This window comes from Providencia sp. PROV182 (genome assembly GCF_028480325.1).
Classification (GTDB): Bacteria; Pseudomonadota; Gammaproteobacteria; order Enterobacterales; family Enterobacteriaceae; genus Providencia; species Providencia hangzhouensis.
The window spans coordinates 57,672-115,342 of record NZ_JAMPOL010000009.1; the positions used below are offsets into that span (position 1 = coordinate 57,672).

A 57,671-nucleotide genomic window follows, 5' to 3' on the forward strand; every position below is an offset into this window, starting at 1 on the left:
TTACGGCCTCGGTGTGTTAATCACCGACCATAACGTGCGTGAAACCTTAGATGTGTGTGAAAGAGCCTATATTGTCAGCCAAGGGCACTTAATTGCTCATGGGTCACCAACCATGATCTTAGAGAACGAGCAAGTAAAACGTGTATACTTGGGTGAAGGTTTCCGGTTATAAATTATCGTGTTGTCGTTTTTTTAGGGAGATTAAAGCAGATTCATGAAGCAAAGTTTGCAGCTTAGAGTCAGTCAACAACTTGCAATGACCCCTCAATTGCAGCAAGCTATCCGCTTGTTGCAGCTGTCTACACTTGAGCTTCAGCAAGAAATTCAACTCGCCTTGGAAACAAACCCACTGCTTGAGCAAGAAGAATTAAATCCCGAGACTGAATCTATTGACTCCCTGAATGAAAATGCGGATACCAGTGAGCTTGATACTAAAGATGCGCTCGAAAACCATGATATGCCGGATGAGCTCCCTTTAGATACTAATTGGGATGAAATATATACGGCAGGAACGCCGTCAGGCACCAGTAATGATTATAATTTTGATGAACTCCCTGTTTATCAAGGTGAAACTACGCAAACATTACAAGATTACCTGACGTGGCAAGCTGAACTGACCCCTTTTACTGACACGGACAGAGCAATAGCTACAGCTATTATTGATTCAATAGATGATTCCGGTTACCTGACAACAGCTATTTCTGATATACATGAAGGGATTGATAACCCAGAGATTAGTATTGAAGAAGTCATTGCTGTCCTAAAACGTATTCAGCATTTCGACCCATTGGGTGTCGCAGCACAAGACTTAAAAGAGTGTTTATTAATCCAATTGTCACTCTACCCTAAGGAAACTGATGGGCTACAAGATGCAAAGCTCATTATCAGTAATCATATTGATTTATTGGCTAACCGTGACTTTCGTCAGTTGGGGAAATTAACTCGTTTAAAAGAAGATGCTCTAAAAACTGCGATAGACTTAATTTTAACGCTGAATCCAAAACCAGGCCAATCCATCAATACTGGGGAGTCGGAATACGTTATTCCAGATGTTTTAGTGAAAAAAATCGCAGGGCACTGGCAAGTTGAATTAAATACAGATAGCATCCCTAAACTAAGTATTAATAACCATTATGCTTCGATGCTAAACAATTCAGCAAATGAAGATGATTCTCAATATATTCGTAGTCATCTACAAGATGCAAAATGGCTGATTAAAAGCCTTGAGAGCCGCCATGAGACACTATTAAAAGTCGCGACTTGTATTGTAGAACAGCAACAAGAATTCTTTGAGCTGGGTGAGGAACACATGAAACCGATGATACTGGCCGATATCGCCTATCAAGTGGACATGCATGAATCAACTATCTCACGAGTGACAACTCAAAAGTTTCTCCATAGCCCACGAGGCATTTTTGAGTTGAAATATTTTTTCTCCAGCCATGTCAATACGGACACAGGTGGCGAAGCCTCCTCAACCGCAATTCGAGCATTGGTGAAAAAACTGGTTGCTGCTGAAAACCCAGCAAAACCATTGAGTGACAGTAAATTGACGAGTATGCTTGCAGAACAAGGCATTCAAGTCGCTCGCAGAACTGTTGCTAAGTATCGAGAATCGTTATCCATTCCGCCCTCTAACCAGCGTAAACAACTGGTTTAATTGATAAAATAAGGAAGATTGTATGGAATTTCAGATTACTGGACACAATATTGAAGTTACTCCTGCATTGCGCGAGACTGTTGAGAAAAAACTCAAAAAATTGGAGCAATTATTTGATCGCATTAATGGTATCCAAGTTGTCTTGAAAGTTGAAAAAGTTCAGCAAATTGCTGAAGCAACCGTGCAAGTTAATGGAGCGGATCTCCACGCATCAGCGGAAGAAAATGATATGTACGCTGCTATAGATATACTCGTAGACAAGCTGTCGCGCCAATTAACCAAACATAAAGAAAAACTGAGACAACATTAATGCATTGATGCGGCTTATTAATTAGCCGAATAATGTTTCAAACCAGATGGTGGGATACACCATCTGGTTTTGTAGTCCTAAGTGAACAATAAAATGAATAGTGATATAGAAATCCAGTTAAACGTTGTTTTATCATCAGCCTGTACACGTAATAATATTGTGTGCACGAGTAAAAAAAGAGCTTTAGAAATTATTAGTGAGCTGGCTGCCGTTGAATTGGAATTACCTGAAAATACGGTATTTGAAGCGTTATTAACCAGAGAAAAAGTTGGCACAACAGGTATTGGTGGTGGTATTGCCATTCCTCATGGAAAGCTGAATGAAGGTGAAAGTAGCCGTGCTGTCGGTGTTTTTTTACATTTAGAAGAACCGATTGCTTTTGATGCAATTGATAATCAACCTGTTGACTTGCTTTTCGCCTTACTTGTGCCATCTGACCAATGTAAAACGCACCTGCATACGTTGTCGCTTATCGCCAAAAAACTAGCCGATAAAACGCTCTGTAAACGCCTACGCAGTGCACAAAGTGATGAAGAGCTATACAGCATAATTACAGAGTAAGTGATAAATTATGTATCTTGCCATATGCAAATGATATTGTTATGGTTTCTAAATAATATTAATTGGCAAGTACTGCTTTTCAAGAAACTCATTATTAGGAAACAAAAGGGAGCAAGCTCATGGTGCTGATGATAGTCAGCGGCCGTTCCGGTTCGGGGAAATCCGTTGCCTTACGTGCGCTGGAAGATATGGGTTTCTATTGCGTAGATAACCTACCGGTTGTATTACTACCGGAGTTAGCGAATTCACTGGCTGATCGTAACATTTCAGCAGCGGTTAGTATCGACGTGCGTAATATGCCCGATAATCCAGAGATTTTCGAAGAAGCGATTGATAAATTGCCTTCAACCTTCTCTCCTCAATTGTTGTTTCTAGATGCTGACCGCAACACGCTTATTCGCCGTTACAGTGACACTCGTCGGTTGCACCCACTTTCAAGTAAAAATCTTTCACTTGAGAGCGCAATAGATGAAGAAAATGAGTTACTTGAGCCTTTACGCTCTCGTGCTGATTTAGTCATCGATACTTCTGAAATGTCCGTTCATGAATTAGCTGAAATGCTAAGAACACGTTTGATGGGCAAGCGTGAGCGTGAACTGACAATGGTGTTTGAATCCTTTGGTTTCAAACATGGTATTCCTATTGATGCCGATTATGTATTCGATGTACGGTTTTTACCCAACCCACACTGGGACCCGAAATTGCGCCCGATGACAGGCCTTGACCGGCCAGTCGCTGCATTCTTGGATAGGCATACTGAAGTCCATAACTTCATCTATCAAACTCGTAGCTATTTAGAATTATGGCTGCCGATGTTAGAAACCAATAACCGTAGCTACTTAACTGTTGCAATTGGCTGTACGGGAGGTAAACACCGTTCCGTGTATGTCGCAGAGCAACTTGCCGACTATTTCCGTTCCCGTGGTAAAAACGTGCAGTCACGCCACAGAACATTGGAAAAGCGCAAATAACAGCAATGACAGTAAAAGCCACAATAACGCTCAAAAATCGGCTTGGAATGCATGCAAGGCCTGCTATGTTACTCTATGATTTAGTTAAACAATTTAACTCAAGAGTTATTTTGCGTAATAATAATCAAATTGAGGCTGAGGCCGATAGCGTTATTGCGATGTTGATGTTAGACTCAGAACAAGGCAGTAAGATTGATATCGAAGTTAGCGGCCCAGATGAAAACCAGGCCTTGTCCGCAATTATCAACCTATTCGAAAACAGGTTTGATGAAGAATAGCTGATATAACCGATGGAACGTGGCTGTAGCTAATAAAAAATAGCTGAGTTTCAAGCTAGCTACTGATAATATCAATCAGTAGATTTTTATCTAGGCAGGCTTAGAGATCGTGATCATGATCTCTTCCCTTTAAAGCGTATAGCGCCTAATATTTTAAACAAACTTATTTCTAGCGACACCCCCTACCTTATGGGTGGGGGGTGTTTGCTTTGTATGTCTCTATTGGAGTGTGGTATGACAAAGCCAACAATTATTATCAATGATTTAGATGCTGAACGTTTAGATGCACTGATGGAACAGCCGGCTTATGCGGGCACACCAGTTGCCGAAGCGCTCAATGATGAACTTGACCGTGCAGATATCTTAAGCCCGCAAGAGATCCCTGCGGATGTGGTCACGATGAACAGTACCGTTCGCTTTTTGGATTTAATCAGCAACGAAGAACGCACACGCACCTTAGTTTACCCTGCGTCCCTGAAAGATAGTGCAGAGCAGCTGTCTGTTATGGCACCGATTGGGGCAGCTTTGTTGGGATTGCATGTAAACGATGAAATCAGCTGGGAACTGCCAAACGGTGTTCAAACGCGTGTTCGCGTACTGGAAATCGTTTATCAGCCAGAAGCGGCTGGTGAGTTCCACCGTTAATAACGATAACGGCTGAATTAAGGAAGGCTTAGCGAAAAAAGTTTTATTTAAAAAACTCAGGTAAGTCCTCTGACATATTCAGGCACTCAATTGAGTGCCTTTTTTGTTGCCTTTAAATGGGCAGAGTAGAAACCTACTCCCCGGCAATACTCATTTCTGGGATCAGTACCGAACCACACTGAATATTACTGCGAGTTTCAATATCATCAGCGATAGTAACCATATTCGCCCACATCTCTTTTAGGTTACCAGCAATGGTAATCTCACTCACAGGATACTGAATTTCACCGTTTTCGACCCAAAAACCTGAAGCCCCACGAGAGTAATCACCAGTGATACCACTAACCCCTTGTCCCATTAATTCAGTAACGACTAGCCCTGTTCCCATTTGTTTCAGCAATGCTTCGAATGAAAGCCCTTGCCCTGCAATACGCCAGTTATGGATGCCTCCAGCATGCCCAGTACTTTGTAAACCCAATTTTCTTGCAGAATAGCTGGTCATTAACCACGTTTGCAAAACGCCATTTTCGACAATATTGCGCTCACAAGTGCGTACGCCTTCGCTATCAAAAGGTGATGACGCCAACCCGCCCATTAAATGGGGTTGCTCATTGATAGTTAGCCAGCTTGGTAAAATTTGCTTTCCTAAGCTATCGAGTAAGAAAGAAGATTTACGGTAAATACTGCTGCCACTAATGGCACCAACTAAGTGACCAAATAAGCCTGTTGCCACTTCTGCTGCAAAAATAACAGGGGCTTTCATTGTCGGTAATTTACGTGGCGATAAACGAGACAAAGTACGACGAGCACACTCCTGCCCAACCCACTCAGGCGACTGTAATGCCCCTAAGCTACGGCCAATCGTATAAGCGTAATCACGCTCCATTTCACCATTTTGCTCAGCAATCACACAACTTGACATCGAATAGCGGCTTGAACAATAGCTTTGCAGCATGCCATGGGAGTTACCAAATACACGAACCCCGTAGTGCCCATTAAAGCTACCGCCTTCCGTATTCACAATGCGGGAGTCTGCATTTAATGCTGACATTTCCGCAATCGACGCTAAGCGGATCGCCTCTTCAGGAGAAAGTTCGCTCGCTTGAAACAAATTGAGGTCTGGTGCTTCAAAAGCCAGCAAAGATTTGTCTGCCGGCCCTGCACACGGGTCTTCTGAGGTATAGTTAGCAATATCAATTGCCGCCTGAACAGTCCGTTCAATAGCTTCAGGGCTTAAATCTGTTGAAGACGCACTGCCTTTACGTTGTTGATAATAAACAGTGATCCCTAGCGCTCCATCACTGTTAAACTCAACATTTTCGACTTCCCCTTGGCGGGTACTTACACTAATCCCAGTGCTTTTGTTTACTGCGACTTCCGCAGCATCACAACGTGTTTTAGCAAATTCTAATGCGTGCGCGACGGCTTCTTCGAGTTTTTTACGTTGTTCGGTGACTTGTTCAGTTACACTCATGCTTTAGTCCAATCAATAATGTGGGGGAAACGTGATTTTCTGCCCTAACAAGCAAATGCTAGGTAGTCATAGAGGGGTTTTCCCAGTTACAATATATAATAGATGAATGTTAACACTCACAACACAGTAAATCATATTAATTACGCGTAATTAAACCACTGTGTTCGGTAAAAAGGAAAATCGATATGGCCAAACAGCCTGATGACTGGCTGGATGATATCCCAGCGCCGCAAGACGAAGAAGACGAGGAAATCATTTGGGTCAGTAAAAGCGAAATTAAACGCGATGCTGAGATCCTCAAAAAGTTAGGGGCTGAGCTCGTTGATTTAAGTAAAAGTGAATTAGAACGCATCCCGTTAGATACTCAATTACTTGAAGCCATTGAACTTGCCCAAAAAATCAAACGTGAAGGCCGTCGCCGCCAATTGCAATTGATTGGTAAGTTATTACGTTCACGTGAGGTTGAGCCCATTACTGAGGCTCTGGACAAGCTTAAAAACCGCCACAACCAGCAAGTGGTAATTTTACATAAACTGGAAGACTTACGTACCCGTTTATTAGATGGCGGTGATGAAGTCATTGAAGACGTGGTTGCCCTGTTCCCACAAACAGACAGGCAACAACTGCGTGCATTAGTCCGTAATGCAAAAAAAGAGCGTGAAGGCAACAAACCGCCGAAAGCTTATCGCCAAATCTTTCAATATTTGAAAGATCTCTCTGAAATGGCTTAATGAATTATCCCCTATGCTACGGCTAGGGGATTTTTCTTTGTAAATTAAGCAATAATCTGAAAAAGCCAGAAGCGTGTTGATAGCGCTGCCGAAACAACCTATCATGCCATTGTTAGACATACTCTGACCCGTATTATCGCGGCTGCTGAACCCCGATAAATAATGAGGAAGATATGGATAATACCCGAAATAGAGCATGGCGCAGAGCCAAAGCTCGAATCAATAAATCCCGTGATCAACTAAATTCACGACTAGTTGACTGCTATACACCTGAAAAAAACTGGAAACAAATGTACGGCCGTAGCGAAAAAATGATCCGTGCAGCCCAATTAGGTATGGCATACCCGCAAGTAAGTAATATACAGCTTGCCCGTATTAGCCTTGAAGAGATACACAACAACTCGTGAATATTTTATTCATTTGCAGTAAAAACCAATGGCGTAGTCCAACCGCTGAACAGATCTGGCGCAACCATGAAAGTTGGGTCACCCGTTCAGCGGGAACGAGCCGCAATGCGAAGCGCCCTGTTAATGCGGATTTAATCCGCTGGGCAGATGTAATTTTTGTGATGGAGCAAAAACATAAAAACCGCTTAAAAGCAGATTTCCCCCGCCTTTTGGAATACAAACCGCTTCATGTTTTGGATATTCCTGATGATTACCCATATATGGACCCAGAGTTGATTGAAATACTCAAAACCAGTGTGCCTAGTATTCTTACCAACCATAACTAGCTAAAATGCGTTTTGATCGTATCAAGTAGTGTTTTGAACTCAGTATAGCCTTCTCTATCAAGGAAATGCCCAGCAGATTCCTCAATAATAACCTGTGTTTTTAAGGCCTCTGCCAATGCTTTCGAAGACCCCGGCGACACAATTTCATCATTGGTTGATATAATCGATATTCGATTATTTGCCACTTTTATGAGTTCGTCATAATTCAATGGTTCAACGGTGTGAGGCTGTAATTCAGGCAATGTAGGCTGTTCTTCGTCAAACCCTGATACCAATACATAACCTGCCACCGATTGCCCTGCATGTTGAAGAAAGCGCAATGCAGTAACGCAACCTAAGCTATGGCCAATCAAAATCGTATTTTCATCAATATCAAAAGGTAAATGCTGCAAGCGCTGCTGCCATCTTTCAGGGTTGGGGGTTAAAGAGTCAGGCATGGTGGGGACGTTAACAAAAGCGCCTAAGGCTTCAAGCTCTGATTTCAACCATGGAAACCAATTTTTTTCAGGGGATGCCGTGTAACCATGAACAATAAGAAATTTTTTTTCTTTTAGTGGAAATGCAGTGCAAGTAACGTTATTCATCCTAAAGACCCCTATCAGCTCAGTTATCTTATTTAGACTTTACCATGAGTGATAGGAATATTAGTTAGAGCTTTTTGTTATATCTAAAGCAAAAATAAACTCTTCTTCCCACATGTCTTGTGCGTCATTCATCACATCAATAACATCTGCGAATTTTATACGCTGTTCCGCGCTCATATGTGAAAACGTGATGGTTACAGGTAACTCAATGCCTGCGGAAACCATGTCCCACAAAGCATCAAGATTATGACCAAACCAATCAGGAAGGGAAAATTGTTGAGCAAATTGGTCATAAAAATCATTCAATGAGTTTATCTGCCTGAAATCAAAGCTCACCTGTTTGCTCATCACGGTATTTCCTTTAGTTGACTTGTGTAAAGCTCTTATAATGGTCATGAGTCACAAAGATCATCCCATCTGATGAGTATAGCAAACGGTCCGCCCCGCGATGGCCACAGCGATAATTAATGTCTGCTTCAAACCATTGGCGTCCTTGTGCAATGGGTAAACTTTTCTCACGGTTAGAAAAACGGTCGCCGCCAATCGCTCTTCCAGGTAACACATCGCAAAGATTACCTTTTTTCGCATCCCATCCGGCTTCACGGGCTTGTTTTTTCGTCATATAGAAAGCGGGAAGTTTTTGATATTTTTCCATAAAACTAACCACGTTATCTTGTGCAGTCAGCTTATCAATCGGTTGTGGTGTTTCTTTTGGCGTTATCGCTTCACGAGAAGGTGGATTGCTTTGATTAACGGATGGTTCAGATGGTGTTTTATCTCCACCATTAAAATAAAGGCTAATCACAATCAAAATAGCCATCAATACGACGGGTAAAAAACGTTTATTCATAACACCTCAGTTGTTTTGTGCTTTGCAGGCACACAATCGCCCCAGTCACAACATCGACAAGAAGTTGTTACAAGGGCGAGCAGAGCCTAGTTTATATCGCCAAGAACGATTATGCGGTACCGCCAACAGTCAGTTTGTCCAGTTTTAATGTAGGTTGGCCTACACCAACAGGGACACTTTGGCCTTCTTTGCCACAAACACCAACGCCTTTATCTAGCGCTAAGTCATTACCAACCATTGAAATCTGCTGCATAGCTTCAACACCCGAGCCAATTAACGTCGCTCCCTTCACAGGAGAAGTAATCTTACCTTTTTCAATCAGGTAAGCTTCTGATGTTGAAAATACAAATTTACCTGAGGTGATATCTACCTGACCACCACCAAAGTTTGGTGCATAAATGCCTTTATCCACACTCGCAATAATTTCTTCTGGCGTTGATGTACCTGCTAACATGTAGGTATTGGTCATACGCGGCATAGGTAAGTGCGCATAAGATTCACGACGTGCATTACCTGTTGGAGCAACTCCCATCAGGCGTGCATTCAGTTTATCTTGAATATAATTACGTAAAATACCATTTTCTATTAGGACGTTATACTGCCCAGGTACCCCTTCGTCATCAATGGCGAGAGAGCCTCGACGGCCCGCTATCGTGCCATCATCCACCACAGTGCACAGTGGTGATGCCACTTGTTCGCCTATTTGACCTGAAAAAACAGAGGTGCCGCGACGGTTAAAGTCACCTTCTAAACCATGGCCTACCGCTTCATGCAATAGAACCCCTGGCCAACCAGCACCCAGCACAACCGGCATCATTCCAGCAGGCGCTGCGATCGCAGACAAGTTCACCAGCGCCATACGCACCGCTTCACGTGCATATTGCTCAGCAACCACTTGCCCTTGATGAATTTCCAAGAAATATTCGTAACCATAACGGCCACCACCGCCACTTGCACCGCGTTCGCGCTTACCGTCATGTTCCACCAGCACGCTGACCGACAAACGCACTAACGGACGAACATCTGCCGCCAAAGTGCCATCTGTTGCGGCGACTAGCACTTGTTCATAAACACCCGTTAAACTGGCATTGACTTCGATAACACGTGGGTCTTCTGCGCGTGCAACTTGGTCAACACGGTGCAGCAAATCAATTTTTTGTTCCCGCGATAAGCTTTGCAGTGGATCTGCTGCTGAATACAGTTTTTTATATTCAACATTAGTTAAAATTTGTGATTTACCAGAGCCTTGCTCATTCACAATACTGCGTGCTGCGGTCGCACTTTGTGTCAGCGCATGTAGCGAAATTTGGTCTGCGTAAGCAAAACCGGTTTTTTCACCACTGACTGCTCTCACACCAACACCTTGGTCGATATTGTAAGAGCCATCTTTGATGATCCTATCTTCAAGCACCCATGATTCATGGAAGCTCGATTGAAAGAACAGATCCGCATAATCCAGATGGCGCTCAGATAACAAACCTAAAATGTCATACAGATTTTCTTGCCCAAGGCGGTTGGCGGCCAGCAAATGTTCGCTGACAGAAACTAAACTCATATTCGTTACTCTTTGGTTTCTTTTTTAATCAAGGATGTCAATTGCGGTCTAAAGCGGTTATGTTTCACCACTTTGATTTGCTCTCGCATGACACTCAAGCTGTCCGTTTTAATATTCAGTACCGTAGACGCGACTGCATCCACGTTCTTTTTCATCACTTTACCCCACCCATCAACCGCAAGGCTGTGCCCCCATGTGCGACGTGTGCCGTGCACACCGACTTGAGCAGGCGCTAAAATATAGCATTGGTTTTCTATCGCACGGGCACGTAATAACGGCTCCCAATGTGCTTGCCCGGTGTAACGAGTAAATGCTGCTGGTACAGAGATAATTTCTGCGCCTTGTTCACGTAATGCTTGGAATAAACCAGGAAAACGTAAATCATAGCAAATTGTCATACCAAGACGACCAACGGGTGTATCAACGACAGTGATATGTTCACCGCGTTGATAAATCACAGACTCGTTATAAGTGCCTTGCTCGTCTTCGATATTGACATCAAACATATGAATTTTATCGTAGCGAGCTTTAATATTTCCTTCGGAATCAAATAATAAGCTACTACTTGTAATACGCTCAGGATCTTCACGGCTAATCATTGGCATTGAGCCAATTAAAATCCAAACATGATAACGTTTGGCCATTTCGCTGATCGCACTTTGCAAAGGGCCTTTTCCTTGCTCTTCCGCTTGTTTACGATAAGTCGCCGCATCCGCAAATAACAATGCATTTTCAGGGGTCAGTACTAATTCAACAGTCTCTGGTAACTGTTTGATCTGTTGTTCGATTTGCGCCAAATTGTGTTTAGTATTATTTCCGCTACATAACTGCAAAAGTGCAACGTTGCCATTTTTCATTACTCTTGAGTCTCCTTCAGTTGACGTAATACTTCATCAATTTTCGGCTCGTCCAAACTACCTGTTACTCGGTAACGAATAACGGAAACTTTACTCCATAGTGGGCCGAGCACTTTCGTTGCCGCAAATACGGCAGCGCCTGCAAATGGGTTTACTACAAACGCGGTTGCTACTCCTACTGTAGCAGATATTTCCGGTGTAATGACGGCTTCAACATTAATTTGGCGTTTAACAAGGTCAATTTGGCCATTAAAAGCGATATCGGCAACTAAACCATCAACATAGGTATTTTTCGAAACCAGTACACCATTTTTAATGGTCGCATCCCCTTTAATGGAGTCAAAATCAAAGTCATCACTAAATGTATCGCTAAAATCAAATCGTAGTTTACGCAACAGGGCATCAAAACTGACTAGACGCAATATTTGCCCTGCACGACCACCGCCCATTTGTGCAATCGCTCCTTTGCCCAATTTTGCAGACATTTTACCATTTAAAGAGGCGATATCTGGTGACCAAGGCAAATTAGCCCAATTTAAATCAAATTCAATAGTATAAGGTGATTGGATAATGGGAACCAATATACCAAAATACGCCGCCGTTTCGTCAAAAGCTTCACCGGTTAATGAACCTGCAATTTGTGTTTTATTGCCTTTTTCGCTGTTCCAAATAGCATCTAACTTTAATTTCGTGACGCTGTTATCTAGCGTGCCATCTGTCAGTTGCAATAAAGTGCCTTTAGGTTGGATATTAGCGCTAATTTCCCCCAATTTCTGCCCAGCGACCCAACACTCTTTACAGTGAAACTGGAACCGCGGCCATTGGCTAAAATCGATTTGTGTCGTAGCAAGGTCATTGATTTGAGTACTAGAGGATTCACTAGGGTTGTAATACAAATAATCAATGGCGACCTGCCAAGGCTGTGAAGCAAAGATTTGTAACGAACCTTTTAAGTTTTCACTATTGATACTGACTAATTGCTCAGCCCGTTGTAAGTCATAGGAAAAATTTACTGCATTCCATTGCTGCCCAGCGAGGTAGATTGATGGAATATTGACCTCAAGCATATCAGGTAAACCAATATTCATCCCCCCTTCGCGGCTATGGGATGACACTAGCAACCCGGCTAATTTCTCCCAGTTCATATCGGTAATAGGTGGCAAATCAACAACAAAAGTTGCATTTTTAGGTAATTCAGGAATACCATCACGCCATTGAGCAACATGGGCTTTTAATAAGCTTAAAGGCTTACTACTCAGCCCCCATTGAGTATTAAAACCAATGCGCTTACCGATATCACCACCAACCACCAACTGTTCTGTTGTTCCTTTAGCCTGAACATTAATTTGCCCAAGTTCGGCTAATAGAGCGTTATCAATAGCGGGTAGCTGGCTTTTCAGTTGTTTTAGCCCTGCGCTAACGTCTATTTGTAAGCCAACAGGTTCTTTTGCTGTATTCGGAATAGTGATCGCAACTTGGCTTTTCCAGTTAGTGGTTCCTGACACCTTTTGCTTAATCTCAGCAGGCAACATTGCCAACTTATTCACCGCCCAGTTTCCGCTAACATTCACATCCACTAAATAATTTTTTGCTTGATCTGTAGTGGTGAAATCAACAGTAATGGGCTGTTCAAACCAATGGCCTTGCAAGTTTTCACCGCGTAAATCTCCATTGTTAAACTCAAAACTGCCCGTTAAAGCGGAAATAGTGCTATCAATTGGCTGAATGTATAAATCATTTTTATTGAGATTAACTTTCCCTTTGGCAAAAACATCTTTACCCGCCACCAATGGAATAGATAACCCTAATTGGCCATTAACAGTCCCCCCAATTTGTAACTCTTCAAGCGTATCGCCAATTGAGTGGTTCATCGGGGTATGCACAAAATATTGCTGGATTTGTTTTCCAGTTCCACTGATGTCTGCATTGATATACAGCATTTCTTTAGTGTAATCAGGGATGTTCGCATCAAGGTTGGTTGCTGTGGCATCCGCTAATTTCACGCTTGGCGCATGCATATATAACCCTGCACGCCTAAAGTCTAAGTCCATATCTAAGTTCAATAACGCAGGCCATTCACTGTCATATTCGAATGTTGCATCACGCAAAGGGACATAAACTTGGAATTGCCCATCATTGTTATCATAGGGGAAATGAGCAGGGTCGCCTTTATAGACTAAAGTCGCATTATCTACACTACCGGCAATAATCGCTTTCGTCAGGTAATCGGCCACATCTTGGCCCATTAATTTTTGTGGGAAATAACGCCATGCATCCCCTGCATCATCTAAACGGATTCCGGCAAGAATGGCGAGATCGGCATAATTTCCTTTTTTCGCTTTTGCGTAACGAAACTCACCATTTGCCCAAAGAGACTGAGCTTGTAGCTCTAATGATGGGCTCCACAATTTAAATTCACTGGCATTATTGACCCAATGGAACTGACCTGTTGCCGTTTTTATCGAGAAAGGCGCTTTAAATTCATCACGATAGTCAACTTCACTATCTTGTAAGCTAACGGTGGCGCTACCACTTTGCATCCCACCGATTAAAACACCTGAAAAGTGATTAACTGAAGGCAGCTCCTTCCATTTTTTCCAGCTAACATTTTGCCAGTCCATGTTGATTTGTACGTTTTCAGGCATATTTTGCGTGATATCAAGCGCAAATTCACTCACTACACCAGTTGGTTGGCGATGTTGCCAATCCTGTACCATTTCAGGCGTTAAAAAGGAAAAAGTGGGTAAAATTTCACTTAAACGTTCAAGTTCAATATCTTTTGCACGGATGCGCCAATGGTCATTATCTTGGTATTTTTTGCTGGCAGGCAAATACAATACAGAGGCGCTCCCTCGTGGCCAGATAAACTCATTGGTTTTCAAGGTATCAAGCTCAGGAATGTTAAATAACCACCCATTTCCCTGCCTTTTCATTCGCAAAAGCAAATCATTGACTTGCAAGTTTTGCGCTAATTCGCCAGTTCCCCAATTGGCTTCCCCTTGCCGTAATTGAATAAGGCCGCTATCAATCCGGTTATTTTTCAGTGTTACCCAAGAAGACAGGCTAAAATTTGCATCCCGTAATGACGTGTTATCCCGTAGCCAGCGGCTAAGCCATGGCTGCATATCAATATTATCCGCTTGCAAATAAAAAATACCGTCGCTTAACACGCCATTTTTATCTGACACATCAAGCTTTACTTGCAGATAACCATGCTGCTTATTGATGGTTTCAAGACTAACAAAACCTTGAGCGCGATGCCTGTCGTTATCGTTGAGCCAAGAAAGTTCAGGCAAAATCAGCGTCGTTTTTTGTTCTGAAGGTGTGAGGAAGGTTAATTGGCTTTCTTTTAGTACAAAATGGTCAAATTGCCTTAAAAATAGCTCTTCAATACCATCTAAAGACTGCCCTTCCGAGGAATCGCCAAGGCTGAAAGGGACTTTGTGATCGACATTTAACTGGTAAAAGGTTAAGTCACGAAAACGCCAGCGCAGAGAAAATAACGAGCTCCAAATATCTAATTCAACCGTAATAGTATTCGCTGTAATATCGGTAGTTTTATTCTGTAAAACGACATCGGACAACGTCAGTACAGGGCCAAAAGATTGCCAAGCCCCTTCAATTTTACCAATTTGTACCGATACATCGGTCTTTTTTTCAACGTAATCAATCAGATCTTGCCGATAGTTGTCGATATTTGGCAGAAGAAAACGCAGCCCTGACAGCACTAACGCGCACAGCAATAATATAACCGCAGTCGTCACCAGTGCTACACGTGGCAGTCGTCTCACTCAAATCTCCTTTTACATCATTACGACATCAAAACGTTCCTGACTGTAAAGAGGCTCAGTCTGAACTTTAACTTGCTTTCCAACAAAAATTTCAACTTCTGCAAGGGCGTGTGACTCATCCCCTTTAAGGACATCAACCACCGCTTGGGATGCATAAACTAAGAACCTATCTGCATCGATAGTACGGTGAACACGAACTATTTCACGTAAAATTTCATAACATACCGTTTCTACCGATTTAACGGTTCCGCGCCCTTGGCAAGTCGGGCAATCATCACATAATACGTGTTCTAAGCTTTCTCTTGTACGCTTACGCGTCATTTCGACTAAGCCCAGTTGCGAAAAACCATTAATGGTTGTTTTAACTTTATCTTTACTCAATGCCTGCTCTAATGACGCTAATACACGGCGGCGATGTTCCGGGTCAGCCATATCAATAAAATCAATAATAATAATGCCGCCTAAGTTGCGTAAACGCAGTTGCCTTGCTATCGCTTGGGTTGCTTCGATATTGGTATTAAAGATGGTTTCTTCAAGATTACGGTGCCCAACAAATGCGCCCGTATTAATATCAATGGTCGTCATGGCTTCAGTTTGGTCGATAATCAAATAACCACCTGATTTTAGCTCCACTTTTCGGTCCATTGCTCGCTGAATTTCGTTTTCAACGTCAAACAAGTCAAATATCGGCTGATTCCCTTGATAGAGTTCGAGCTTGGCTGTCATTTCTGGCACATACTCTTCGATAAATTCTTGTAATTGAGTATAGGTCAAACGAGAGTCAACACGAATGCGATCAAGGTGAGCGCCGGCAAAATCACGAATAATGCGGTAAGCAAGTGCTAATTCACCATAAATTTTAGTGCGAGTCACATTGCGTTTTTTTCGTTCAATCACTTTTGCCCACAGGCGTTTTAAGAATGCGGCATCCTGTTTAACTTCCTCTTCCCCGACCCCTTCTGCTGCCGTACGAATGATAAAGCCCCCATTTTCATCACAATACTGTGAAACACACTCTTTTAGGCGTTCTCTTTCATCTTCACTTTCAATACGTTGTGAAACTCCCACATGGGAAGCTCCTGGCATAAAGACCAAATAGCGAGAAGGGAGTGTAATATCCGTAGTTAGGCGAGCACCTTTGGTACCAAGGGGGTCTTTAACAACTTGGACGATTAAATCTTGTCCTTGCTTAACGAGCTCCGCAATATCCCTGACATGAAAGTTTTTTTGTTCATCACCCGCAATACATTCCGTATGAGGCATAATGTCAGAAGCATGCAAAAAAGCGGCTTTATCTAGACCAATATCAACAAAGGCCGCCTGCATTCCCGGTAAAACACGGCTCACACGGCCTTTGTAAATATTCCCTACTAGCCCTCTTTTTGCTTCTCGTTCAACATGAATTTCTTGTAATATCCCACCATCAATATAAGCAACGCGCGTTTCAGATGGCGTAATGTTTACTAATAGTTCCGCAGTCATGACTTCCCCTTACCATCACTTAACGCTAAAAATCGCTGAATTAGCTCGTCTGTTTCAACCAGTGGTAAACCAACAACCCCATGGTAGCTGCCATTAATTTTACGTATAAAACGCCCACCAATTCCTTGTATTCCATAAGCGCCTGCCTTATCCATTGGCTCACCAGATTGTATATAGTCCCGTATTTCGATTAAAGATAACTCGCGGAATGTCACATCTGTCACAATTAGTGACTGCATTGTCTGTTGACGGTTGGATAAGGCAATAGCCGTCATGACCTGATGGGTTTTTCCTGATAATGCACTTAGCATCTCTTCTGCGTGCTGATTATCTCGCGGTTTTTCTAAAATTTCCCCTGCGAGAACAACGATTGTATCTGCGCCCAAAACCGGTTGATTATCGGGTGCAATCGCAACACCGGCTAAAGATTTATCTCGTGCAAGACGTTGAACATAGTCTTGAGGCAACTCCCCCTCCTGCCACTGTTCTTCTACCTCTGGACGTAAAACCTCAAAGGTATAATTAAGTTGCTGAACAAGTTCACGTCGACGGGGTGAGCCGGACGCAAGATAAATTAAACACATAAACTGTATTCCCAGTCAGACCGACAACTAACACCCTAACATACTGAAAATTGCCGACGAATTTTACGTAAAAGCAAAAAGAGCCATGGCCATAGAATACCATTCACTAAGCTATTCCAAAATACTTGCGGGTGGAATAATACTTGTGATGATAGAAATTCAGCCCAAAAAACAGCAAGATCTTGAATGATAGTGAGTAACATAATCACCAGAGCTTGCTGCCACAACGCCATATTACGCAACAATTGGTGTTTATAAGAGACGAGATAGCAAATAATGCTAAAAGAAAGAGCATGCACTCCCAGTGCAGAGCCCTGAATGGAATCTACGATAATCCCTAAAATAAAACTCGTACCAACACTCACTCGGTGTGGTAATGCCATCACCCAATAAGTGAGAATCAACAGAAGCCATGATGGCCGGTAAAAACTGAGTTGTTCCGGCCAAGGCATGACTTGTAAAATCAACGCAATAAAAAACGATAACCAAATGATGGCACGGCCATTTCCGCGATACTCATCCATGCTAATTTACTCTCTTGCCCATAACCATACTGTGTTTCCTCTACTTATGGTTGTGACGTCGGAGCCATTGATGGTGGCAATGGAGGCCCCTGAATTTCATTCGGATTAGGTAACACTTGCGGCAATACTTTCATTAATCGTTCATTTGCTGCACGATAAACTTCCGAAGGCTGTAGTGGCGTTTTAGGGTCGCTATCATTTCCCCATAGTAGCAAAAGGTAGCGTAAACGCTGCAATTCGGCACTCGGCTTCGCGCTGATAATAGTATAAGCACGTTGTGTGTCGTGTTTTACGGCAGAGACCACCCCTACAGGATAACCTTCGGGGAAACGCCCTCCTAACCCTGACGTGACAAGGACATCACCAACACGAATATCGGTATTTTCAGGCAACGGTTCTAATTGGATATCATCAGCACATCCGGAACCTGCAGCAATAACACGGACATCATTACGTAATACTTGTACTGGCAGTGCATGGGTAGTGTCGCAAATTAACAGAACACGACTATTAAAGTTACTAACCCCAACCACTTGACCAACTACGCCTTTATCACTAATAACGGGCTGCCCTTCATAAACACCTTCATTGCTGCCCTTGTCTATAACCACTTGGTCACGATATGGCGTATTCGCGCCTGAAATAACTTGAGTGACCATCATGTGTTCATCTTGACGAAGTGGCGAACCAAGTAACTCCCTTAACCGCGCATTTTCCTGCTTAAGTTGTTCTAAAAGCAAGTTGTCCGCTTTTTTCAGTAATAGCTCTTGGCGTAAGGCTTTATTTTCGAATTGCAATTGTTCTCTTGAAGAGAAGCTTTCGGAGATATTATCTAGAAATTGACGTGGGCCATTGGCTAAAAAATAGAATGGGCTAACCGCCGTGTCTAAGTAGTTACGGACTTTATTGAAAGGCTCAAAGCGATGGTCAATCACCACCAGTACAAGTGCAATGATTACCGCAATAAAAATGCGTAGCTGTAGGGATGGACCTCGCCTAAAAATTGGCTTCATGTGTGGCTAAGTTTCACTAATGTCAGAGGAACAAAAAATAGTCAAAACAGTTGGGGACAGCCCCAACTGTTTCTAAAAGGCCATTTAGTCTTCGCTAAACAGGTCGCCACCGTGCATATCAATCATTTCTAACGCTTTACCGCCACCACGAGCGACACAAGTTAGAGGATCTTCAGCAACGATAACTGGGATACCAGTTTCTTCCATCAATAAGCGATCTAAATTACGAAGAAGCGCGCCACCACCGGTTAAGACCATACCGCGCTCTGAGATATCTGAGGCCAATTCAGGAGGACACTGTTCAAGTGCTAGCATGACTGCGCTGACAATTCCTGTAAGCGGTTCTTGCAATGCTTCTAAAATTTCATTGGAGTTCATCTTAAATCCGCGTGGCACACCTTCCGCAAGGTTACGACCGCGAACTTCAATCTCGTAAACTTCATCTGTTGGGAATGCAGAGCCAATTCCATGCTTGATGCGTTCTGCTGTCGCTTCACCTATCAGTGAGCCATAGTTACGACGTACATAGTTAATGATGGACTCATCGAAACGGTCACCACCAATGCGTACAGATGAAGAGTAAACAACGCCATTTAACGAAATAACAGCGACTTCTGTAGTACCACCACCAATATCAACAACCATTGAGCCTGTTGCTTCTGATACAGGTAACCCGGCACCAATTGCTGCGGCCATAGGTTCTTCAATTAAGAAGACTTCCCGTGCGCCCGCACTTAACGCTGACTCACGAATGGCTTTACGTTCAACTTGTGTTGCACCAACAGGGACACAAACAAGGACTCGCGGACTTGGGCGTAAAAAACTGTTGCTATGAACTTGTTTGATGAAGTGTTGCAACATTTTTTCAGTCAGGAAAAAGTCGGCGATAACACCGTCTTTCATTGGCCTGATTGCCGAAATATTACCTGGTGTACGTCCCAGCATCTGCTTCGCTTCACCACCGACAGCAGCAACGCTTTTTGGCGATCCAGAGCGGTCTTGACGAATAGCAACTACAGAGGGTTCATTTAATTTTACGCCTTGTCCTTTGACATAAATAAGGGTATTGGCCGTACCCAAGTCAATAGACAAGTCATTAGAAAACATGCCACGAAATTTTTTAAACATAACGAAAGAGTTATCCTGCAAGCTGGGGACGAATTTAAACCCGTCTACTCTACCAACCACTTGAAGCGGTCTCAAGGCGTTAATGAGCTGCTTCTAAAATATGGTTAATTCATCTATTTTTCACGTACCGTACTGTACATGCTTCTTATCTAAACGAAGCAGATAAAAACCCCAAAAACAGATATTAATTGTATTATTTACCTACAGGATAAAAACACACAAAAAAACACCTATTCTTTGGTTGTTATATACTCCATCTTTTTCTTCCCAGTGTGACAAGTTATTATGGCAACAAGTTCAAATATTATTTAGTTCTTTTTATTATTGCTACACACTGGCTATTTCCAATACAAATTGGGTGAATTCGCTGAGTGTTCGCTCTATTATCTACCAGAAACGCGGCAAATTTATGTCAATATGCAAAATGAATCCGTCAAGATGCGATATTTTGCATGATAAAAGCCTATTTATGCCAGAAAAAAATAAATTTTTACAAATTAATTACAATATTAATAGCTTAAATACTGTTACTACGTCAATGAAATACACTCAAATTTTAGTCATTTTCAAAATACATATTTAATCATTATATAGGAGTGAAAGATGAAAGCTCTCGTCCTACAACAAACTGACGAAAAAATCGTCTCTGGCATTCAACCATTAACTACAGAAATGCTTCCAGCCGGAGATATTATAGTCGATATTTATTGGTCTACACTTAATTATAAAGATGCATTAGCTATTTGTGGAAAAGCGGGCGTTGTTCGCCAATACCCGATGGTACCTGGTATCGATTTTTCAGGTGTGATCCACCACAGTGAAGACCCTCGTTTCCAAGTTGGCCAACATGTACTACTGACTGGATGGGGGGTGGGTGAAACGCATTGGGGCGGGTTAGCCTCTCAAGCAAGAGTCCCCGCAAAGTATTTAACCCCTCTTCCAGAAAATTTGTCCTTAAAACAAGCGATGGTTATTGGCACCGCCGGCTTTACAGCAATGCTTTGCGTAAATGCCCTAGAAGAAGCTGGTGTGACTCCTGATAAAGGCGAAGTCATCGTAAGTGGTGCAAGCGGTGGTGTAGGTAGTACTGCCGTGCAATTACTCTCTTTATTAGGTTATGAGGTTGTCGCGATTTCAGGTCGTGAAGAAAACAGCAGCTACCTGCAAAGTTTAGGTGCCAAGAGGGTATTACCTCGTAGTGATTTCACTCATCCTGCTAAACCATTAGACAAACAGTTGTGGGCGGGTGCGATTGATACAGTAGGTGGTGAATTACTCGCTAATCTTCTTGCGCAAACACACTATAATGGGACTGTTGCCGCCTGCGGCTTAGCGGGTGGCTTCGACTTACCAACCAGTGTCATGCCATTTATTTTACGTAATGTCCGCCTACAAGGTGTAGATTCGGTTTACTACCCTGCCGTAAATCGCCCTAAAGTATGGCAACGACTCGCGGAACTTCTACCTCCGTCTTTCTATGAGCAAGTCAGCAATGAGATTAAATTAGAAGATTCTGTCGAATATGCAAAAAAACTCTTAAAAAATGAAGTGACTGGGCGTACGCTAGTTAACCTGCGAGGTTAGTCACCAATTTATTGCGGTACTTTCGCCTAAATAGGGATTACCGCACATTTTCTAAAATAAATTCGGGTATTTTCTCTGATAAGACCAGTATTTTGCTGCTATATGTCACGAAATAATTATAATGACGAACCTTGTCAGTAGAAAATCCATTTATTTTTATGATAAAAGATGACAAACGCTTAGCATCGCGTTATGTTGTCGGGCTATTGATAATATCGTCGGAGTTAGCAGCATAATGGCAGAAGATATTCACATTTTACTCTTGAATGGGCCAAACCTAAACCTGCTAGGTACACGGGAACCCGATAAATACGGCAACCAAACTCTTGCCGATATCGTATCCAAGCTGGAGTCAGAGGCTAGCCAGTTAGGGGTAAAATTGAGTCATTTTCAGTCAAATGCAGAATTTGAACTAATCGATAAAATTCATGCTGCACGTCATGATGTTGATTTTATTCTCATCAATCCGGCTGCATTCACACATACCAGTGTTGCACTACGTGATGCATTACTCGCGGTGAGTATCCCGTTTATCGAGATCCACTTGTCTAATGTGCACGCTAGGGAATCATTTCGCCAACATTCTTATTTCTCCGATAAAGCAATCGGTGTAATTTGTGGTCTAGGTGCTGATGGTTATAGTTTTGCTTTACAGGCAGCGGTTAACCGTCTGCGCCTAATTAATTCAATCCAAATATAAGAGTACGGAATCATATCCATGGATATTCGTAAAATTAAAAAGCTGATCGAGCTGGTCGAAGAGTCTGGCATTTCTGAACTGGAAATTTCTGAAGGTGAAGAGTCAGTACGTATCAGCCGCGTTTCACCTGCTTCCCAGGTTATGGCTGCACCTCAACAATATTACTCAGCACCGGTTGCACAACAACCTGCTTTGGCTAATGCGGTTGCACCATCTGAAGCTATGGTAGCGCCAGCTGCACCTGCTGCGGTTGCTGGTCACCAGGTTCGCTCACCAATGGTCGGTACTTTCTACCGCGCGCCAAGCCCAGAAGCGAAACCATTCGTTGAGATTGGTCAAACGGTCAGCGTTGGTGACCCACTTTGCATCGTTGAAGCGATGAAAATGATGAACCAAATCGAAGCAGATAAAGCAGGCGTTGTTAAAGCCATTCTGTTGCAAAACGGTGATGCAGTAGAATTTGACGAGCCATTAGTTGTCATCGAATAACGAGGCGTTTCCATGCTGGAAAAAATTGTTATTGCTAACCGCGGAGAAATCGCATTACGTATTTTGCGTGCCTGTAAAGAACTCGGCATCAAAACAGTAGCGGTTCACTCTACGGCAGATAGCGATCTAAAACACGTGTTACTGGCTGATGAAACAATTTGTATCGGCCCAGCAGCATCAGCGAAAAGTTACTTAAATATCCCTGCGATTATCTCCGCAGCGGAAATTTCAGGTGCGCAAGCGATTCACCCAGGATATGGTTTCTTGGCTGAAAACGCAGATTTTGCAGAACAAGTTGAAAACTCTGGTTTTGTTTTTATCGGTCCAAAAGCTGAAACCATCCGCCTAATGGGTGATAAAGTTTCTGCAATTAACGCGATGAAAAAAGCCGGTGTACCTTGTGTTCCGGGTTCTGATGGCCCATTAGGGAACGACACTGAAAAAAATAAAGCCATCGCAAAACGTATCGGCTTCCCTGTCATCATCAAAGCATCTGGTGGTGGTGGTGGTCGTGGTATGCGTGTGGTACGCAATGAGAAAGATTTAGAATCTTCGATCAACCTGACACGTGCTGAAGCGAAATCCGCTTTTAATAATGATATGGTTTACATGGAAAAATTCCTTGAAAACCCACGTCATATTGAAATTCAAGTCATGGCTGATGGCCAAGGCCATGCGGTTTACTTGGCTGAGCGTGACTGTTCAATGCAACGTCGCCACCAAAAAGTGGTTGAAGAAGCACCAGCACCGGGTATTACGCCTGAAATTCGCCGTAATATCGGTGAGCGCTGTGCTAATGCATGTATTGAAATCGGTTATCGCGGTGCAGGTACCTTCGAATTTTTATTCGAAAACGGTGAGTTCTACTTCATTGAAATGAATACCCGTATTCAAGTTGAACACCCAGTAACTGAAATGATCACGGGTGTAGACTTAATTAAAGAGCAACTGCGTGTTGCCTCTGGGTTACCATTATCTGTGAAGCAAGAAGATATCGTGGTGCATGGCCATGCTGTTGAGTGCCGTATCAACGCAGAAGACCCGAATACTTTCATCCCAAGCCCGGGTAAAATCACCCGTTTCCACTCACCTGGTGGTTTTGGCGTACGTTGGGAATCTCATATTTACGCAGGCTACACTGTACCTCCGTATTATGACTCAATGATTGGTAAATTAATTACCTATGGTGAAACTCGTGAAATCGCTATTTCTCGTATGAAAAATGCGTTAAACGAATTAATCGTCGATGGTATTAAAACCAATATTGAATTGCACCAAATGATTATGAACGATGAAAACTTCCAAAAAGGTGGAACTAATATCCACTATTTAGAGAAAAAACTGGGTATTGCTGAATAAGTCAGCGATAACCTGTTTAACTTATCGTCAATCGATACCGTAACGCCCTGCGTTGCGGTATTTTTTTGTGTTAAATACGCTTTAGTGCACTTTTCTTCTGGTATTTTTCACACTCAGTCCACAGATTATCGTACAATTGCTGATTATTTTTATGGGAATGAAGGGGAATAACGGGTGGATAAACGTTTTCTTCAATCAAATAAAGAAGCGCGCTGGTCATTTTATTTGACTATCGCCTATCTGGTCGGCTGGGTTATTAGTGCCTACCTACCGGACAACACGCTTGGAATTACAGGGCTACCACTGTGGTTTGAATGGTCTTGTCTCATCTTACCCATCATTTTTATTTTGCTCTGCATTATGATGGTTAAACTGATTTTTAAAGACATCTCTTTGGAGGAGAATGATGCAGATTGAAGTTCTCCTGCCTCTCGTCGGCTACCTAGCTCTCGTCTTTTTGCTATCCATTTATGCATATAAAAAACGAACAAAAGGCGAGTTTTTAAATGAATACTTTTTAGGTAATCGTTCAATGGGCGGCTTTGTCCTTGCGATGACCATCACAGCAACCTATATCAGTGCGAGTTCTTTTATTGGAGGACCGGGAGCTGCCTATAAATATGGCCTAGGTTGGGTGCTATTGGCGATGATCCAACTCCCCGCGATTTGGCTTTCCCTCGGCGTGCTAGGTAAAAAATTTGCTATTTTGGCGCGTCGCTATAATGCCGTTACACTCAACGATATGCTGTATGCACGCTACCAAAGTCGGTTTTTAGTGTGGTTTGCCAGTGTTAGCCTACTCATTGCCTTTTTTGGCGCGATGACAGTGCAATTTATTGGTGGTGCGCGCTTATTAGAAACAGCAGCAGGTATTCCATATACTTACGGGTTAATAATTTTTGGGGTATCTATCGCACTCTATACCGCAATTGGTGGGTTTAGAGCCAGCGTCCTGAATGACGCACTGCAAGGCCTAGTGATGCTTTTAGGTACGGTGATCCTGCTGGTTGCAATTATTTACCATGCAGGTGGTTTACCCGCAGCCATAGAAAAAATGCATACCATAGACCCAAAATTGGTTTCGCCTGAAGGTGCAGATGACATTTTAAGCGGGCCATTTTTAGCTTCGTTTTGGGTTTTAGTCTGTTTTGGGGTGATTGGTTTACCTCATACTGCGGTACGTTGTATTTCATATAAAGACAGTAAAGCAGTTCATCGAGGTATTATTTTGGGAACCATCGTCATGGCGATACTGATGTTTGGTATGCACTTTGCGGGAGCTCTCGGTCGTGCAATTTTACCTGACCTCACAATCCCAGACCAAGTGATCCCTACTTTGATGGTACAAGTTCTACCACCATTTGCAGCGGGAATTTTCTTAGCGGCACCGATGGCCGCAATTATGTCAACGATCAACGCACAACTACTACAGTCCTCGGCAACCATCGTAAAAGATATCTATCTGAATACCATGCCAACACAAATCAAAAATGAAAAGCGTCTTGCACGGATCTCTAGCCTTTCCACTTTGGTCTTAGGTGCATTGCTTTTAGTTGCAGCATGGAACCCGCCTCAGATGATTATCTGGCTGAATTTACTGGCTTTTGGTGGTTTAGAAGCTGTTTTCTTGTGGCCATTAGTCCTCGGGCTCTACTGGGAAAAAGCCAATGGAACAGGTGCTATCAGTGGTATGGTCATCGGAGGCGTCAGTTATGCCATATTGGCAAGTTTTAAAATTGAAATCATGGGCTTTCACGCTATCGTCCCATCACTGATTTTTAGTCTTATTGCCTTCCTTCTAGGTAATCTTTTTGGCAAAAATCCAGTACAATCACCAGCAAACGAACAGGTAACTAGCACTCACTGATTCCTATCTACTGATAGGTGAATTTGGCGTTACCTAATGTAAATGAACAAATGCAATGCTCTAGATAATTCGCGTCATAGATAGGCGGCAAACGAGCTAATCCCTAGGAGCATACACCAGTATGTGACTAGGGTTAGTGAGCGCAGCCAACAACGCTATGGCGTGAAGAATGACGAGCATTTTAGAAGAGAAAAAACAATGCCTTGGATACAAATCAAAATAAACTCAACCGCAAAAGATGCCGAAGCCCTTGGCGATGAGTTAATCGAAAGCGGTGCTGTGTCTGTCACCTTTCAAGACAGCCACGATACTCCTGTTTTTGAGCCGCTTCCGGGGGAAACGCGCCTTTGGGGTGACACCGATGTTATCGGTCTATATGACGCAGAAACCGACATGAAATTTGTCGTCGCTCAACTAGAAAATAGTCCGATATTGAGTCCAGGTTTTATCCATAAAATCGAACAATTAGAAGACAAAGATTGGGAAAGAGAATGGATGGATAACTTTCATCCGATGCGCTTTGGGGAACGCTTGTGGATCTGCCCAAGTTGGCGCGATGTGCCCGATCCAACGGCAGTCAATGTAATGTTAGATCCTGGCCTCGCTTTTGGTACTGGCACACATCCAACCACCTCATTGTGCCTGCAATGGTTAGATGGCCTTGATCTAGAAGGTAAAACTGTGATCGATTTTGGTTGCGGATCTGGGATTTTAGCGATCGCCGCATTAAAATTAGGTGCCGCTCATGCGATCGGGATCGACATCGACCCTCAAGCTATCACTGCAAGCCGCGATAATGCGCAACGTAACGGTGTTTCAGAGCGTTTATCCCTATACCTACCAAAAGACCAGCCTAATGACTTACAAGCTGATGTCGTGGTTGCTAACATCCTTGCTGGCCCATTGCGTGAGCTCGCCCCGATGATTAGCGTGCTACCCCGCCCAGGTGGGTTATTAGGTCTTTCTGGCGTGCTCGCCACTCAAGCAGAAGGAGTGGCTGACGCTTATCGTTCAACTTTTGAAATCGACCCTGTTGCTGAAAAAGAAGAATGGTGCAGGATTACGGGTGTCAAGCATTTTTAATGAGTTTTTTTATTAAAATTAGAGAATAATTTCTTTGAAAACAACGCCAGAATAGATTATCTTATAGCTCAAATATTGCTCAATAGCTGGCGATAATCTGTTCTGCACGAGATTTGAACAGCACAACAGTTATTTTAATAAATCGTTATAATATCTAATTAACTATTTGTTAAATATAACTAATTTTATAATTGCAGAGATGCAAGATAAAAAAATTAGTGATAAATAACCGTTTGCTCAAAGTTTGTCCTTTCATATCTCGTAAAAAATGCGTAATATACGCGCCCTTGCAGTCACAGTATGGCCCCCATTTAGTTATGCGAATCGGACAATATCAGTTGAGAAACTGTCTTATTGCTGCCCCCATGGCAGGCATTACAGATAAACCGTTTAGGTCGCTCTGTTATGACATGGGTGCTGGGATGACAGTATCAGAGATGCTTTCTTCTAATCCTCAAGTTTGGAAGACCGACAAATCTAGACTCAGAATGGTTCATCGCGATGAACTTGGGGTTCGTTCCGTGCAAATAGCTGGCAATGATCCCGATGAAATGGCTGCCGCGGCTCAAATCAACGTTGAGAGTGGCGCTCAAATCATCGATATCAACATGGGCTGTCCAGCTAAAAAAGTGAATCGTAAGCTTGCAGGCTCTGCACTACTACGCTATCCAGACATCGTTAAATCGATTCTTGAAGGTGTCGTCAAAGCAGTGGATGTGCCTGTCACCCTTAAGATCCGCACAGGCTGGTCACCTGAAGAGCGAAACTGCATAGAGATTGCCAAATTGGCCGAAGATTGCGGCATTCAAGCTCTCACTATTCATGGCAGAACTAGAGCCTGTCTGTTTAATGGGGAAGCTGAATATGACAATATTCGGGCAGTTAAGCAGACTGTTACCATTCCGGTTATTGCCAATGGCGACATTACTGACCCGCTAAAAGCCAGAGCTGTTTTAGACTACACAGGGGCGGATGCCTTGATGGTAGGCAGAGCGGCTCAGGGAAGACCCTGGATCTTCCGGGAAATCCAGCATTATCTGGACACAGGTGAAATATTGCCACCAATGCCAATGGCAGAGGTAAAGCGTATTATGCTAGCGCATGTACAGGAATTGCACGACTTTTACGGTCAAGGCAAAGGAGCCCGTATAGCGCGCAAACATGTTTCTTGGTACTTAAAAGAACATGCACCTGATGACCAGTTTCGGCGCTCATTCAACACCATTGAGGATGCCAGCGAACAGCTGGAGGTGTTGGAAGCATTTTTTGAAAATTTTTGCGTAAATAAAGATAAGAGCTGACAGAACTATGTTCGAACAACGCGTAAATTCTGACGTACTAACCGTTGCTACTGTAAATTCACAAGATCAAGTAACTCAAAAACCGTTACGTGACTCAGTTAAGCAAGCACTGAAGAACTATTTTGCTCAATTAAATAATCAAGATGTTAATGATTTATATGAGCTGGTATTGGCTGAAGTAGAACAGCCTTTGTTGGACATGGTTATGCAATATACCCGTGGAAACCAGACCCGTGCAGCCCTGATGATGGGTATCAACCGCGGCACTCTGCGTAAGAAACTGAAAAAATACGGCATGAACTAATCCTAGTCGGTTAATGCAGTGTTTTTGTGAGCCCTCACTGTTATGCAGTGAGGGCTTTTTATTTGCAAAAAATAATGTGCTAGACCGTTTGTGTGGATAAATTAAACTGCTGAACCGCTTGTTGTAATTCTTGCGTTTGCCCCGCTAATGAACTAGCTGCAGTTGCCACTTGTTCAACTAAAGAGGCATTTTGCTGTGTAACGCCGTCCATCTGTGTAATCGCGACTCCAACTTGGGCTATTCCTTTGCTCTGCTCTTCTGAAGCCACGGTGATTTGCTCCATAATTGCTGTTACCTCATTAATTCCCTGTAAGATATTCTCCATCGTTTTTCCCATTTCATTCACCAAACCCGTTCCTTTCTGAACGCAAGCTCCTGAATCGGCAATTAGTCGTTCAATTTCCATCGCGGCTTCCGCACTGTGGCTCGCTAACTTGCGCACTTCCGCAGCGACTACCATAAAACCGCGTCCATGCACACCAGCACGAGCCGCTTCGATAGACGCATTGAGCGCTAAGATATTCGTTTGAAAACTAATATCGTTAATCATGTTGATAATATCTGCTATTTTTTGTGAGCTTTGGGAGATTTCAGTCATGGTCACGACAACAGAATCAACAATGCTATTCCCTTTATTAGCGACCACGAACGCTTCGCCTACTAATTGATTAGCTTGGTGTGTGTTTTCCATATTCAGTTGAACTGCAGCGGTAATTTCCTCCATACTCGCAGCCGTCTCTTCTAAAGCGGCGGCCTGCTCTTCTGTTCGAGATGAAAGATCGCTATTACCGTTTGAAATCTCACTTGCCCCCAGATAAATATTTTCACTTCCTTGTCGGATTGTATTGACCGATTCACTTAAATCTTTTCTCATCCCTTCAAGTATTGGAAATAATTTTCCTACACAGCTGTTTCCGAATGGCTGTACAGGATGGCTTAAATCCCCTTTCGCAATTTGAGTAAAATGTTGCCTCAGTAGCCCTAATGGTTTTTGCATCATCTCTGCCATATAGCGATCCGTAAAAATGAGCATGAAGATCCCTAATATTGCAGTGACGATCATGACCACTTGTGTAATATCTATCACGCTATCAACATTCTGCCGAGTATGGCTGATCAATTCATCAGCCGTCTGATTAAACTGCTGAATTGAAGCGCCAAAAGCTCGGCTTAATGCAGGGGTTACATTATGGGCATGCGCTAAATATTTGTCCGAATCGTTGTCCATACTCAATGCGAGTTGAGGCGTGACGCCATCATCTAGCAGTGATTGCCAATTATTGATCACCAAATCTGATACTTCAGGATCCATCGGTCCAGGAGAAATCGACTTCATTTGCTCTAAATATTTCCCCATATTGGACATCGCTTCTTTTACAGGGGCATAATCCACATCTTTCCCTTGGCTTTTACTTTCCATGACTCTAGTTAGTCGTGTGACAAAACGAAAATACTGATCATTTCCTTGACTAAGGACGGTCATTTGTTGCACCAATTGCCTATCAATATCATTTCCATCAGCAATGCGTGATAATGACCAACCACTGTATACATTCGTTCCCCCCAAGATCAAACACAAAATACTTAATAATACGAAGACCACAGTGCGAATTGAGTAATTTCGAAGTTTCTGCATAGAATTTCTCTTTTGGTGGGATAATCTGACAATATTTAACTTTATCGGCGCTATAGAAAAATATTTTAATCCCTAGATTTGATTAACCAGCACTCGATATAGGTAAAAATACTTACATTTCAAGAGGGTTACTATTTGATTTTGGGAATCAGAGAAAATTAAAAATTTGAAATTAATTTGAGTAATTTGAAGTAGATCGCTAAATGAGAGCATCCAACCTGAGTAAATGTCCCCCTATCTCTATTTTCACACCTAACCTCGCGTAAAAGTTACTATCCACTCAGTAAGATATACCGCCTAAGTCAACAATTTATTTCCACTTAAATCAAATAATTAGCCATATTATAAATTGTTTTAAATTAATTGATCTTGAAATCAATAACAATATAATAATATTGATTATCATTTGCATTATCATTACAAAAGGCAAGCCTACTCCAATGAAAAACATTTCCTCCGTTGGAAACAATATGGTTAAATTTAAGCCAAATTTTATTTGTTTCATTATTTTATCAACACTTTCTTTTACGACTCATGCAACCAATAAAGAGCTTGAATCATCACAGCTTCAAGAAGCTGCTGATGCAATTGAGCTACAAGATAGCTATGCACGACCTGACTATGTTGAAATTGAACGTTTACGAGATACCAAGCAAATTATTGTTATTTCAAAAGAAGATATTCAAGGCAAAGGAAACCGCACAATCTCTGATGTGCTTAAATCTGTTCCTGGTATTAGTGTCGATACCTCTGGGCAGGGCAACATAGACTTGCGGGGGCAAGGGGCTGAAACCTCACAACGTAACCTACAAGTGTTACTCGATGGGGCTCCAATTACCACATTAGCAAATCACCCTTATACCACTAACTACGATATTATTCCCGTTGAACAACTTGAGCGTATTGAAATCATTCCCGGTGGCGGAAGCGTTATTTACGGCTCAGGGACTGCAGGTGGAGTCATTAATATAACGTCAAACCTGAGAAGTATGGCTAATCCCAAAACAAGTGTTTTATCTGAATGGAACTCAGAAGGATATCGCTTAAATGCTAATTTGGGAGCTCGGGTGAGTGATACCTTTTCAATTTTAGGTACTGCCAGTAAACTAAACCGTGATCTTTACTATAAAGATACCTACCGTAATTCAGAATATTATTCACTAGGCGGTAGATGGGATCTGACTCCAGATCAAAGCCTCATGTTGAGAGGTAGTCATCTCACTGAAAGTTCTCAGTACGTAAAAACGCTCACATCACGTAATATCAAAAAGTATGGTAAAGACTACGTTCCACCAGACAAAACCGTCACTGTCGGTATTGATGAGAATGGTAAACTAATTAAAAAAACGATCAGTGGTTATTTGATCGGTGACCGCGAAGTCGATAGCTATAATTTAAGTTACCAAAATGCATTTACGGAAAAACTCAATTTTGCTACAGATGTTTTCTACACTGATGGTTTTTATACTAATAATGCCAACTGGGAACAAAAAGTTAATCAAAAAAGCCGCGGAACAAAAATCAAATTAGATATCGGCTATCTCGATGATAGCAATCTACTTTTTGGCATAGATTATGCCAAACAAAAGGCTTCTATTCATTATATTGGGAGCTATAAAAAAGATAGTAAAGGCCGATATTATGGGGTTCCTCATAATTTTGATTATGATAAAACAACAAAGGCAATTTATGCTCTTAACAGTCTTAAATCAGATCAATTTGTATTTACCCAAGGGCTTAGACGTGAATTGTCGGAATGGTCATTTGATAAAAGTGGCACAGTAAATGGGTCTGGCACTTCAGACCGTTGGAATACGGCAGCTGAACTTTCTCTTGCTTACCTTTATCGCGATACTGGCCGAATTTATGGGCGATATGAACGAGGCTACACCCTTCCCGATGGCTTGCAAATCAGCGACCAATCTGTCGTTAATGGTGAGAAAATTTATACTCCGACTAAGGCAGAAGATGAGAAATATGACTTATTTGAGGTCGGTTTAAGAGATAAATTAGCATTTAGTACTGTCAATATCACATTCTGGACATCTAATACGAATAACCAGCTAAATCGTATTTATCTCACTAGTGTCAATGATGCGAAGACAATGAATTTGTTGAAAACTCGCCGTTGGGGAGCCGATGTTGACTTCCAACAAACGCTCGGTAATTTCACCTTCCAAGAATCATATTCATGGCTCAGAGGACGTTCTGATTATAACAATCATGGCCGCCAATTTTTGGAAGAAAACGGCAAAAATACCATTGATTACACGAAAAGTGGTTTAACTAAAGTGCCAGAGCACTCCGTTAAACTAAAAGTAAAATACGATTTTACCGATGATTTATCGGGAGACATTCAGTATACCTATTATGGTTCGTACAATAATTTCCTTTCTGATGCCAATAAAGAAGAAGATGGCGTAGTTAAATCACGTGAACTCATTGACCTCAGTGTTCGTTACGCGCCGATTGAACACATCGAATTATATGGCGGGGTCACTAACTTAATGAACAAAACTTACTACGACTATGTTACCGCAGGTTATGGCTCATTAATTCCTGGAAATGAGCGCTCATTTTTTGCAGGCATTAAAGCTACCTATTGATTAAAACAGGAAATGTTTCAGTGACTATTCGTTATAAACTTGCTTTAGCACTGTCACTCGTTATCCATATTATTGCCATTATGTTTATCGCCCTACAAACAGGTAGGGCGATACCTATAGTCGAGGGTATGGAAACGATAACTCTATCTCTAGGGGGACAAATGGGCTCCTCAGAGGGCACAGGAGAGCAGAGCAATAAAAAACAAGTGCAATCACATGAAGTTATATCAGAATCCCCTTCAAGGGCTGAAGCTGCTTCCCAACAGAAGCAGATGAGCAAGTCTCAACCTAATGAAAGTAAAATACCTTCAAAAACTCAACTTAAAAATTCATTGATTCCTGTGAATATTCCCGTTGATAACACGGTTGAATCGCCTTTACTCACACAAAAAACAAAAGAAAAAACAAAACCGGAAATCAGTCAGTCCGTACAAGGGAAAAAGCCAAAAGAACAAAGTAAGCTACTGAACAATAACACTAAAAATAACACAGAAAATCAACTTATTACCAATAAGATAAGCCATGAAACGCAGCAAGGCTCACAAGAAGCAGCTAAAGAAATACCACTCCATTCAACTGCTGAAAATCAATCTTCCACAAGCCCATCAGCTTCAGAAAGTGGTCAAAGTGGTAAAGGGAATAATAGATTATCTGGTAATAGCCAATTTGCTGCTAATGGTGATGGCAGCTATACCGCACTCGGTTCGAGTGGTATTTCCTATACAATTTTACAGGATGCGGCTCCTAGGTATCCGAAAGAGGCTCGTTCCTTAGGCTATACAAAAGTTGTTAAAGTGCAAATTCGGTTATTAGTTGGATTAGATGGTCAAATTGAATCCGTTGAAATACTAAATAACAAAATTCCTGATTTAGGTTTTAGAGAAGAAGCGGTTAAAGCAATTAAAAAAATGGCCTTTAAACCCATTATTTATCAAGGTCAAAATATTAAAATGTACTTTAAAAAAACCGTTATATTTCAATATTAGCCTACAATCCGCCATATCGTTGGATAGAAAAAAGGTACAGCGAACCCTCACTGTACCTTTTCAGTTATTTTACAGCTTGTATTTTGAAAAATTAACGGTATATCGGTAACAAATTAAACTGCGCTAACAATTGGCAAATAATGCCGACTACTCCAAAGGCGATAACGGCATAGATTAACCCTTTTCCGCCCCACACTTTGAATCTCGAATCAGGAAAACGCTCTCTTACCTTTAATGCCATAACTGCAGGGCAAATAATCGCCCAGATACATGCAGCCATGCCTGCATATGCTATTGCGATTAAAAAACCATTTGGGAATAACATGCAAAGAATAAGAGGAGGCAAGAAGCATAATAATGCAGATTTCATTCTACCTGATGGGTTGTCCTTAAAATTCAACGAAGCAAGAATGTAATCAAATAACCCAATTGCAACACCTAAGAATGAACAAAATACAGCACTAATAGAGAACCACAGTAAGAATGTCGCAATATTTTTGCTATTCAGTACCGCATATAGTGATTCAATAAAAGCATCTAAATTACCACCTTTATTAATTATTGTTAAAAACTCTGCCCGCGGCAGATTTCCCATTGTCCCCATGATCCAGAGAAAATAGAGCACCAATGCCAATACACAACCGATAACACAACTTTTAACGACCTTTCTTTCATTCTCATGATACAGCTTATACAAGCTACAAACATTCCCATGATAACCAAAAGAAGTAATTGCATAAGGAATAATAATAAAAACAAAAGGTAATAACGCTGTTTGTCCTCCTTCAACGGGGGAAGTTAATAGTAAATCTGTTTTTACGATAAAAAATAAACCGGAGAAAGCTAAAATAAACAGAATTATTTTAATGAATAAAAATAATGATGTTAGACGACTTGCCCCTACGCCACTCCACCAGATGCTCGCACCTAGAATTAATGTAAAAATAATAAATATTAATCTTAAATTAATATTGTATCCGTAAATGGCGGCAGCTTCTTTAATAACTGAACCTGCTGCTGATATATAGGCATAAATTAGTATGTAGAGTACAAATATTAATGCCATATTTGCAATATAGCATGCCCATCTGGGTAATAATTCTTTAGAGATAAAAAAGTAATTCGTTCCTGCTCCATATTTCGATATACATTCTAAAATATAAATCCCTGAATGAAACATAAAAAAGCAAACAACTAACAAGATAACTACAGAGTTAATAAACCAAGCTCCAGCCATAATAGTAGGCAAGCTAAACATCCCCGCCCCAATCATGGCACCGCCTAGCACAAAACCCCCTACCATTATGGAGGGTTCTTTTTTGGCTGCCGAATTATTCATGGTGTTTACCTTAAGAATAAGGATGAGGTTCCCGCATTGCACGGGAACCATACGAGCGACCTATTATTTAATTGGTTTTAATCTAGCAGTAAAGTGTCTTAATACTGGCGGTTCATATTCAAAATCCAGCCCTTTGAGGGTTGCAAATTTATCTTTTAAACCAATCAGAGCATCTGCAATGTAATCCATATGGTCATTGGTATAAACACGTCTTGCAATGGTTAACCGCATAAACTCCATATCTGCATGTTTTTGCTTACCAGTTTCAGGATCACGCCCTAATAAAAATGAACCAATTTCAACCGCACGGACACCTGATTCTAAATAAAGTGCGTTAATCACCGCTTGCGCAGGGAACTGATCACCAGGAATATGAGGAACCAGCTTTTTACAATCGACAAATACGGCATGTCCCCCTGTAGGATATTGAATTGAAATTCCACCTTCACGTAAGCGGTCACCTAAATATTTAACTTGGCCAATACGATAATGTAGATATTCTTCTCCAGCCCCTTCTTCAAGACCTTGTACCATTGCAGCCATATCACGACCCGCTAAACCGCCATAGGTTACGAAACCTTCCATTGGTACACAGCGTTGTCTTGCCAACGTAAAGATTTTCTCGTCATTTTTAATACAAACCAACCCACCAATATTTAATAATGGGTCTTTTTTCGCTGACATCGTTAATGCATCAGCATATTTATACATATCAAGAATAATTTCTTTAATAGTCGAGTTTTTATATTTAGGGTCGCGCTCTTTAATAAAATACGCATTTTCACAGAAACGTGCAGAATCCATGACAACAAAGATATTATGCTGTTTAGCTATTTCATAAACTTCTTTCAAATTCGCCATTGATACTGGCTGACCGCCTGCACTATTACAAGTTACAGTAGATACAATTGCGACTACGTTTTCTGCACCATGCTCAGCAATATTATCTTTTAATTTTTGGATATCAAAATTGCCTTTCCAGTCATCGTAAGTATCCGAGTCATAGGCTTTTTCGGTAACAATATTAATTGCTTTACAACCGTTTAATTCAACATGAGCTGCTGTTGTATCAAAGTGGAAATTAGAAATAAAGACCGGTTTTTTAGCTCCACCTTGTTCCTGTTTTACTTTTAATAAAACAGGGAATAACATATTTTCAGCACCACGACCTTGGTGAGCAGGAATGACATAATCATAGTCAAACATCTCTTTCACTTTATCTTTTAAATCATAATAGTTACGAGATCCTGCATATGCCTCATCACCGGTGATCATTGCTGCCCATTGGTGGTCACTCATCGCATTGGTGCCTGAGTCAGTTAATAAATCAATATAAACTGCACTACTTGGTAATAAGAATGGGTTATATCCCGCTTCTTTTAACGCCGCTTCACGTTCTTCTCTTGATGGAATACGGATATTTTCTACCATTTTAATACGGAATGGTTCTACAATTCTTTTAGCCATGATAATACCTTTAATTTTTCATTAAATAATAAATATTAGAGATCTAACCTATAGTTAAATAAGTTAAAAAAATTTTAAGAAAGGAAAAGAGAAAGGTTATTTGTTTGGAAAGAAGAAGGCTAAAGAAATATCAATATTGAACCATTTCTTCATATAGAAGAAATACCTTGATATAAGTGATTCGTTTAACAAGAACATACTATGACTCCTATCAACGAGGAATTAGTACAACCGACTATTATTATATATATAACAGTTGGGTCACCAAAGTAATCGCTATTGTCATAATATTGTACCTATATCACACTATTAGTGAGATAAACTAGAACAACTTGATTCAAGTCACAGTATTAACTCATATATTAAATAAGAGTTTAATATTATTATTTTTAGTTTAATCATCCCAATTAAAAAAACGTATAAACAATGTAAAACGATAATTAAATAAGTTAATTTCACTTAAATAATATTTAACTTAAATAAAATGGGCAAAATATTTTATTCTATTTCGCCCATTATTCAATAATTAATAATTACTGAGCATCTTTACCATATTTAGGCGATCTAGGCCCATATAAGATACCATTAGGCTTACCTGCAGATAATAACCTGACACTTGTTATACCTGCAATTGCATAGCTTTTATCTGTCATTGTATCTACGATTTGGTTAACAACAGCAGATACTAACGCCCCAATAATACCATTTGACGAGGAATTATTTTCAGCACTAGATGCAGTCGCTGAGCCACTCCATAATAACGTTCCTGTTCTAGCGTCAACCAATTTCGCATCCGCAGTGACACGAGTATCACTAGAAATAACCTGATAACTTGTACCGTATTCAGTAATATTCAAGTAAAGTACGGCATCATTACCAAAAATTTCTCGCAATTTTGCAGGTGGAACAGCTTGAATGTCACCTGCATTTGTCATCCCATTTTGCTTAAATGTTTCCTCAACAACAGCAACAGGGAAAACATAGTAGCCAGCCTCAGCTAAAGGAAGAGTCGCTTGTGATAATAAACCATGACTTGCTTGTACTTCTGGTGAACTGTTTTGTGGTAATAGCACCAGAATACTTTTAGGCTTACTTTGATTAAATGCCGTGTAATCAACTTTAGTTGGCTGAGCACATCCCGTTAATAACCATGTCATCACCAATCCGCAGACTATAAGTAAATGTTTCATTTTACTTTTCCTTTATTTTTCATGAGAAAATCCATGTAAGCCGCAGATTCTGGATACAATGCTTTTTCCGCAGTAAATTCTTGCATTGCAAGATCAACCGCTCCAGTTGTTGAATACAATAACCCTAAATGCGCATGCAACCCTGGCGGAGTTGCTAAACCTTTTGCTTTGCTCATTTCCAAATTCTTTTTCAAAGCTTGAATTTGTTCTTGAGGGCCAGTCTCTGTTTGTTGGTAATATTGGTAGACCGTTGTTTGATAACCATCCCAGTTATATAGTGGTTTGGGTTCATTAGCGCAGCCATTTAATAAAATTACGCCGGCTACCATAGCCAATAATTTAATTTTCATCGTATTTCCTTATTTAGCTGGCTGCCATGCACCACTTTCTATACCAGAAACTAAGTTATTTACCGCTTCCCTAATTGCTAAATCTAATACTTTACCATTCAATGTTGAGTCATAACTGGCAGTGCCACCAAAACCAATCACTTCTCTATTTGATAATTCATATTCACCAGCACCTTGTGAAGAAAAGACCACTTCAGATGTTTGAACATTAACAACGTTTAAATTGACTTTGGCATACGCTACTTGTGATTTACCACGACCTAAAATACCGAATAACTGGCGATCCCCAACTTCTTTTCGTCCAAATTCAGTAACATCACCAGTAATTACATAAGTTGCACCTTTTAACTGTTGCGACTGACCTTTAATACCAGCTTCTTCTTTAAGTTCTTGCATATTTGCACGGTCTAATACATTAAAACGACCCGTTTGCTGTAAATGTGTCATCAAAATGGTTTTAGATTGATTACCTAAACGATCAACCCCATCAGAGAAAATGCCATTCATATAACTAGAACGATTATCAAATTTCCCTATTGATATTGGGCTTTTTGGGCCTGAATATTGAGTATTATATGTCGCAACTTTTTCTACGGCTAAAGAACGAGAAGATTCTTTAGCACAACCACTTAATAATGCACTTGCAATAAGAATAGATGCAATGCTGATTTTGGATATATTCATTTAGCTATCTCAATTAAAATAAAATTAGAATTAGAATTAATTTTGCATTGCTATTTTGCATTAAATGAAAAGTAGGGTCTAGTCAATCTTACTTATTTTTTATCTGACATTTAGTTTGTTTTTTAATGACTGCAATACTCATAAAGTAACCAAGGTTTACTAATATTTAATCAAATGGTTGATTAAATATTAATACATCTATAAAGAATAATTAGCTAGTAATCTTTAATGATGATATTGAATATCATCATCTATAGTTAATACTATATATTATTAACTACATTTCTTTTATTTTTATTATATATTTCTAATTATACAACTTACTTCCATATAATGAGTTAAAATCGTTTAATTTTTATCTATTTTTAGTCTATCATTAAAACGTACTCTTCCTCTCCTTAAACTGCAAACTATACCTATTTTAGTATTAGCTTAACCTTTAAATAACAATAACAAAAAAGATAGGGAAAACCCTATCCTTATTGAATGAGAACACACTAAATCATCTTTACGCATCAATGCAATGATTGATAAGAAACTTGTGCTCCTTTAGTCAGAGCACTTTCATTTGAATAAGTACTTTCTATTTCAATCAAGGATTGGTCCGCCATATTGTATATTTTATTATACAAAGGAAATTCAGGACGATAACTGATCTCTTTTGTTACAAAATCCATCATTAGATATTGTTGTGAACCTCTAATTGAATTCGAAACAATCAACCCTTGATTTCCAACGTTTAAGCTATTCAAGTGGTTATAACCGCTTTCTGCGATTACTTCAAAATGACCATTTGTATGAAATTGCATCAAAGAAAACAAACGACGTGAAGGCTCTTGAGCAACCACAAAAATATCGCCTTTAAGATTTTGTGCAGCTTCATTAATTCTAACAGGCAACCATTTGCTACTAATAACCTGCTTAGTCGGGATATCCATGATAACTTCTAATGAGCCCATTTGATTACCATAGCTGTACCACATTACGATTTTATCTCGATATGTTGCATAGGAAAAATTTGAATTTCCTTCAATTTCTTCAGGGAATAATGATTTAGCTAAATCACGAACATTCATAAAATGTTCCCATGTCATTCCTTTATCAGCGCTGATAAAAATATTTTCATTATCCGCAACAACATAGAAAGGAGAGCTTTTAGATAAGTAGATTTTTCCCATAATCAACGTTGAAAATAGCTTGCCAGTTTTTTTACTCCAAGGTGTAAATTCACTCACTGAAAAATCAGTTAAGTTAATTTTTTGATAGCCATCACTGAACATCATTAAACATTGTTTTCTTTCACAGACTGCATTATAAAAACTTTGATCGCTATAAGTAATAAAATGCACGCCATTATTATCTGCAAATAAAATCTGGTTATCATATTCACTTGAAGGCATATAAGTATTATAAGACGAGTAATAATAATTAGAGCGGCCACTTTTTTGAGCTATAACTAACATCCCATTTTCTGCTGGAAATGTTGTTGCAAAATCATAACTACCAATCGGGAAGCTATTTTCATTGTGGTTTTTCCACTGCCAATCAACCGTACCAGTACGAATAAAAATAATAAAAGTGAAAGCGAGGCTTAATACAAACACCAAAGCCAAAAAGAGAAAACGTTTACTCAGAAATGGGTTCATGAGCGCACCTCCGTCACATAATCCGTTTGGCCATTCTTACGACGTAGATGCTTCAAAATATATTGCGCTTGATAATACCCATTTCCACGCTGAGATAATTTAAAATATATCGCCACGCACAAAGCAATAAGAAAACTGATACCGAATAAAATCGTTACTGCGAAACTGATAAATAGCACACCTGTATCCACAATATTAACCCAGTCCCAATAATCCCAATATCCACCTTTCTCTAGGGTTTCAGAAATTGATAACCCTCCGGCCATAAAGACAAAGAACATTAAAAGTAAGCAAATGCCCCCCCACAGCCCGAAATAAAAACCTCGTTCTTGAGGAGCCCCCTTACCAATCAAGCTATAGGCAAGCCCGTCTTGGTGATTGTAAATACCAAAAATGACCTGCTCTTTTGAATGCGCTTGGATATTTTTATGAAAAACTTCAAGCTCATCACCTTGAGCAATAAATAGATTGTGGTTGTTGAATAAGGGTTCATTTGCTGAAATTAGAACATCCATATGGCTTTTATTAATCTGCAAACCAACATGATTGAGCTTTTGTTCTGCATCCCCCGTAGCAACTGTTAAGCTGAGGGTTGATGTAATATTAACCTTCCCACGGGTGACGAGTAATGACGCTTTATCACGATAGTTATCTGCTGATTTACGTAATTTATTGGCTTTATTTTTTAAGCTTTTAATTCCTAAAATTTCAATTTGTTGCTCTTGTTCACTCTTTTGATATTGCCCATCAATAACTAAATCCAACGCTTTTAAAATTGATTTTCGTTTTGGACTTAAAATATGCTTAGTCTCGGCCAGTGCAAGAGCAAACAAAACTATTCCACCAAAGGCAGCACAGCCTAAAAGTGAGACTAAGATAATCATTAAGAAGCTATCATCTGCATTAATAAAACAGTAATACACTGCAGGTATCAGGGCCATTAAGGCTAACGAAATTAAATACTGTTTTCCTAGTGAGCGATTAAAACTAATGGTTCTATCTGGCTCAAGTCGACCATGCTTTTCATGGTAAACCCACTCAGCCCAATAACTGCCATCATTCATCTCTTCTGCACAAATAACCAAGGTATCGCCTTGTTGTAAGCGTTCTAAAAAAATTTCACTATTTGAAAAATCACCTTGATTAAAAAAAAATACTTTTTGGGAGGCAATCAATCTTACCATTCCCATTGGGCTGACATTTTGATAGTCACATTGAGTAAGACTGACATGGAAATATTGAACTCGCATGAATAAATGCCTATTTCGCTAAGTAAATTTAACATTATGATAATAAATAAAGGTATATAGCCCTAGTAAAACTTACCTTATAATTAAATAATTCAGATAAGGACGAGCACCTTAAACAGCTATTTAACTCAGGTTAATCATTAGAAATAGGTATCTCCTACTAGCAAAGCCAGTAATTACTGATAAACTTGCATTCAATACAAAGTTTGTGAGTGAAATGTGGCAATAAAACAATGTTACCACTCCTTCCTTTAACAATAATTTTGAATAACAGCGATGACATTACAACCTGCATATAAGCAAATTCAGTCTTACATTTTACGCAGTATTGATTTAGGTATTTTTAAGCCTGAAACACAAATACCGACAGAATTAGAGCTATGTGCTCAATTCAATGTAAGCCGTATGACCGTGAATAAAGCCATTTCAGAGTTAAGTCAAAAAGGGATCCTACATCGTATTGCGGGCAAAGGCACATTTGTCGCCACTCAAAAACATGAGCTCCCCGTAACAAAAGCGTTTGATATTTTTGATGAGATCTCAACAAGTGGTAATAAATATAGCGGCCACCAGATGCAACTAAAAATTATTCCCGCATCAGCAGAAATTGCACTACAGCTCGGGATTAGTGAAGGAAGTGATGTGGGCTATTGTAAAGTACTACATTTTGAAAACGATATTCCTTTAATGTTAGAAGAACGCTATGTTAACCACGCCATTGTGCCCGACTTTGTTAAGCAAAAATATGGTGACACTGAAACTCCTAGCGGTTATTTGCAACGCCATTTTCCTGTCAGTGAAATGGAACATACCATTGAAGCTGCATTGGCCACAAAATCTATTGCTCAATCATTATCAATTAAAGAAAACTCACCTTGCTTACAACTTAGCCGTCGCACTTGGACAGGTAACACTCTAATTAGCTATGTTAATATGATCACAGCTGGCTCGCGTTACAAATTAAAATTACATTCTCGAATTGAGAATTAATGCAAAAATAAAAAAATGGGGCAAAATTGCCCCAAAGCGACTGATAAAACAAAAATATCAAGCACAACTACATCACAATAAATTCGTTTTACATTCCTTGATAAATAGGCCCTTCCCCTCCTTGGGGAGCAGTCCAGGTGATATTTTGTAACGGATCTTTAATGTCACAAGCCTTACAATGCAGGCAGTTTTGCGCATTAATTTGCAGTTTTTCCTCGCTTTTATTCCCTACAATTTCATAAACTCCCGCGGGGCAATAACGCGTCTCGGGCGCAGCATATTTCATTAAATTAACTTGGATAGGGACATTAATATCAGCCAGTTTTAAATGGCAGGGTTGTTCTTCTTCATGGTTAGTATTCGATAAAAATACGGAAGAAGACTTATCAAACGTTAATTTACCATCGGGTTTTGGGTAATCTATCGGTGTAAAACCCTTGGCTTCCTTTATTCCTTCATGATCCGATTGTTTTAATTTCAACGTCCACGGGGTACACCCCTTAAATAACAGTTGTTCTGCACCAAATAGTATTGAACCAACCACTAGCCCTTTTTTCATATAGGGCTTAAAATTGCGTGTTTGATAAAGCTCTTGATATAACCAGCTCTCTTCAAATAGCTGGCGAAATTGCTTTTTAAACTGTAAATAATCAACCATTCCATTCTGGTTAGCACTGAACCAAGCTTCTGCTGCTAATAACCCACTTTTCACCGCACAATGGGTGCCTTTAATTCGGGCTGCATTAAGAAAACCTGCATCATCACCAATTAACACACCTCCGGGAAAGCTTAGTTCAGGTAACGCGGCTAACCCACCCGCCACCATCGTTCTAGCACCATAGCTGATCCGTTCTCCACCCGATAAGAAATCACTAAAAGCAGGATGGGTTTTTAAGCGTTGAAACTCATCAAACGGTGATAAATACGGATTTTCATAATTTAACCCGACCACCAAACCCACTGCGACTAAGTTATCCCCATAATGATAAGCAAAGCCACCACCATAGGTGTGGTTATCTAGCGGCCAGCCAACGGAATGGACAACTAACCCTGCTTGATGTTGCTCTTTTGGAATTTGCCAAATTTCCTTGATCCCCAAACCATAGGTTTGTTTACCGCTCTCTGTGGCTAAATTAAAATGATTTATCAATTGCTTACCTAGCTGACCACGGCACCCTTCCGCAAAAAAGGTCATTTTTGCCAGTAAATTCATACCCGGTTGGTACATCTGTGTTGGGTTGCCTAATTTATCAAGCCCCATATCTCCAGTTGTGACGCCTATCACTTGGTTTTTATCATCAAATAACACCTCTGTGGCAGCAAAACCGGCAAAAACATCAACACCTAATTCTTCTGCCTCCACGGCTAGTGCAGCACTTATCTCCCCTAAGCTACCAATGAAATTACCATTGTTTTTCAAACAGTTTGGCAATAAAGAGAGGGGTAAATGACTCGCTTTATTTTCTTTTAGCCATAAAAAACGGTCATGGCTTACAGGTGTTAAAGAAGCCGAAACCTTTTGCTGCCAATCTGGTAGCAATTCATCGAGAGCACGTGGGTCTATCACTGCACCAGATAAAATATGAGCTCCTATCTGTGCACCTTTATCAATTAAACAAACCGAAATTTCTGTTCCTTTCTTTGCCGCTAGCTGCTTTAAACGTATTGCTGCAGATAACCCCGCGGGCCCACCACCGACAATCAGGACATCGAACTCCATCGATTCCCGCTCGGGAGCCTCATTTATTTTCTCAATATTGTCGATAGCCATGAGCCCCTCCATTACGCCAATGCTTTGTCAAATTCAGGTAAGATCTCAAACAGATCGCCAACAATGCCATAATCCGCAACTTGGAAAATCGGTGCCTCAGGATCACTATTGATAGCAACGATCACTTTGCTTTCTTTCATTCCTGCAACATGCTGAATTGCCCCCGAAATTCCTACAGCTATGTACAAATCAGGTGCGACAATTTTCCCTGTTTGTCCTACTTGGTAGTCATTTGGCACAAAACCAGCGTCTACCGCAGCACGTGAAGCCCCAACCGCAGCCCCTAGCTTGTCAGCTATCGTTTCCAATAACGCAAAATTTTCACCTGAGCTCAAGCCTCTCCCGCCTGAAATAACCACTTTTGCAGAGCTCAATTCCGCACGGCTAACTTGAGTTAACGATTGGCTTTTTAATTGACTACGCAGCGGTATATCGACAAGGGAAACCTTCTCTATTTCAGCACTATTTTGCGTTTCATATCCCCCTGAAAATGCCGAACTACGTACCGTAATGACCACTTTCTGGCCATTGTTTTGTACCGTTGCTAACGCATTCCCTGCATAAATAGGTCTAACAAAAGTTTGTGAATCAATAACTTGAGTAATATCTGAAACTTGTGCGATCCCTAACTTTGCAGCAACCCGTGGGGCAATATTTTTACCAAATGTCGTCGCTGGAAACAGTAAATGAGTATATTCTTCTGCAATATTCACCACCGCATGAGCCATCGGTTCTGCAAGTTGGTTTTTAAGGTTATCTGATTGTATTTCTAGGACTTTACTCACGCCTTTTATACTCGCAGCTAGCTGAGCGACCAATTCTGTCTCACTTCCTGCAACTAATAAGTGCAAATGGCCACCTGCGGTGAGAAGTTGTTTTGTAGCGTTAATACTATGATAAGTAGAGGTTTTTATTGTTTGATTATCATGCTCGACAACCACTAATACAGATATTTGGCTCATAGGTATTTTCCTCGATTAAATCACTTCTTTCGCTTGTAATGCACTGACTAGCTCTGTCGCACTGCTTAGCAATGTACATTGCCCCGCTCGTTTTTTGGGTTCTGAGACACTAAGCGTTTTAATTTGCCCTAATGGGGTAAAATCCATATCAGTAATATCGATAATATCTAACGTTTTTTTCTTCGCTTTCATGATATTAGGTAAAGTTGCATAACGAGGTTCATTGAGCCGTAAGTCTGTTGTGATGACCGCTGGCAATGGCATTTCTAACGTTTCTAAACCACCGTCAATTTCCCTCGTAACTTGCAGTGATTGCCCTTCAAGCTTAACTTGAGAAGCAAATGTCGCTTGCGGGTAATCCAATAATGCGCTGAGCATTTGACCTATTTGATTGCAATCATCATCAATAGCTTGTTTGCCTAATAAAATAAGATCTGGCTGTTCCCTTTCTACGATTTGTTGAAGTAAACGCGCTATATCCAGTGGCTCTAGTGTTAACCCCCCAGATCTTTGGACTAAAATCCCACGATCAGCGCCAATCGCCATCGCACTACGTAATGTTTCTTGATAACCAATGTCACCGATGGAAACCGCAATCACTTCTGTTGCTTTTCCCGCCTCTTTTAAACGCACAGCTTCTTCGACGGCAATTTCATCAAATGGGTTAATTGCCATTTTGACATTCGCCAATTCAACCCCTGAACCATCGGCTTTTACTCTTATTTTGACGTTATGGTCTATCACTCGCTTCACTGCGACTAAAATTTTCATAGCAACTCCTATCCCAATTCTTCAACGATTGGTGGGTATGGTAATGTTCTAAAACCGTTTTTTAGGTTGAGAGAAACCGTAACAGTGATAGTTACACTGCTACTGGCTATCTCAATTTTTACGCTTTTTAATGCTAGTTTTTTATGAAATGGTTATTTTGTTGTCGGTAATATCAACCGATCTGCGACTGACATAGGCCATTTTTTAATCGCAACATAGTAAAGAATACTTGTTGCTACTAAGCCAACAATCCATGAAATATCGACACCACCGAGTTTTTCGACTAAAGGCCCGGTATAAAAACCTGTTGATATAAATGGTAATTGTATTAATACACCGGCAATGTAAGTGAATATCCCGACTTTATTCCAACGCCCATAGCGGCCATTTGGGTTTGCAAGTTCAGGAACGTCGTAGCGACCTTTAGTGACCCAATAGTAGTCAACTAAGTTAATTGCACTCCAAGGGGTAAAGAATGCAAGTAAAAACAATAAGAAAGCAGAGAAGAGTTTTAAAAATGAGTGCTGGCCCGCTAACCCAAGTAGTGTTGAAAAACTGACCATTAGAATAATAAAGAACAACCTTTGGCCACGAGAAATTTGGTTTTTCCCACGGAAACCACACCAAATCGCAGCCATAGACATAAAGCTACCATAGGCATTCAATGCAGTTATTGTCACTTTCCCATAGAAAATACTGATGTATAGCAACGCCGCGATTAAACCTGTGCTGCCTAAGCCCACAATATACGAGACTTCATTACCGGCAAACTTATTGCCAGCAAGCGCTGCGGCAAAAACCCCTAAAATCATTGAGGCTTGCGTACCAATTACTGTGCCTGAACCCACAGCCAAGAAGGCTTTAATTGTCGGGGTTTTAGTCGGTAAATAACGAGAATAGTCAGCAACATAAGGCCCAAATGCAATTTGCCAAGAAGCAGACAATGACATCGCTAATAAAAAGTTCGTCCAGCTAAAATGGCGGTTTTCCAGTAATACCGAAACATCATTCATATAAAATAGACGGAAAAATAGATAAAAGAACGTAATCACGCCGATAACGCTCGCTACTTTCCCTAAAATATGAATGATGCGATAACCACAAATTGTAATGCCGATAATCACCACACCAAAAATAATAATTCCAACCCAATCAGTCACATGTAACAACTGACCAACCGCTTGCCCTGCCAGCACGGTACCACTAGCAGAAAACCCGACATACATCATGCAAACTAATAAAATAGGGATGACGGCACCGTATACGCCAAACTGTACACGACTCGAGATCATTTGTGGTAACCCCAATTTCGGCCCTTGCACCGCATGCAAGGCCATCACCGCCCCACCTAATAATTGGCCAATAAACAAGCCAATTAATGACCAGAATACATCTCCGCCAAGCACGACTGCCAAGGCCCCCGTTACAATTGCCGTTATTTGCAAATTAGAACCGAACCAAAGTGTGAATTGGCTCGATAAAGTGCCATGGCGCTCGGACTCTGGAATGTAATCGATGGAACGCGCTTCGATTAAAGGTACATTCTCCTGCCGGTTTTTTTGCCCTGTAGCGATGTCGTTTGAAACTGTCATGGTAACTCCTCTTTAAGCAAGGCTGGCTTAAAGAATGAACCAATTAATCGTAATGGAACCGCAATAACTACAGTTGTAAGGTACAGTTATTAAGCATTACGCTGGGTGATGTTTTATCTGTTATTCACCCTAAATAACTAATTGAAATACATTCTTAAACCTGATTGTTGTTGTGTTTTTAATTCCATGATCCTGTTGTCAGGTAGTGCTTCCTATGGTGCTCCATAAACCAGTAAACGCCTGTCCCGCTTACTCGGCTCAATACTTAAAATAACTTAGTGGGCATCTAAAACGGCACGTGAAATAATAATTTTTTGTATTTCTGATGTGCCCTCAAAAATCCGTAAAATCCGTGCATCACGCACATAACGTTCAAGGGGAAGGTCACGAATATAGCCGTAGCCGCCATGAAGCTGTAAAGCCGCATCCGTTACAAAACCCGCACACTCAGCAGCAAACAATTTCGCCGTAGCGGATTGCAAACTAAAACGCTCCCCTGAATCACGCAATTCTGCAGCTTGCCAAGTCAACATACGAGCCGCCTCCAATTGCGTGTGCATATCCGCAATACGCCATTGAGTTCCTTGGTATGCAGCTAAGGGTTTTTTACCAATTTGGCGTTCTTTTACCCAGCCTAAAGCACTTTCCATCGCGGCTCGAGCAATACCTAGTGACGTTGCAGCCACTTCAACACGCCCTTTATCTAAAACTTCCATGGCGGTGTGGAACCCTTTATTTTCCTCTCCCAGTAATGCAGATTCAGGTAGCCAACAATTCAATGCTAATTCATAAATGGTGCTACCCCGTAACCCCATGGTTTTTTCAGGTTGAGAAAATGCCACACCTTCAGTGCCTTTAGGGATCATAAATGCACTGATGCCACGGGCTCCCGCTTCAACATCGGTTTTAGCATATAACACAATAAAATCAGCCTCTTTGGCGTTTGTGATATAGTGTTTATTTCCTCGAATACGCCATCCGCCATTTTCACGTACAGCCACAGTACGCATATCCGCAGGGTTAGAGCCCGCAGCCGGCTCAGTTAAGCCGAATGCACCTAATAATTCCCCAGCAGCGGCTTTTGGTAACCAATGATTTTTTTGCTCTTCTGTCCCACCAATTAAAATTGAATCTGTCGCCAAAAAATGTGCCGTTAGAGCCGATGACGTCGATGCACAAGCTGCTGCAACCGCTTCCACGACCTTGCTCATCGCCACACTGCCAATACCAAAACCGCCATACTGTTCAGGTAAATTAATTCCCCAACAGCCTATTTCCCCTAACGCTTGTAAACTTTCAGCACAAAAGGTTTCGGTTTCATCGTATCTTTGTGCATTCGGCTGTAAAATGTCATGGCAAACTTTTTCTACCGCATCTACAACCGCTTGTTCCGTTTCATTAATATCAAAACTCATTGCATCGTCTCCGCATTTTTAATTGTTGTTTTCGCTGGTTTATAAACTAAGTTTGCCTCACCTAATTTCGGGGCACGGCGGGTCGAATGAGGTTTCTTTCCATTAAAAAAAACCGGTTGAGAAACCAATGGTGTTCCTCCATCATTCAGGTACGTCAGTACTTGCCTCACTTCGGCGTGTTCGCTTTGTGTCGCTTGGTGTAAATTATGAATGGGTGAAGCAGGAACGCCCGCGTTTAATAATATGTCACATACCTCTTCAACCGTTTTTTGGCGTGTCCAACTTTCGATTTCTTTTCTAAGTTCAGCTTGGTACTGCGTTCGGCTTGGGTCATCACCGTAGCGCGGGTCGTGGCATAACTGCGGTTTTTCCATACATTCGCAAAAGCGTTGAAATAGCTTTTCACTCGCAATCGCGATAACGACTAAACCGTCTTTTGCTTGATAAGTATCAAATGGCGTGGATACTGGGTGGCGGTTCCCCACTAAGCTCGGGGCCTTATCATTTGCAAATAAGTTTGAAAGCCCAGTTAACTGCATGCTGAGTAAGACATCTACCATCGCCACATCAATATACTGTGCCGCTTCACCATGACGCTCTCTCGCAAATAGCGCACTGCTTATCGCCCATGATGCAAACATCCCTGCACACACATCGCCAATTGACTCACCGCTGCGTGTTGGCCCTGTTTCTGGGAAACCAGTGACACTCATTAGGCCTGACATCGCTTGTGCCACAATGTCATAAGCCGGGTAACTGGCAAGTGGGCTGTTTTGCCCGAACCCTGAAATACTGGCGTAAATTAATTTAGGGTTGTGCTGTTTTAAGCTCTCAAAATCGATGCCAAGTCGTTGAGTCACACCAGGGCGAAAGTTTTCAACCACCACATCACTTTCTTTGACTAATTGAAATAAAATCGCTCGGTCTTCATCCGCTTTAAGGTCTAATTCAATACTGCGTTTACCTCGGTTAATCAAACCATAGTAAACACTTTCACCATCAATAAATGGCCCTAAATGGCGGCTGTCATCACCGTGGTTGGGCACTTCAATTTTGATCACTTCAGCACCAAGATCGGCCATCATACCGGTGCAATAAGGACCTGCTAACACACGGCTTAAGTCGATCACTTTGATCCCCGCCAGTGGCCCTTGTCTTTTCTGAGTTAACGCAGCATTCATACTGAATTCCTTATATTCCAGAAAGTTGCCGACCGATTAAGCAGCCGGCAAAGGACATTACTTCACCATCGGCAAGTTCAAGCCTTGCTCTTTCGCACAGTTAATGGCGATGTCATAACCTGCATCTGCATGGCGCATAACGCCCGTTGCAGGGTCATTATGTAAAACGCGCGCTAAACGTTTATCAGCAGCGTCCGTTCCATCACATACAATGACGACGCCTGAATGCTGTGAGAAGCCCATGCCAACACCACCACCATGATGTAAACTGACCCATGTTGCCCCACCTGCGGTATTTAACAGTGCGTTCAATAAAGGCCAGTCTGATACGGCATCAGAGCCATCTTTCATGGATTCCGTTTCACGGTGTGGACTCGCAACAGAGCCTGAATCTAAGTGATCACGACCAATGACAACAGGGCCTTTTAATTCACCACTTTTCACCATTTCGTTGAAAGCACGGCCTAATCTTTCTCTGTCTTTTAAACCGACCCAGCAAATACGAGCAGGAAGCCCTTGGAATGCGATACGTTCACGTGCCATATCGAGCCAATTATGTAAGTGTTTGTCATCTGGTAATAATTCTTTTACTTTTTGGTCTGTTTTATAGATATCTTCTGGGTCACCTGATAACGCGACCCAACGGAATGGTCCAACACCTTCACAAAATAGCGGGCGAATATAAGCAGGAACAAAACCTGGGAAATCAAAGGCATTGCTAATCCCTTCATCTTTTGCCATTTGGCGAATATTGTTGCCGTAGTCAAAAGCTGCTGAGCCACGTTTTTGCATCGTTAGCATCGCATCTACTTGTACTGCCATGCTTTTTTTCGCAGCTTTGGTCACTTCAGCAGGGGCAGTTTGTTGTTTTTCACGCCATTGGGCGAGTGTCCAGCCCTGTGGTAAGTAGCCATGTACTGGGTCATGAGCACTCGTTTGGTCGGTCACTGAATCAGGGGTGATATTGCGTTTCACCAATTCACTGTAAACATCAGCCGCATTACCTAATAGCCCAACAGAAACGGGTTGGCCATTGGCTTTGGCATCGTCGATATATTGCAATGCTTCATCAAGAGAAGTCGCTTTTTTGTCTACATAACGGGTTCTTAGACGAAAATCGATACGGCTTTCATCGCACTCGACCGCTATCATGCTAAAACCTGCCATAGTTGCTGCTAATGGCTGTGCTCCTCCCATCCCTCCAAGGCCACCGGTTAAGATCCAGCGCCCTGCGGCGTTGCCATTAAAGTGCTGTTTAGCAAGCGAAACAAAGGTTTCATAGGTGCCTTGAACGATCCCTTGAGAACCAATATAGATCCAAGAGCCGGCTGTCATTTGGCCATACATCATTAGGCCTTTGCGATCTAACTCATTAAAGTGCTCCCAATTCGCCCAGTGAGGAACAATATTTGAGTTTGCGATCAACACACGCGGAGCATCTGGATGGGTAGGGAACACACCAACAGGCTTACCTGATTGCACGAGTAATGTTTGGTCATCTTCCAATGTGGTCAGCACATCTAAAATTTTGTCATAACATTCCCAATCACGTGCTGCACGGCCGATACCGCCATAGACCACCAAGCTTTGAGGGTGCTCAGCAACATCTGGGTCTAAATTATTTTGGATCATGCGGTATACCGCTTCTGTCAGCCAGCTTTTACAGCTTTTCTCACTGCCACGTGGTGCGCGGATCACTCGAGTTGAGTCAGTACGATTTAACATGGTTGTATCCCCTATTATCCATTTTTAATTAACTTTAAATTAACAATTTTATTTATAATAATCTGCGAGATACCCAGTTAGTGGCGATGCACGTGCGTCTTCAAACTAATTAATTGATTATAAATCAACAGATTATTTTTCTATCAACTTGCTCGATACTATCTATTCATTGAGAGCGTTTATCGATGAAGTAAATATATATACATTTACTTCACAAAGTATATACATTTAAATTTGAAATTTTGTAGGAAGTGTGAAGGTTGGAATACGAGGGATGTTATACAACAACAAGTAGCTGTATGTTTCTAGAGAGAAAGTTGTATATACATTTGTTTTTATGCATAGAAACAAGCAAATAACAAAATTGAGAGTCGCTTCACAGAACATTGTAACGATGTATAGAAGTAGATGCGCTATTTATTAGCTATTCACGCTTCTTGCAATTATTTCTTCTAAAAACAGGTTATTTTTCCTCCTGTTTAAAATTGGAGAATTTTATGAGCATCAACATTACTAATTTTTTTAATCGGGTAAGAAATTATTTCATCCCAAAAAACAAAAGAAATTTTGATATAAATAAAGTTATTAATTTAAACAGCCTATTGCCATATTTAATTAAAAATAAATCTTGGTTTTATATCACCGAAGAGAAAGAAGCTATTAATTTTGCTAGAAAGCATTACTATTTGCCACTATTCTCATCATCTAAAAAAATTTGCCATATCTCATTCGATAATATATCAAATGAAAATCAAGTAATTAATTTAGAAATAAAACAAGATATAAATCCTTTTTTTGTAATTGAAAATAAAATAAGATCAAGTGGATATGTTGAATTAGAAGAATCCCACTTTAAACAAATCGCCTCTGACATACCAAGAATGAATATCCTTATTAAAAATCAACAAGATAACCCAATAGAACTACAATCCATAATGGATATTAAGAAATACCTAGGAAAATTACCTCCTTCACATATATGCCATATTTGTAATATTGCAAATCAAGCCCATTTGGCAGAAGGCACTATTAAAGCCTCGAAAATGATAAGAAAAACCCAATCCGAATTTTTATTTCAAGATCATGGCAAATCATCAATCATGATTAATATTTTAGATAATAATAGCTATCAGGTAATATCTGAAGGTTACTTTAATTTAATCAATACAAAAACTGGAAAAAAAGTTAATAATTCAGAGGTTATAGCAGAAACGACGACTCATTTTACATTTGATGAACAGGATAAATTAATTGCTGAAAAACAGGACAAGTTAACACTAAAAATAAAAATTGAAACGAACCCACCGCAGCTATAACTCGATAGCATAACCAATAGCAATTTAATGATTTAATAAATAATTTTCTAAATAATTCACGTTGTGGCTAGGCGGCAAAATGAGGATATCTCGGGGAGCATACACAAGTATGTGACCCGAGTAGCTGCATGAAGCCAACAACGCCACAGCGTGAAGGATGACGAAAATTTTAGCCACCGAGATAAGCGCTGCGTACTGCCTCATTCGCTAGCAACGCTTTACCACTGTCTTCCAATACAATATGCCCATTTTCTAGTACATATCCACGGTCTGCGAGTTTCAACGCTTGGTTGGCATTTTGCTCAACAAGGAAAATCGTCATACCTTCTTCACGTAGCTGTTGGATTGTATCGAAAATTTGCATAATGATAATGGGGGCAAGGCCTAGGGATGGCTCATCAAGCAACAACAACTCTGGCTGGCTCATTAAAGCACGGCCTATCGCTAGCATTTGTTGCTCACCACCTGACATCGTTCCTGAACGTTGGCTTCGGCGCTCATACAGCCTTGGAAACAACTTATAAACCCGCTCAATACGTTCTTGGTACTGTTGGCGACCAGCAAAAAAGCCCCCCATTGCGAGGTTTTCTTCCACAGTCATACGAGAAAATACACGCCGCCCTTCTGGTACTAGAGCAATGTCTTCACGCATAATTTTCGAAGTGGGCAATTGAGTGATATCCACGCCTCGGTAAATGACTTGGCCTTCCGATGCTCGTGGATCGCCACAAAGGGTACTGAGCAACGTTGTTTTCCCAGCGCCATTTGCTCCGATTAAGGTCACAATTTCACCTTTTTGGATATTCAAGCTAATCTCATGTAACGCTTGAATTTTTCCATAATGGGTAGAAACTTTTTTAAACTCTAGCATCAGTAAGCTTCCCCCAAATAGGCTTTTATCACATCTGGATGTTGGCGAATCTCACTCGGTGTGCCATTCGCCAATGGCGTTCCTTGATTCACGACATAAATACGATCTGAAATTCCCATGACTAATTTCATATCATGTTCAATTAATAGAATTGAAACATTATGATGAGTACGCAACTCAGCAATTAAGTCATCCAAGTCATTGGTTTCTTTAGGGTTAAGACCTGCCGCAGGTTCATCCAGCATTAAAATTTCAGGGCGAGTGACCATACAGCGAGCAATTTCTAACCGACGCTGCTGACCATAGGCTAAATTACCCGCTTGGCGATTTGCAAAGGGGAGTAAATCAACACGCTCAAGCCATTTTACCGCATTATCAAGCGCTTCAGACTCTGCTCGACGAAATGCAGGGGTTTTCAATAACCCAGAAAAAATGCCACTTTTTAAATGTTGATGCTGCGCCACAAGTAAATTTTCAATTACCGTCATTTCTTTAAACAACCGCACATGCTGAAATGTTCGGATGACACCAAGGCGTGCAATCGCCTGCCCGGTCAGTCCCTCAAGATGTTTTTCTCGATATAAAATCGTGCCACTGGTCGGCTTATAAAAACCGGTTAAACAGTTAAAAATGGTGGTTTTACCCGCCCCATTTGGGCCAATCAGTGAGACGATTTCCCTTTGATTAATAGTTAACTCAACATTATTGACGGCAAGTAACCCACCAAAACGCATTGTTAAGCCATTCACTTGTAACAAAGGCGTGGTTATATGGCTCATACGCCCTCCCCTTCAGGGACTTTTTTCACCTGCATTTGACGGCGTTTCATCGGTAATAGGCCTTGTGGTCGCCAGATCATCATCAGCACCATTAGCGCCCCTAATAGCAGCATACTGTATTGGTTAAGGTCACGCATCATTTCCCGTGATACAACTAAGATAATTGCGGCTAAAATAACGGAGGTTTGTGAACCCATTCCTCCTAAAACGACGATGGCTAACACAAATGCCGATTCCACAAAGGTAAAAGACTCTGGACTGATAAAACCTTGTCGTGCGGCAAATAACGTCCCTGCAAACCCTGCAAAGGCTGCACTGATAGTAAATGCGGTTAATTTTATTCGAGTTGGACTTAACCCTAATGAGCGGCAGGCAATTTCATCTTCGCGTAATGCTTCCCACGCACGACCTAATGGCATACGCAGTAACCGATTGATAACAAATAAGGTTAAAACCACTAATAGTAAAGCGACAAAATACAGGAAGATAATTCGGTCACCTGGGCTGTAATCTAAGCCGAAAAAGTTATGGAAGGTGTCCCAACCCTCTTTCGCGGTACGGCTAAATTCCAAGCCAAAAAACGTCGGTTTCGGTAATTGGCTGATCCCATTTGGCCCACCCGTGATTTCGGTATTATTCAGTAATAAAATACGAACAATCTCCCCAAAGCCAAGCGTCACTATGGCAAGATAGTCACCACGTAACCTTAGCACAGGGAACCCTAGTAAAAAGCCCGCTAACGCAGCGGTTAAACCTGCAATCGGTAAACTTTCCCAGAACCCAAAACCATAATAATGATTTAATAAACCAAAAGTATAAGCTCCGATGGCATAAAAACCGGCGTATCCAAGAACCAGTAATCCTGATAACCCGACAACCACATTTAGCCCTAAGCCTAGCATCACATAAATTAATGTTAGGGTGGCAATATCCACACTTCCGCGAGAAACAATAAACGGCCAAATAATTGCAGCAATAATAATTATAACCGCAAGAATTTTTTGCTTGGTTGTCGAACCATCAAAATCAGGAATAGCCCACGCCTTCTTAGGAACCCCTTGCCAAACTTTACTCAACGTTGGGCGAACCAATTGATAAACAAAGATCACCACAATGCCAGCAATGATCCAGTTCCAACGCACAGAATCCCCAACTGTCACGATCAGTTTTGTGCCATCGAGCGCAAGTTGCAAGCCCATCATAAACAGCGCCAGCACGAAGAAAGTCGAGGAAGCAACAACGGCATTAATCCAATTTTCTTTTCTCATACTTTTTCGACCTCCGGGCGTCCCAGAATGCCGGTTGGCATGATTAATAACACACCTATCAATAAACCAAATGATACAACATCTTTATATTCTGTACTTAAATATGCAGAGGTCATTGCTTCTGCAACGCCTAAGATTAACCCGCCTAACATAGCACCCGGAATACTCCCAATTCCCCCTAGAACTGCCGCGGTAAATGCTTTCATTCCTGCCATAAAGCCAATATATGGGTTAATCACACCATAAAATTGCCCCAGCAGTACACCAGCTACAGCAGCCATTGCCGCACCGATAACGAAGGTCAATGAAATAACTCGATCGGTATTAATACCTAATAAGCTGGCCATTTTAAGATCTTCCGCACAGGCTCGGCAGGCTCTTCCCATCTTTGAATAGCGAATAAATAGCGTCAAAGCTAACATCGCAAGCACGGTAACCACCCAGATGGTCAATTGCATCTTAGTCACCGTGGCTTCAAAACCATCGCTTTCACCTAGAACCCATTGCCCTGTGATCAAACTGGGTAGAGCTAAATCACGCGAACCTTGTGACAGGCTGACGTAGTTTTGTAGGAAAATAGACATCCCGATCGCAGAGATCAACGCAATCAAACGCTTAGAATGTCGAACTGGCCGATAAGCAACGCGTTCAATACTCCAACCATAGGCGCTAGAGACCACGATTGCCGCAATGAAGGCCGCAGCAACCAAGATCCAGCCGATATCGATCCCAAGCATCATTAGGCCTGCAATCACAATAAAAGAGACATAGCTACCTATCATGTACACTTCGCCGTGGGCAAAGTTAATCATCCCAATGATGCCATATACCATCGTATAGCCGATAGCTATCAATGCATAGGTACTGCCAAGGGTTAAACCATTCAGAAGTTGCTGAATAAAATAGAGAATTTGATCTGACATAAGACTATCCTTTCGAACTACTTGTCCTATATAGAGAGCAGAAGCCGGAAGCAAGTTACTCACTTCCGGTTCTTATTCACTATGCTGGAACACTGCTGAGTACTATTTTACAGAGGTGGATGTCCCATCTTTGTGCCACTCAAATACACCGAATTCAAACCCTTTCAGGTCACCGTTTGGCTGCCAGCTTAATGTTCCCATGACCGTTTCGACCGGGTTTGCTTTCAAGTCTTTCACTAAATCTTCAGGCTCGATACTGCCAGTACGCTCCATTGCCGTCGTTAAACCTTGGATAGCAGCATAAGTTGTCCAAACAAATGGCCCTGTTGGGTCTTCTTTCTTCGCTTTGATGGCATCAACAATCGGTTGGTTAGTCGCGACTTGGTCATAGCGTTTTGGTAAAGTTACCAGCATGCCTTCCGAAGCATCACCTGCAATATTCGATAATGAAGAGTTACCGACGCCTTCAGGCCCCATAAAGCGAATATTCAAGCCAGCTTGTTTAGCTTGGCGTAAGATTTGCCCCATTTCTGGG

55 protein-coding genes (2 of these 55 cut by a window edge) are annotated in these 57,671 nt (G+C 41.2%); 23 read left to right on the forward strand and 32 right to left on the reverse strand.

Annotation, left to right across the window (positions count from 1 at the left end):
* The 7 genes from lptB to rnk all read left to right on the forward strand — a co-directional run.
* Positions 1-172 carry the final stretch of an LPS export ABC transporter ATP-binding protein gene (gene lptB / locus PR834_RS07200; RefSeq protein WP_004908261.1) on the forward strand. The gene continues 554 nt to the left of window position 1, outside the view, so only the last 172 of its 726 coding nucleotides appear in the window; the start codon falls outside the window, past its left edge; it ends in the stop codon at positions 170-172.
* A gap of 42 nt (positions 173-214) precedes the next feature.
* A complete protein-coding gene (gene rpoN / locus PR834_RS07205; protein WP_004258305.1) occupies positions 215-1,660 on the forward strand; it encodes an RNA polymerase factor sigma-54 in 1,446 nt (481 codons plus the stop codon).
* A 22-nt stretch (positions 1,661-1,682) separates the two neighbouring features.
* Complete coding sequence (hpf, locus tag PR834_RS07210; protein ID WP_004258306.1) at positions 1,683-1,970, forward strand: ribosome hibernation promoting factor; 288 nt, start codon at positions 1,683-1,685, stop codon at positions 1,968-1,970.
* A 93-nt stretch (positions 1,971-2,063) separates the two neighbouring features.
* Positions 2,064-2,531 carry a PTS IIA-like nitrogen regulatory protein PtsN gene (gene ptsN, locus PR834_RS07215; protein WP_004258311.1) on the forward strand — a complete coding sequence of 156 codons (468 nt, stop codon included), beginning with the start codon at positions 2,064-2,066 and terminating at the stop codon, positions 2,529-2,531.
* Positions 2,532-2,650: 119 nt separating this feature from the next.
* The gene (gene rapZ, locus PR834_RS07220; protein WP_004258318.1) at positions 2,651-3,502 is read left to right on the forward strand and encodes an RNase adapter RapZ; all 852 of its coding nucleotides are present in this window, start codon (positions 2,651-2,653) and stop codon (positions 3,500-3,502) included.
* A gap of 5 nt (positions 3,503-3,507) precedes the next feature.
* Positions 3,508-3,780, forward strand: coding sequence for a PTS phosphocarrier protein NPr (gene npr / locus PR834_RS07225; RefSeq protein ID WP_004258320.1), 273 nt, complete (start codon positions 3,508-3,510; stop codon positions 3,778-3,780).
* A gap of 234 nt (positions 3,781-4,014) precedes the next feature.
* Complete coding sequence (gene rnk / locus PR834_RS07230) at positions 4,015-4,425, forward strand: nucleoside diphosphate kinase regulator (RefSeq protein WP_004908251.1); 411 nt, start codon at positions 4,015-4,017, stop codon at positions 4,423-4,425.
* A gap of 133 nt (positions 4,426-4,558) precedes the next feature.
* Here rnk and pmbA read toward each other — a convergent pair whose 3' ends face one another.
* Positions 4,559-5,899 (reverse strand): metalloprotease PmbA, encoded by a 1,341-nt coding sequence (gene pmbA / locus PR834_RS07235; RefSeq protein ID WP_004258326.1) that lies wholly within the window; start codon positions 5,897-5,899, stop codon positions 4,559-4,561.
* 185 nt (positions 5,900-6,084) lie between these two features.
* On the opposite strand from pmbA, the gene yjgA reads away from it, so the two are divergent.
* From yjgA to PR834_RS07250, 3 genes are all read left to right on the forward strand, one after another.
* On the forward strand, positions 6,085-6,630 hold the full coding sequence (gene yjgA, locus PR834_RS07240; RefSeq protein ID WP_004258329.1) for a ribosome biogenesis factor YjgA: 546 nt from the start codon (positions 6,085-6,087) through the stop codon (positions 6,628-6,630).
* Positions 6,631-6,803: 173 nt separating this feature from the next.
* Positions 6,804-7,037: a hypothetical protein gene (locus PR834_RS07245; RefSeq protein ID WP_094961512.1), complete on the forward strand. Its 234-nt coding sequence runs from the start codon at positions 6,804-6,806 to the stop codon at positions 7,035-7,037.
* Positions 7,034-7,363, forward strand: a complete 330-nt coding sequence (locus PR834_RS07250; protein WP_004258336.1) for a low molecular weight protein tyrosine phosphatase family protein — start codon at positions 7,034-7,036, stop codon at positions 7,361-7,363. Before PR834_RS07245 ends, PR834_RS07250 begins: the two co-directional genes overlap by 4 nt.
* Here the strand turns inward: PR834_RS07250 and PR834_RS07255 are convergent.
* From PR834_RS07255 to PR834_RS07305, 11 genes are all read right to left on the reverse strand, one after another.
* On the reverse strand, positions 7,360-7,947 hold the full coding sequence (locus PR834_RS07255) for an RBBP9/YdeN family alpha/beta hydrolase (protein ID WP_196725313.1): 588 nt from the start codon (positions 7,945-7,947) through the stop codon (positions 7,360-7,362). The two genes, PR834_RS07250 and PR834_RS07255, sit on opposite strands and share 4 nt — an antisense overlap.
* A gap of 60 nt (positions 7,948-8,007) precedes the next feature.
* Complete coding sequence (locus PR834_RS07260) at positions 8,008-8,295, reverse strand: barstar family protein (RefSeq protein ID WP_004258345.1); 288 nt, start codon at positions 8,293-8,295, stop codon at positions 8,008-8,010.
* Positions 8,296-8,308: 13 nt separating this feature from the next.
* Positions 8,309-8,797 carry a ribonuclease domain-containing protein gene (locus PR834_RS07265; RefSeq protein ID WP_004258351.1) on the reverse strand — a complete coding sequence of 163 codons (489 nt, stop codon included), beginning with the start codon at positions 8,795-8,797 and terminating at the stop codon, positions 8,309-8,311.
* Between the two features lie 109 nt (positions 8,798-8,906).
* Positions 8,907-10,352 (reverse strand): metalloprotease TldD, encoded by a 1,446-nt coding sequence (gene tldD, locus PR834_RS07270; RefSeq protein ID WP_110591211.1) that lies wholly within the window; start codon positions 10,350-10,352, stop codon positions 8,907-8,909.
* A 5-nt stretch (positions 10,353-10,357) separates the two neighbouring features.
* The gene (gene nit1 / locus PR834_RS07275) at positions 10,358-11,209 is read right to left on the reverse strand and encodes a deaminated glutathione amidase (RefSeq protein ID WP_004258360.1); all 852 of its coding nucleotides are present in this window, start codon (positions 11,207-11,209) and stop codon (positions 10,358-10,360) included.
* On the reverse strand, positions 11,209-15,000 hold the full coding sequence (gene yhdP / locus PR834_RS07280) for an AsmA2 domain-containing protein YhdP (protein ID WP_272525406.1): 3,792 nt from the start codon (positions 14,998-15,000) through the stop codon (positions 11,209-11,211). The genes nit1 and yhdP overlap by 1 nt, the downstream gene beginning before the upstream one ends.
* A 12-nt stretch (positions 15,001-15,012) precedes the next feature.
* Positions 15,013-16,482 carry a ribonuclease G gene (gene rng / locus PR834_RS07285; protein WP_004258373.1) on the reverse strand — a complete coding sequence of 490 codons (1,470 nt, stop codon included), beginning with the start codon at positions 16,480-16,482 and terminating at the stop codon, positions 15,013-15,015.
* Positions 16,479-17,066 (reverse strand): Maf family protein, encoded by a 588-nt coding sequence (locus PR834_RS07290; protein WP_096864402.1) that lies wholly within the window; start codon positions 17,064-17,066, stop codon positions 16,479-16,481. The genes rng and PR834_RS07290 overlap by 4 nt, the downstream gene beginning before the upstream one ends.
* Positions 17,067-17,101: 35 nt before the next feature.
* Positions 17,102-17,590, reverse strand: coding sequence for a rod shape-determining protein MreD (gene mreD, locus PR834_RS07295; RefSeq protein WP_004258382.1), 489 nt, complete (start codon positions 17,588-17,590; stop codon positions 17,102-17,104).
* Between the two features lie 44 nt (positions 17,591-17,634).
* The gene (gene mreC, locus PR834_RS07300) at positions 17,635-18,603 is read right to left on the reverse strand and encodes a rod shape-determining protein MreC (RefSeq protein ID WP_004258388.1); all 969 of its coding nucleotides are present in this window, start codon (positions 18,601-18,603) and stop codon (positions 17,635-17,637) included.
* 84 nt (positions 18,604-18,687) lie between these two features.
* On the reverse strand, positions 18,688-19,731 hold the full coding sequence (locus PR834_RS07305; protein ID WP_004908213.1) for a rod shape-determining protein: 1,044 nt from the start codon (positions 19,729-19,731) through the stop codon (positions 18,688-18,690).
* 603 nt (positions 19,732-20,334) lie between these two features.
* Between PR834_RS07305 and acuI the strand changes: the two genes are divergently transcribed.
* From acuI to fis, 9 genes are all read left to right on the forward strand, one after another.
* The gene (gene acuI / locus PR834_RS07310; RefSeq protein WP_094961507.1) at positions 20,335-21,315 is read left to right on the forward strand and encodes an acrylyl-CoA reductase (NADPH); all 981 of its coding nucleotides are present in this window, start codon (positions 20,335-20,337) and stop codon (positions 21,313-21,315) included.
* Between the two features lie 235 nt (positions 21,316-21,550).
* Positions 21,551-22,015 (forward strand): type II 3-dehydroquinate dehydratase, encoded by a 465-nt coding sequence (aroQ, locus tag PR834_RS07315; RefSeq protein WP_004258402.1) that lies wholly within the window; start codon positions 21,551-21,553, stop codon positions 22,013-22,015.
* 18 nt (positions 22,016-22,033) lie between these two features.
* The gene (gene accB, locus PR834_RS07320) at positions 22,034-22,504 is read left to right on the forward strand and encodes an acetyl-CoA carboxylase biotin carboxyl carrier protein (RefSeq protein ID WP_004258405.1); all 471 of its coding nucleotides are present in this window, start codon (positions 22,034-22,036) and stop codon (positions 22,502-22,504) included.
* A 12-nt stretch (positions 22,505-22,516) separates the two neighbouring features.
* Positions 22,517-23,863, forward strand: coding sequence for an acetyl-CoA carboxylase biotin carboxylase subunit (accC, locus tag PR834_RS07325; protein ID WP_004258411.1), 1,347 nt, complete (start codon positions 22,517-22,519; stop codon positions 23,861-23,863).
* 174 nt (positions 23,864-24,037) lie between these two features.
* Positions 24,038-24,280 carry a DUF997 family protein gene (locus PR834_RS07330; RefSeq protein WP_004258419.1) on the forward strand — a complete coding sequence of 81 codons (243 nt, stop codon included), beginning with the start codon at positions 24,038-24,040 and terminating at the stop codon, positions 24,278-24,280.
* Positions 24,270-25,730 carry a sodium/pantothenate symporter gene (gene panF / locus PR834_RS07335; RefSeq protein WP_036958029.1) on the forward strand — a complete coding sequence of 487 codons (1,461 nt, stop codon included), beginning with the start codon at positions 24,270-24,272 and terminating at the stop codon, positions 25,728-25,730. The genes PR834_RS07330 and panF overlap by 11 nt, the downstream gene beginning before the upstream one ends.
* A gap of 198 nt (positions 25,731-25,928) precedes the next feature.
* A complete protein-coding gene (gene prmA, locus PR834_RS07340) occupies positions 25,929-26,813 on the forward strand; it encodes a 50S ribosomal protein L11 methyltransferase (protein WP_036958031.1) in 885 nt (294 codons plus the stop codon).
* A gap of 317 nt (positions 26,814-27,130) precedes the next feature.
* Positions 27,131-28,114: a tRNA dihydrouridine synthase DusB gene (dusB, locus tag PR834_RS07345; RefSeq protein ID WP_004258432.1), complete on the forward strand. Its 984-nt coding sequence runs from the start codon at positions 27,131-27,133 to the stop codon at positions 28,112-28,114.
* 7 nt (positions 28,115-28,121) lie between these two features.
* On the forward strand, positions 28,122-28,418 hold the full coding sequence (fis, locus tag PR834_RS07350; RefSeq protein ID WP_004258438.1) for a DNA-binding transcriptional regulator Fis: 297 nt from the start codon (positions 28,122-28,124) through the stop codon (positions 28,416-28,418).
* A gap of 79 nt (positions 28,419-28,497) precedes the next feature.
* Here the strand turns inward: fis and PR834_RS07355 are convergent, their stop codons facing one another.
* Positions 28,498-30,054: a methyl-accepting chemotaxis protein gene (locus tag PR834_RS07355; protein ID WP_110591208.1), complete on the reverse strand. Its 1,557-nt coding sequence runs from the start codon at positions 30,052-30,054 to the stop codon at positions 28,498-28,500.
* A 470-nt stretch (positions 30,055-30,524) separates the two neighbouring features.
* Between PR834_RS07355 and PR834_RS07360 the strand changes: the two genes are divergently transcribed.
* A complete protein-coding gene (locus tag PR834_RS07360; RefSeq protein WP_272536553.1) occupies positions 30,525-32,660 on the forward strand; it encodes a TonB-dependent receptor in 2,136 nt (711 codons plus the stop codon).
* A gap of 20 nt (positions 32,661-32,680) precedes the next feature.
* The gene (locus tag PR834_RS07365; protein WP_198633924.1) at positions 32,681-33,646 is read left to right on the forward strand and encodes an energy transducer TonB; all 966 of its coding nucleotides are present in this window, start codon (positions 32,681-32,683) and stop codon (positions 33,644-33,646) included.
* A gap of 91 nt (positions 33,647-33,737) precedes the next feature.
* Here PR834_RS07365 and PR834_RS07370 read toward each other — a convergent pair whose 3' ends face one another.
* The 7 genes from PR834_RS07370 to PR834_RS07400 form a co-directional block, all read right to left on the reverse strand.
* Positions 33,738-34,985 (reverse strand): aromatic amino acid transporter, encoded by a 1,248-nt coding sequence (locus PR834_RS07370; protein WP_036958033.1) that lies wholly within the window; start codon positions 34,983-34,985, stop codon positions 33,738-33,740.
* Between the two features lie 63 nt (positions 34,986-35,048).
* On the reverse strand, positions 35,049-36,452 hold the full coding sequence (locus tag PR834_RS07375; RefSeq protein WP_004908186.1) for a tryptophanase: 1,404 nt from the start codon (positions 36,450-36,452) through the stop codon (positions 35,049-35,051).
* Positions 36,453-36,985: 533 nt separating this feature from the next.
* A complete protein-coding gene (locus PR834_RS07380; RefSeq protein ID WP_094961484.1) occupies positions 36,986-37,642 on the reverse strand; it encodes a DUF799 domain-containing protein in 657 nt (218 codons plus the stop codon).
* Positions 37,639-37,992: a DUF4810 domain-containing protein gene (locus PR834_RS07385; RefSeq protein WP_094961483.1), complete on the reverse strand. Its 354-nt coding sequence runs from the start codon at positions 37,990-37,992 to the stop codon at positions 37,639-37,641. Before PR834_RS07385 ends, PR834_RS07380 begins: the two co-directional genes overlap by 4 nt.
* Positions 37,993-38,001: 9 nt before the next feature.
* Positions 38,002-38,676, reverse strand: coding sequence for a CsgG/HfaB family protein (locus PR834_RS07390; protein WP_094961482.1), 675 nt, complete (start codon positions 38,674-38,676; stop codon positions 38,002-38,004).
* Positions 38,677-39,191: 515 nt separating this feature from the next.
* Complete coding sequence (locus PR834_RS07395) at positions 39,192-40,322, reverse strand: hypothetical protein (protein ID WP_110591205.1); 1,131 nt, start codon at positions 40,320-40,322, stop codon at positions 39,192-39,194.
* Complete coding sequence (locus PR834_RS07400; protein ID WP_164456029.1) at positions 40,319-41,572, reverse strand: hypothetical protein; 1,254 nt, start codon at positions 41,570-41,572, stop codon at positions 40,319-40,321. Before PR834_RS07400 ends, PR834_RS07395 begins: the two co-directional genes overlap by 4 nt.
* A gap of 276 nt (positions 41,573-41,848) precedes the next feature.
* On the opposite strand from PR834_RS07400, the gene PR834_RS07405 reads away from it, so the two are divergent.
* Positions 41,849-42,562, forward strand: coding sequence for a UTRA domain-containing protein (locus tag PR834_RS07405; RefSeq protein WP_196725319.1), 714 nt, complete (start codon positions 41,849-41,851; stop codon positions 42,560-42,562).
* A gap of 88 nt (positions 42,563-42,650) precedes the next feature.
* Here PR834_RS07405 and PR834_RS07410 read toward each other — a convergent pair whose 3' ends face one another.
* The 7 genes from PR834_RS07410 to hutU form a co-directional block, all read right to left on the reverse strand.
* Positions 42,651-44,333, reverse strand: coding sequence for an electron transfer flavoprotein-ubiquinone oxidoreductase (locus PR834_RS07410; protein ID WP_196725320.1), 1,683 nt, complete (start codon positions 44,331-44,333; stop codon positions 42,651-42,653).
* A gap of 11 nt (positions 44,334-44,344) precedes the next feature.
* The gene (locus PR834_RS07415) at positions 44,345-45,295 is read right to left on the reverse strand and encodes an electron transfer flavoprotein subunit alpha/FixB family protein (RefSeq protein WP_272536554.1); all 951 of its coding nucleotides are present in this window, start codon (positions 45,293-45,295) and stop codon (positions 44,345-44,347) included.
* 15 nt (positions 45,296-45,310) lie between these two features.
* The gene (locus PR834_RS07420) at positions 45,311-46,066 is read right to left on the reverse strand and encodes an electron transfer flavoprotein subunit beta/FixA family protein (protein WP_165879546.1); all 756 of its coding nucleotides are present in this window, start codon (positions 46,064-46,066) and stop codon (positions 45,311-45,313) included.
* A gap of 152 nt (positions 46,067-46,218) precedes the next feature.
* Positions 46,219-47,658, reverse strand: coding sequence for a purine-cytosine permease family protein (locus PR834_RS07425; RefSeq protein ID WP_004258484.1), 1,440 nt, complete (start codon positions 47,656-47,658; stop codon positions 46,219-46,221).
* A 275-nt stretch (positions 47,659-47,933) separates the two neighbouring features.
* Positions 47,934-49,073, reverse strand: a complete 1,140-nt coding sequence (locus tag PR834_RS07430) for an acyl-CoA dehydrogenase family protein (protein ID WP_272525418.1) — start codon at positions 49,071-49,073, stop codon at positions 47,934-47,936.
* Positions 49,070-50,254, reverse strand: coding sequence for a CaiB/BaiF CoA transferase family protein (locus tag PR834_RS07435; protein ID WP_181489370.1), 1,185 nt, complete (start codon positions 50,252-50,254; stop codon positions 49,070-49,072). The genes PR834_RS07430 and PR834_RS07435 overlap by 4 nt, the downstream gene beginning before the upstream one ends.
* Before the next feature lie 57 nt (positions 50,255-50,311).
* Positions 50,312-51,979 (reverse strand): urocanate hydratase, encoded by a 1,668-nt coding sequence (gene hutU / locus PR834_RS07440; RefSeq protein ID WP_272536555.1) that lies wholly within the window; start codon positions 51,977-51,979, stop codon positions 50,312-50,314.
* 497 nt (positions 51,980-52,476) lie between these two features.
* Between hutU and PR834_RS07445 the strand changes: the two genes are divergently transcribed.
* Positions 52,477-53,295: a hypothetical protein gene (locus PR834_RS07445; RefSeq protein WP_272536556.1), complete on the forward strand. Its 819-nt coding sequence runs from the start codon at positions 52,477-52,479 to the stop codon at positions 53,293-53,295.
* A gap of 169 nt (positions 53,296-53,464) precedes the next feature.
* On the opposite strand, the gene livF is transcribed toward PR834_RS07445, so the two are convergent.
* The 5 genes from livF to PR834_RS07470 form a co-directional block, all read right to left on the reverse strand.
* Positions 53,465-54,166 (reverse strand): high-affinity branched-chain amino acid ABC transporter ATP-binding protein LivF, encoded by a 702-nt coding sequence (livF, locus tag PR834_RS07450; RefSeq protein ID WP_272536557.1) that lies wholly within the window; start codon positions 54,164-54,166, stop codon positions 53,465-53,467.
* Positions 54,166-54,936, reverse strand: a complete 771-nt coding sequence (gene livG / locus PR834_RS07455) for a high-affinity branched-chain amino acid ABC transporter ATP-binding protein LivG (RefSeq protein ID WP_272536571.1) — start codon at positions 54,934-54,936, stop codon at positions 54,166-54,168. The genes livF and livG overlap by 1 nt, the downstream gene beginning before the upstream one ends.
* 5 nt (positions 54,937-54,941) lie before the next feature.
* Positions 54,942-56,213: a high-affinity branched-chain amino acid ABC transporter permease LivM gene (locus tag PR834_RS07460; RefSeq protein ID WP_094961471.1), complete on the reverse strand. Its 1,272-nt coding sequence runs from the start codon at positions 56,211-56,213 to the stop codon at positions 54,942-54,944.
* Positions 56,210-57,136, reverse strand: a complete 927-nt coding sequence (gene livH / locus PR834_RS07465) for a high-affinity branched-chain amino acid ABC transporter permease LivH (protein WP_004258523.1) — start codon at positions 57,134-57,136, stop codon at positions 56,210-56,212. Before livH ends, PR834_RS07460 begins: the two co-directional genes overlap by 4 nt.
* 102 nt (positions 57,137-57,238) lie before the next feature.
* Positions 57,239-57,671 carry the 3' portion of a branched-chain amino acid ABC transporter substrate-binding protein gene (locus tag PR834_RS07470; RefSeq protein WP_004908157.1) on the reverse strand. The gene runs 677 nt beyond the window's last position, so the window shows 433 of its 1,110 coding nt (coding positions 678-1,110); the start codon falls outside the window, past its right edge; the stop codon is at positions 57,239-57,241.

What these genes read in the sequence shown, in the direction of transcription:
- rpoN (WP_004258305.1), top strand. Translation starts at nt 215, where the DNA reads ATGAAGCAAAGTTTGCAGCTTAGAGTCAGTCAACAACTTGCAATGACC.
- hpf (WP_004258306.1), top strand. Translation starts at nt 1,683, where the DNA reads ATGGAATTTCAGATTACTGGACACAATATTGAAGTTACTCCTGCATTG.
- ptsN (WP_004258311.1), top strand. Translation starts at nt 2,064, where the DNA reads ATGAATAGTGATATAGAAATCCAGTTAAACGTTGTTTTATCATCAGCC.
- rapZ (WP_004258318.1), top strand. Translation starts at nt 2,651, where the DNA reads ATGGTGCTGATGATAGTCAGCGGCCGTTCCGGTTCGGGGAAATCCGTT.
- npr (WP_004258320.1), top strand. Translation starts at nt 3,508, where the DNA reads ATGACAGTAAAAGCCACAATAACGCTCAAAAATCGGCTTGGAATGCAT.
- rnk (WP_004908251.1), top strand. Translation starts at nt 4,015, where the DNA reads ATGACAAAGCCAACAATTATTATCAATGATTTAGATGCTGAACGTTTA.
- pmbA (WP_004258326.1), bottom strand. Translation starts at nt 5,899, where the DNA reads ATGAGTGTAACTGAACAAGTCACCGAACAACGTAAAAAACTCGAAGAA.
- yjgA (WP_004258329.1), top strand. Translation starts at nt 6,085, where the DNA reads ATGGCCAAACAGCCTGATGACTGGCTGGATGATATCCCAGCGCCGCAA.
- PR834_RS07245 (WP_094961512.1), top strand. Translation starts at nt 6,804, where the DNA reads ATGGATAATACCCGAAATAGAGCATGGCGCAGAGCCAAAGCTCGAATC.
- PR834_RS07255 (WP_196725313.1), bottom strand. Translation starts at nt 7,947, where the DNA reads ATGAATAACGTTACTTGCACTGCATTTCCACTAAAAGAAAAAAAATTT.
- PR834_RS07260 (WP_004258345.1), bottom strand. Translation starts at nt 8,295, where the DNA reads ATGAGCAAACAGGTGAGCTTTGATTTCAGGCAGATAAACTCATTGAAT.
- PR834_RS07265 (WP_004258351.1), bottom strand. Translation starts at nt 8,797, where the DNA reads ATGAATAAACGTTTTTTACCCGTCGTATTGATGGCTATTTTGATTGTG.
- tldD (WP_110591211.1), bottom strand. Translation starts at nt 10,352, where the DNA reads ATGAGTTTAGTTTCTGTCAGCGAACATTTGCTGGCCGCCAACCGCCTT.
- nit1 (WP_004258360.1), bottom strand. Translation starts at nt 11,209, where the DNA reads ATGAAAAATGGCAACGTTGCACTTTTGCAGTTATGTAGCGGAAATAAT.
- rng (WP_004258373.1), bottom strand. Translation starts at nt 16,482, where the DNA reads ATGACTGCGGAACTATTAGTAAACATTACGCCATCTGAAACGCGCGTT.
- PR834_RS07290 (WP_096864402.1), bottom strand. Translation starts at nt 17,066, where the DNA reads ATGTGTTTAATTTATCTTGCGTCCGGCTCACCCCGTCGACGTGAACTT.
- mreD (WP_004258382.1), bottom strand. Translation starts at nt 17,590, where the DNA reads ATGGATGAGTATCGCGGAAATGGCCGTGCCATCATTTGGTTATCGTTT.
- mreC (WP_004258388.1), bottom strand. Translation starts at nt 18,603, where the DNA reads ATGAAGCCAATTTTTAGGCGAGGTCCATCCCTACAGCTACGCATTTTT.
- PR834_RS07305 (WP_004908213.1), bottom strand. Translation starts at nt 19,731, where the DNA reads ATGTTTAAAAAATTTCGTGGCATGTTTTCTAATGACTTGTCTATTGAC.
- acuI (WP_094961507.1), top strand. Translation starts at nt 20,335, where the DNA reads ATGAAAGCTCTCGTCCTACAACAAACTGACGAAAAAATCGTCTCTGGC.
- aroQ (WP_004258402.1), top strand. Translation starts at nt 21,551, where the DNA reads ATGGCAGAAGATATTCACATTTTACTCTTGAATGGGCCAAACCTAAAC.
- accB (WP_004258405.1), top strand. Translation starts at nt 22,034, where the DNA reads ATGGATATTCGTAAAATTAAAAAGCTGATCGAGCTGGTCGAAGAGTCT.
- accC (WP_004258411.1), top strand. Translation starts at nt 22,517, where the DNA reads ATGCTGGAAAAAATTGTTATTGCTAACCGCGGAGAAATCGCATTACGT.
- panF (WP_036958029.1), top strand. Translation starts at nt 24,270, where the DNA reads ATGCAGATTGAAGTTCTCCTGCCTCTCGTCGGCTACCTAGCTCTCGTC.
- prmA (WP_036958031.1), top strand. Translation starts at nt 25,929, where the DNA reads ATGCCTTGGATACAAATCAAAATAAACTCAACCGCAAAAGATGCCGAA.
- dusB (WP_004258432.1), top strand. Translation starts at nt 27,131, where the DNA reads ATGCGAATCGGACAATATCAGTTGAGAAACTGTCTTATTGCTGCCCCC.
- fis (WP_004258438.1), top strand. Translation starts at nt 28,122, where the DNA reads ATGTTCGAACAACGCGTAAATTCTGACGTACTAACCGTTGCTACTGTA.
- PR834_RS07355 (WP_110591208.1), bottom strand. Translation starts at nt 30,054, where the DNA reads ATGCAGAAACTTCGAAATTACTCAATTCGCACTGTGGTCTTCGTATTA.
- PR834_RS07360 (WP_272536553.1), top strand. Translation starts at nt 30,525, where the DNA reads ATGGTTAAATTTAAGCCAAATTTTATTTGTTTCATTATTTTATCAACA.
- PR834_RS07370 (WP_036958033.1), bottom strand. Translation starts at nt 34,985, where the DNA reads ATGAATAATTCGGCAGCCAAAAAAGAACCCTCCATAATGGTAGGGGGT.
- PR834_RS07375 (WP_004908186.1), bottom strand. Translation starts at nt 36,452, where the DNA reads ATGGCTAAAAGAATTGTAGAACCATTCCGTATTAAAATGGTAGAAAAT.
- PR834_RS07380 (WP_094961484.1), bottom strand. Translation starts at nt 37,642, where the DNA reads ATGAAACATTTACTTATAGTCTGCGGATTGGTGATGACATGGTTATTA.
- PR834_RS07385 (WP_094961483.1), bottom strand. Translation starts at nt 37,992, where the DNA reads ATGAAAATTAAATTATTGGCTATGGTAGCCGGCGTAATTTTATTAAAT.
- PR834_RS07390 (WP_094961482.1), bottom strand. Translation starts at nt 38,676, where the DNA reads ATGAATATATCCAAAATCAGCATTGCATCTATTCTTATTGCAAGTGCA.
- PR834_RS07395 (WP_110591205.1), bottom strand. Translation starts at nt 40,322, where the DNA reads ATGAACCCATTTCTGAGTAAACGTTTTCTCTTTTTGGCTTTGGTGTTT.
- PR834_RS07400 (WP_164456029.1), bottom strand. Translation starts at nt 41,572, where the DNA reads ATGCGAGTTCAATATTTCCATGTCAGTCTTACTCAATGTGACTATCAA.
- PR834_RS07405 (WP_196725319.1), top strand. Translation starts at nt 41,849, where the DNA reads ATGACATTACAACCTGCATATAAGCAAATTCAGTCTTACATTTTACGC.
- PR834_RS07410 (WP_196725320.1), bottom strand. Translation starts at nt 44,333, where the DNA reads ATGGCTATCGACAATATTGAGAAAATAAATGAGGCTCCCGAGCGGGAA.
- PR834_RS07415 (WP_272536554.1), bottom strand. Translation starts at nt 45,295, where the DNA reads ATGAGCCAAATATCTGTATTAGTGGTTGTCGAGCATGATAATCAAACA.
- PR834_RS07420 (WP_165879546.1), bottom strand. Translation starts at nt 46,066, where the DNA reads ATGAAAATTTTAGTCGCAGTGAAGCGAGTGATAGACCATAACGTCAAA.
- PR834_RS07425 (WP_004258484.1), bottom strand. Translation starts at nt 47,658, where the DNA reads ATGACAGTTTCAAACGACATCGCTACAGGGCAAAAAAACCGGCAGGAG.
- PR834_RS07430 (WP_272525418.1), bottom strand. Translation starts at nt 49,073, where the DNA reads ATGAGTTTTGATATTAATGAAACGGAACAAGCGGTTGTAGATGCGGTA.
- PR834_RS07435 (WP_181489370.1), bottom strand. Translation starts at nt 50,254, where the DNA reads ATGAATGCTGCGTTAACTCAGAAAAGACAAGGGCCACTGGCGGGGATC.
- hutU (WP_272536555.1), bottom strand. Translation starts at nt 51,979, where the DNA reads ATGTTAAATCGTACTGACTCAACTCGAGTGATCCGCGCACCACGTGGC.
- PR834_RS07445 (WP_272536556.1), top strand. Translation starts at nt 52,477, where the DNA reads ATGAGCATCAACATTACTAATTTTTTTAATCGGGTAAGAAATTATTTC.
- livF (WP_272536557.1), bottom strand. Translation starts at nt 54,166, where the DNA reads ATGCTAGAGTTTAAAAAAGTTTCTACCCATTATGGAAAAATTCAAGCG.
- PR834_RS07460 (WP_094961471.1), bottom strand. Translation starts at nt 56,213, where the DNA reads ATGAGAAAAGAAAATTGGATTAATGCCGTTGTTGCTTCCTCGACTTTC.
- livH (WP_004258523.1), bottom strand. Translation starts at nt 57,136, where the DNA reads ATGTCAGATCAAATTCTCTATTTTATTCAGCAACTTCTGAATGGTTTA.